A 55,827-nucleotide genomic window follows, 5' to 3' on the forward strand; every position below is an offset into this window, starting at 1 on the left:
GATGGACAAGGCCGGTTATCGCTGGACGCCGACGCAGCCGCCGGCACGCGCCTCACCTTCGGCAATATCGGGCTCTACGACACCCGGCTGTTTACCGATATCGCCCCAGGCACGCGGGTGGCCATGACGCCGATCTACCATGCCTGCATCGCCGCCGGCACCGCTACCGGCGAGCGCTTCGACGGACGCTGGGAGAACGTGGGCACGCCGGCGCAGCTGGTCGAGCTCGACGCCATGCTGTCGGCCGCACAAGGACGCTAGCGCGCGACTTTCGCGCCACTGGCGCAGCTGCGCCGCCAGCGGCGGTAGAATCGGCCTGATCCTTTCTACCAGGCCCGACCATGTCCGCACCCGACACCGCCCTCCTCGCCGCCTGCCGCGACCGCCGCGCCCGTGTGCTGCAGCACCTGCGCGCCGGCGGCGGCGGCGTGGCGATCCTGCCCACCGCGCCGGAAGCCATGCGCAATCGCGACAGCGACTACCCGTACCGGCACGACAGCTATTTCTATTACCTGAGCGGCTTCACCGAGCCCGAAGCGGTGCTGGTGCTGGTAGCCGGCGCGCCCGGCGATCCGGCCGAGGCCGACCGCAGCATCCTGTTCTGCCGCCCCAAGCATGAAGAGCGCGAGATCTGGGACGGGTTCCGTTTCGGCCCGGAAGGCGCGCGCGCCGCGTTCGGCTTCGACGAAGCGCATTCGGTCGAAGACATCGACGCGGCGCTGCCGCCGCTGCTGGCCAACCGCGCGCAGCTGGCCTACCCGCTGGCCGATTCGATCCGCACCGACATGCAGATGCGCCGCTGGCTCGACGCGGTGCGCATGCAGGGCCGCGCCGGCGTGGCAGCACCGGCGGTGGCCCTCGACATCCGCACGCTGCTCGATGAAATGCGGCTGTTCAAGGACGCTGGCGAGCTCGCCACCATGCGCCGCGCCGCGGCGATTTCCGCCGGCGCCCATGTGCGCGCGATGCAGGCCACCCGCGCCGGCCTGCGCGAATACCACCTCGAGGCGGAACTGCTCTATGAATTCCGCCGCCATGGCGCGCAGAGCGTGGCCTACAACTCGATCGTCGCCGCCGGCCCCAACGCCTGCGTGCTGCACTACCGCGCCGGCCCGGCCGAGCTGAAGGACGGCGACCTGTGCCTGATCGATGCCGGGTGCGAGTTCGATGGCTACGCCTCGGACATCACGCGCACCTTCCCGGTCTCGGGCCGCTTTTCGCCGGCGCAGCGCGAGCTGTATGACCTGGTGGTGGCCGCGCAGCAGGCCGCCATCGCCGAGACCCGCGCCGGCGTGCCATACAACGTGCCGCATGACGCCGCCGTGCGCGTGCTGGCGCAGGGCATGCTCGATACCGGCCTGCTCGACCGCAACAAGGAGGGCACGCTCGACGACGTGCTGGCCAGCGGCAGCTACCGCCGCTTCTACATGCACCGCACTGGCCACTGGCTGGGCATGGACGTGCACGACGTGGGCGAATACCGCGTCGCCAGCCACAGCGGCGAAGGCGAGCGCCCGTGGCGGCCGCTGCAGCCCGGCATGGTGCTGACCATCGAGCCCGGCATCTATGTGCGCCCGGCCGAGGACGTGCCCGAGCGCTACTGGCATATCGGCATCCGCATCGAGGACGACGCCGTGGTCACCGATGGCGACTGCGAGCTGATCACGCGCGGCGTGCCGGTGCTGGCCGACGAGATCGAAGCACTGATGCGCGACCACGCCACCGCAGGAGGCCCGCGATGATCAGCTGGCTGCGCAGGATCCTGCCGGGCCAGGCCGGCGCCGGCAACCAGGCTGGCAGCGCCCGCCGCCCCGATCCGACCGAACCGTTCATCATCAACCTCTACGACGACCGCGTGGTGGTGCACCGCCCCGACGGCCAGCGCGAGGAAGTCGCGTGGGACGTGCTCGAGCGGGTGGTGGTGCGGGTCTCCGACCGCGCGCCGTGGGCCGGCACCGCCTGGATGATCCTGATCGGCGAGCCGGGTTCGGGCCAGGGCTGCGTGGTGCCGCTCGATGCCGCCAACCATGCGGCCCTGCTGCAGCAGCTGCGTGCGCTGCCGGGCTTCAACGACCAGAAGCTCGACAACGCGCTGCGCGACGCCGCGGCGGGTAAGTCACGCTCGGACGCGATCTGCTGGAAGCGCAGCGCCGACGCCCAGGCCGGGACCAACGCTGGCCATGCAGGAGGCAGTGACGATGCCGGCGGCGCAACCTGATCTTCAAGGCCCCGCCGATGTCGCCATCGTCGGCGGCGGCCCGGTCGGCCTGGCGCTGGCCTGCCAGCTGTTGCGGACCACCAGCTGGCGCGTCGCGCTGATCGACGCCGCCACGCCGGCGCGCGCGGCGCGCGACCCGCGCGCGATCGCGCTGTCGCACGGCAGCCGCCAGCTGCTTGAGCAGATCGGAGCCTGGCCGGTGCCGGGCAGCCCGATCGAGCATATCCATGTGTCGCAGCGCGGCCGCTTCGGCCATGTCCGGCTGCACCATGACGACTACGGCGTGCCGGCGCTCGGCTACGTGGTGCGCTACGGTGACCTGTGCAACGTACTGGAGCGGGCGCTGGCCCAGGCCGGGCAGGCGGCTGCAGAGGGCCGGCTGCGGCGGGTCTTCGAGACCCGCATCGAGCGGATCGAACAGGATCCCGTGCCGCGCGGCGCGGACCCGGCCGATGCCGGCCTGGTGCGGCTGAGCGGCACCGGCCACGACGGCCAGCCGGCAAGTTTTGCCGCACGCCTGGCGGTCCAGGCCGAGGGCGGCCTGTTCCACGAGCAGGCCGCCCACCAGGGCCGCGGCGCACGCACGCGCGACTACCGCCAGACCGCGGTGATCGCCCATGTGACCTGCTCGCGCCCGCAGCCCGGCTGGGCCTGGGAGCGCTTTACCGAGGAAGGCCCGCTGGCGCTGCTGCCGCATGAGGAACACGGTACGCCCGGCTATGCGCTGGTGTGGTGCTGCCCGCCAGACCAGGCCGCGCGGCGGATCGCGCTGCCGGAAGCCCAGTTTGCCGCCGAACTCGGCCGCGCCTTCGGCGACCGCATGGGCCAGTTCACGCTGGCGGGCAAGCGCCATGCCTTCCCGCTGGGGCTGAACGCCGCGCCGGTGACGGTCAACGGGCGGGTGGTGGCCGTCGGCAACGCCGCGCAGACGCTGCATCCGGTCGCCGGACAAGGCCTGAACCTGGGCCTGCGCGATGCGTTTGCGCTGGCCGACTCGCTGCGCGGCGCCTGCACCCCGCAAGCGCTGCAGGCCTTCGCCAGCCGGCACCGGCTGGACCGCGCCGTCACCATCGGCGTGACTGACCTGCTGCCGCGCGTTTTCGGCGTGGGCTTTCCGCTCGCGGCCCAGGCGCGCGGCGCGTCGCTGGCGGCGCTGGCATGCCTGCCGCCGCTGCGCCACGCGCTGGCGCGCCACATGATGTTCGGGATGCGCCGCTGAACTGGTACCCCTTGATGGCAGTGGCGCTTGCGCCACTGCCATCGTGGCATGGCGCCACGGCCCGCGCCGCGCATGCTCAAATCTTGGGCAATCGTGACCGATTGGCGGTAGAATCCTGCCCTCGCACATGTCCCGATCCACCGCTGGCAGCTGTTTCGGCAGGGGCATGTTTTTCCGTTTCGTCTCTGTTTCGTTCCAGCCTCAGAGCAGGCTGTCCCGATCCGTCGCGGCGCCTGTTGCACCGTGAAGGCGGGGCCGCCAGGACGGGTCACCAGAACCGCCCAACCGCGCCCCAGGCGCCGCCTAACCGTCGTGCAGATCGGACCTCACCAACTCCGCAACAACCTTTTTGTCGCCCCGATGGCGGGCGTGACGGACCGGCCCTTCCGCCAGCTGTGCAAGCAGCTCGGCGCGGGCTACGCGGTGTCGGAAATGGTGGCGTCCAATGCCCAGCTGTGGAAGAGCGAGAAGACCATGCGCCGCGCCAACCACGCCGGCGAGGTCGAGCCCATCGCGGTGCAGATCGCCGGCGCCGAGCCGTCGATGATGGCCGAGGCCGCGCGCTACAACGTCGATCGCGGCGCGCAGATCATCGACATCAACATGGGCTGCCCGGCCAAGAAGGTGTGCAACGTCGCCGCCGGCTCGGCCCTGCTGCAGAACGAGCCGCTGGTGGTGCGCATCGTCGAGGCGGTGGTCGCCGCGGTCGGCGAGCGCGTGCCGGTCACGCTCAAGATCCGCACCGGCTGGAACCGCGAAAACCGCAATGCGCTGCGGGTCGCGCGCATGGTCGAGGACGCGGGCATCAGCATGCTCACCATCCACGGGCGCACCCGCGCCGACCTGTACCACGGCGACGCCGAGTACGAGACCATTGCCGCGGTCAAGGCAACGGTGTCGATCCCGGTGGTCGCCAACGGCGACATCACCACGCCGCAGAAGGCAAAGCAGGTGCTGGCGCTGACCGGCGCCGACGCGCTCATGATCGGCCGCGCGGCGCAGGGCCGGCCCTGGCTGTTCCGCGAGATCGAGCACTTCCTGAAAACCGGCGAAATGCTGCCGTCGCCGGAAGTGGCCGAGATCCGCGCCATCATGAACGCGCACCTGGAAGACCACTACGCGTTCTATGGCGAGTTCACCGGTGTGCGCACCGCGCGCAAGCACATCGCCTGGTACACGCGCGGGCTGCGCGGCGCCAACCTGTTCCGCCACCGCATGAACACGCTGGAAAGCACCGCCGAGCAGCTGGCGGCGGTCAACGCGTTCTTCGACGAGCAGGCGCAGATCTCTGACCGGCTGGTGTATGTCGACGACGCCGCGCAAGACAAAGACGAAGCGAACAACAACAAAAACGGGGAGTTGCTTGCCGCATGAGCCGCAACGCTATCGACCAGTGCATCCGGGAAAGCCTGGATACGTACTTTCGCGACCTGGACGGCGAAGAGCCGTCGAATATGTACAACATGGTGCTCGAGGCGGTCGAACGGCCGCTGCTGGAAGCCGTGATGGTACGCGCCGAGCGCAACCAGTCGCTGGCGGCCGCCTACCTGGGCATCAATCGCAATACGCTGCGCAAGAAGCTGCAGCAGCACGGTTTACTTTGAATTTGAAGCGTTTCCCACTGCCATGATCAAGCAAGCCCTACTCTCCGTTTCCGACAAGACCGGCATCGTCGATTTCGCGCGCGAACTGAACGCGCTCGGCGTCACGCTGCTTTCCACCGGCGGCACCGCCAAGCTGCTGGCCGACAGCGGCCTGCCCGTGACGGAGGTGGCCGACTACACCGGCTTCCCGGAAATGCTCGACGGCCGCGTCAAGACGCTGCATCCCAAGGTCCACGGCGGCATCCTGGCGCGCCGCGACCTGCCCGAGCACATGGCCGCGCTGGCCGAGCACAACATCCCCACCATCGACCTGCTGGTGGTCAACTTGTACCCGTTCCAGCAGACCGTGGCCAAGGATGACTGCACGCTGCCGGACGCGATCGAGAACATCGACATCGGCGGCCCGACCATGCTGCGCTCGGCGGCCAAGAACCACCGCGACGTGACCGTGATCGTCGACCCGGCCGACTACGCCGTGGTGCTCGGTGAAATGCGCGCCAATGGCAACAGCGTCGGCTACGACACCAACTTCCGCCTGGCCACCAAGGTGTTCGCGCACACCGCGCAGTACGACGGCGCCATCACCAACTACCTGACCAGCCTGGGCGCCGACAAGTCGCACCAGGCCCGCAGCGCCTACCCGCAGACGCTGAACCTGGCCTTCGACAAGGTGCAGGAAATGCGCTACGGCGAGAACCCGCACCAGTCGGCCGCGTTCTACCGCGACCTGAAGGCCTTCGACGGCGCACTGGCCAACTACGTGCAGCTGCAGGGCAAGGAACTGTCGTACAACAACATCGCCGACGCCGATGCCGCGTGGGAATGCGTAAAGTCGTTCGACGCTGCCGCCGGCGCCGCCTGCGTCATCATCAAGCACGCCAACCCGTGCGGCGTGGCGCTGGGCGCTAATGCGCTGGAAGCGTATGACAAGGCGTTCAAGACCGATTCGACCTCGGCCTTCGGCGGCATCATCGCCTTCAACGTCGAGCTGGACGAAGCCGCGGCGCAAGCGGTGGCCAAGCAGTTCGTCGAAGTACTGATCGCGCCGTCGTTCAGCGCCGCCGCGCGCGCCGTGTTCGCGGCCAAGCAGAATGTGCGCCTGCTCGAGATCCCGCTGGGCAAGGGCATCAACCAGTTCGACTTCAAGCGCGTCGGCGGCGGCCTGCTGGTGCAGAGCCCGGACGCCAAGAACGTGCAGCCGTCCGAGCTGCGCGTGGTGACGCGCCGCCATCCGACCCCGAAGGAAATGGACGACCTGATGTTCGCCTGGCGCGTGGCCAAGTTCGTCAAGTCCAATGCCATCGTGTTCTGCGGCGGCGGCATGACGCTGGGCGTGGGCGCCGGCCAGATGAGCCGCGTCGATTCGGCCCGCATCGCGAGCATCAAGGCGCAGAACGCCGGCCTGACGCTGGCCGGCTCGGCGGTCGCGTCGGATGCATTCTTCCCGTTCCGCGACGGCCTTGACGTGGTGGTCGACGCGGGCGCGACCTGCGTGATCCAGCCGGGCGGCTCGATGCGCGATGACGAAGTCATCGCCGCCGCCGACGAGCGCGGCATTGCGATGGTGCTGACGGGCACGCGGCATTTCCGCCACTGAGGTTTGCTCCCCTCTCCCGCCTGCGGGAGAAGGGCCGGGGGTGAGGGCAGGCGCTGGCATACCACCGGCTTCACTTCGTGGATATTCCCCCCCTCTCCCCAACCCTCTCCCGCCAGCGGGAGAGGGAATCCGCAACGGGTCATTCAAGGGGCCTCGCAGACTTTTGCCCCACCTCAAGGGCTACGCCGCCCCCGCGCCCTCCGCGCAAAAAGCAATACACTAAACGGCGTCCACCCTACCCCAACCTCATGCGAATCCTAGGCATCGACCCCGGCCTGCGCACCACCGGCTTCGGCGTGATCGAGAAACAAGGCAACAAGCTTGCCTATATCGCCTCGGGCACGATCAAGAGCGACGGCAATGCCAACCTGCCGGAACGGCTGAAAACGCTGTATGACGGCATCAGCGAAGTGTCGCGGACTTACGCCCCTGACTGCGCGGCGATCGAGAAGGTCTTCGTCAACGTCAACCCGCAGTCCACGCTGCTGCTCGGCCAGGCGCGCGGCGCGGCGATCTGCGGGCTGGTCGGCTACGGGCTGCCGGTGTTCGAATACACCGCGCTGCAGCTCAAGGTGGCGGTGGTCGGCTATGGCCGCGCCAACAAGGCGCAGGTGCAGGAAATGGTCACGCGGCTGCTGATGCTGCCGGGCCAGCCCGGTAGCGATGCGGCCGACGCGCTGGGCGTGGCGATCTGCCATGCCAACGGCGGCGATACGCTGGGCACGCTGGCCGGCCTGGCGCCTGACCTGGTGCGCAAGGGCATGCGCGTGCGGCGCGGACGGCTGGTCGGCTGAGTTCGCCACCGTAGAAGGCGGCCGCGTCTTTTACAATCTGCCCTTGGACCCATCACAGGAACGCCGCATGCCTAGCCAGTCCCGACTGCTCGCGCCGCGCTCGCGCGCCAGCCTTGCCCGTGTTGTTGCCGCTTGCCGGCGCTGGCTGTTGCCGACCGCTGCCGCCGCGGCGTGCGCGATGCTGGCCGCCGGCTGCGCCACGGTGCCGCGCCCCAAGCGCGCCGCATCGCCGGCCCCGCCTGCGCCGGTGCCCGCCGCCAGCGCACCGGCTGCGGCGGCCCCGCAGCCAAAGCCGCTGGTCATCGCCCATCGCGGCGCCAGCGCGCGACGCCCCGAACATACACTGGCCGCCTATGCCAAGGCGATCGAGGACGGCGCCGACGCGATCGAGCCCGACCTGGTCATGACGCGCGACGGCGTGCTGGTGGCGCGCCATGAGAATGACATCACCGGCACCACCAACGTCGCCGAACTGCCGCAGTTTGCCGAGCGCAAGCGCACCAAGGTGATTGACGGCGAGCGCCTGACCGGCTGGTTCACCGAAGACTTCACGCTGGCCGAACTCAAGACGCTGCGCGCGCGCGAGCGCATCCCGCGCCTGCGCCCGGCCAATGCACGCCTGAACGACCAGTTCGAGGTGCCGTCCTTCGACGAAATCGTGCGCCTCGCCGAGCAGGCCGCGCTGCGCACCGGCAAACCCATCGGCATCTATGCGGAACTGAAGCACCCGAGCTATTTCCGCAGCATCGGCTTGCCGCTCGAGGACAAACTGGCTGCGGCGGTGCGGGCACAGCCATACCTGCGCAATGGGCCGCTGTTTATCCAGTGTTTCGAAAGCGGCAGCCTGCGCGCGCTGCGCCGCACGCTGGGCAGCGCAATGCAGAACGTCAAGCTGGTTCAGCTGATCGGCAACCCGCGCAAGGGCCCGGCTGACTGGAAACTGGCTGGCGACGGCCGCACCTTCGGCGATATGCTGAACACGACCGGCCTGCGCGAAGTGGCGGCCTACGCCGACGGCATCGGCCCGGAAAAAAGCAGCGTCGTGCCCCGTGATGCGCAAGGCGCCCTGGGCGCGCCGACCGCGCTGGTACACCAGGCCCATGCTGCCGGCCTGTTTGTCCATCCGTACACGTTCCGCCCGGAAAACAGCTTCCTGCCCAAGGCGCTGCAGACGGGCGGCGACGACGCCACGCGCAGCCCGGCGGGCATGGAGCGCGAGGTGCAAGCCTTCGTCGCGGCCGGCATCGATGGCTTTTTCACCGACGACCCGGCACTGGGCCGGCGCGCCGTCGACACACCGGCGCGCTGAGCCGGCCTGGCGGCCACGCTACACTGGCGGCCGCTTCTTTCCTGACCTCCTGTTCCTCCTACCATGATCGGACGCATCGCCGGCACCCTTATCGAAAAGAACCCTCCGCACCTGCTGGTTGACTGCCAGGGCGTCGGCTACGAGGTCGACGTGCCGATGAGCACGTTCTACAACCTGCCCGCGGTGGGCCAGCCGGTGACCTTGCTGACGCAGCTGATCGTGCGCGAGGACGCGCACCTGCTGTATGGCTTCGGCAGCGCGGCGGAGCGCAACACCTTTCGCGAGCTGATCAAGATCACCGGCATTGGCGCCCGCATGGCGCTGGCGGTGCTATCGGGCATGTCCGTGCCCGAGCTGGCCCAGGCGATCACGCTGCAGGAAGCCGGGCGCCTGACCCGCGTTCCCGGCATCGGCAAGAAGACCGCCGAGCGGCTGCTGCTGGAGCTCAAGGGCAAGCTGGGCGCGGAACTGGGCCATGCACCGGGTGCGCCGGCGGTGCCCGACAGTGCCGTCGACGTGCTCAATGCGCTGCTGGCGCTGGGTTACTCGGACAAGGAAGCCGCCGCCGCGATCAAGCAGGTGCCGGCCGGCACCGGGGTCTCGGAGGGCATCAAGCTGGCGCTCAAGGCACTGTCCAAGGGTTGAGCCGCGGCGTTGAGCCACGAAAGGGCGCGTAGAATGGCGGGTTGTTGCCGCTGTCCGGGCCCCTGACCACCATGATCGAAACCGACAAGCTTGCCGCCCCCGCCCGCGTAATCGCCGCCACCCCCGCCTCGTCGCAAGAGGAGGTGTTCGAGCGCGCGCTGCGGCCCAAGCTGCTGGACGAGTATGTCGGCCAGGAAAAGGTGCGCGGCCAGCTGGACATCTTCATGCACGCTGCGCGCAACCGGCGCGAGGCGCTCGACCACGTGTTGCTGTTCGGCCCGCCGGGGCTGGGCAAGACCACGCTGGCCCACATCATCGCGCGCGAGATGGGGGTCAACCTGCGCCAGACCTCAGGCCCGGTGCTCGAGCGGCCCGGCGACCTGGCCGCGCTGCTGACCAACCTGGAAGCCAACGACGTTCTCTTCATCGACGAAATCCACCGGCTCTCGCCGGTCGTTGAGGAAATCCTGTACCCGGCGCTGGAGGACTACCAGATCGACATCATGATCGGCGAGGGCCCGGCGGCGCGCTCGGTCAAGCTCGACCTGCAGCCATTCACGCTGGTGGGCGCGACCACGCGCGCCGGCATGCTGACCAACCCGCTGCGCGACCGCTTCGGCATCGTCGCGCGGCTGGAGTTCTATACCGCCGAGGAACTGGCGCGCATCGTCACGCGCTCGGCGCAGTTGCTGCACGCCAGCATCGATCCGCAAGGCGCGCTGGAGATCGCGCGGCGCGCGCGCGGCACCCCGCGTATCGCCAACCGGCTGCTGCGCCGGGTGCGCGACTATGCCGAGGTCAAGGGGGACGGCACCATTACGCGCCCGATGGCCGATGCCGCCCTGGCCATGCTTGACGTCGACAGCGTGGGCTTCGACCTGATGGACCGCAAGCTGCTCGAGGCCGTGCTGCACAAGTTCGGCGGCGGCCCCGTCGGCGTCGACAACCTCGCCGCGGCCATCGGTGAAGAGCGCGACACCATTGAGGACGTGCTCGAGCCCTATCTGATCCAGCAGGGCTACCTGCAGCGCACCCCGCGCGGGCGCGTGGCCACCGCGGCGGCCTACCGCCATTTCGGCCTGGCCAGCCCGCAAGACACGGCCGGCGGCGCCGGCGCATTGTTCGGCGACGCCTGAGCGAATGCCGGGCGCGAACATGCGCCATGACGCACACGTCGCGATCAATTAAACGTTTTAAATTCCCAACCAAAATTTTTTCGAAGTGGATTGCTGGCCGGTGGCCGATTGTCCACAATGGCTTCATCGGCACCTGCCCGGTGCCGCAAGGCTGTGTCCGCCGGGGCACGGTTCCTTCGCAAACCTGTCAAGGAAAGCCATGATCCGCCAGTGTTCCAGCCTGCTCGCCGCCGCTTTCGCCCTGACCGCGTTCGCCGCCGGCAGTGCCAATGCACAGCGCCCGCCCGCGCCGGTCGGCGTGGCGGAAGAAGCCGTCGTCAGCGGCAAGATCGTCGATATCGATCCCAACGCCAAGGCAGTGCTGGTCCAGGGCCCGCGCGGCAACATCGTCGAGTTGGTAGGCGGCGACGAAGCCCGCAATTTCGGCCAGATCCGCAAGGGCGACATCCTCACCGTGGCCCGCGGCGCCGCCTTGGTGGCGGCGCTGGAGCCGGTCGACAGCAAGGCCACGGCCCTGGCCGAATCGGTCGACCGCACCACGCGCGCGGCCGAGGGCGGCAAGCCCGGCATCATGCGCGAGATCACCACCACGGTGACCGCACAGATCACCAAGGTCGACCCGGCCAGGCAACTGATCACCTTCCGCGGCCCGCGCGAGACGTTGCGCACGGTCAAGGTCCAGGACCCCGCCATCGACCTCAAGGGTATCAAGCAAGGCCAGATGGCCAAGATCGTCTACCGTGAAGTCGTGGCCATTACGGTCAGGGCTCCCGCGGCAGCCGCAGCAAACTGAGCCACTGAATCAGGCGCGGTACTTTTCCCATCAGGAGGTTACCTATGAATCGTCGCCACTTTGTTACCCGGGTTGCCGGGTCGGGCCTGCTCGTCGCCACCGTGATGGCCGCGGGCTGCACCACCACCGGCACCGGCGCGCCGAAAGACGCGGGCGCCAAGAAGCAGGAAATCGATGCGGGTGTCGACGGCGCGCTGAACCGGCTGTTCTCCTCGACCAACGGCTCGCGCGAGCTGGCGCAGCGTGCGCAGGGCGTCCTGGTATTCCCACGCGTACTTGCCGGCGGCTTCATTGTCGGCGCCGAATACGGCGAGGGCGCGCTGCGCTCGAAGGGCGCGACGGTCGGCTACTACAGCACGACGCAGGCCTCGGTCGGGCTGACCGCCGGTGGGCAGTCCAAGGCTGTCATCATCATGTTCATGACGCCCGAGGCCTACAACAAGTTCGTGGCCAGCAAGGGCTGGACGGCGGGCGCGGACGCCAACGTGGCGGTGGCGAAGGTCGGCGCGGACGGCCGGCTCGACACGCTGACCAGCCAGCAACCGGTGATTGCATTCGTGCAGACCAACGCCGGCCTGATGTTCGACGTCTCGGTGAACGGTTCCAAGATCAGCAAGCTGAACCTCTGACACCGCTGGCCCGCCCCTTGCGGGGCCGCCACTCCCGGACAGATTCCCGGCTACGGCCGGGAATTTCTTTTGGGCTAAGCTCGCCCGCCGCGGCGCGCGCGAACTTGCCCGCCCGCTGGCATAATCGCGCCCAACCCACTGCGCCCGCGCGCGACCGGAGACTTGATGTCAGCCATACCCGCCAGGCCGGCCCCTGCCGCGCGTGTCTACCGCTACTACGACTTCGTCATGGTGGCCTTTGTCACCGTGCTGCTGTGCTCGAACCTGATTGGCGCGGCCAAGGCGGCGCAGGTAACGCTGCCGGTGATCGGCACGGTGACCTTCGGCGCGGGGGTGCTGTTCTTCCCGGTCTCATACATCTTCGGCGACGTGCTGACCGAGGTCTACGGCTACGGACGCGACCGGCGCGTGGTGTGGGCGGGCTTCGCCGCACTGGCCTTTGCCACTTTCATGAGCGTGGTGGTGCTGAACATGCCGGTCGCGCCGTTCATGGCGGACTACCAGAAGAGCCTGCAGGACGTGTTCGGCAACACCTGGCGCATCGCGCTGGGATCGCTGATCGCGTTCTGCTGCGGCAGTTTTGCCAACAGCTATGTGCTGGCCAAGATGAAGCTGTGGACCGCAGGCCGTTGGCTGTGGACCCGCACCATCGGCTCGACGCTGGCCGGCGAGCTGGTGGACTCGTCGCTGTTCTATGTGATTGCCTTCTACGGCATCTGGCCGTTGGAGCAGGTGGTCCAGGTCGCGGTGGCGCAGTACGTGCTGAAGACCGGCTGGGAAGTGGTGATGACGCCGGTGACGTACAAGGTGGTGGCCTTCCTGAAGCGGGCCGAGAACGAAGACTACTTCGACCGCGACACCGACTTCACCCCGTTCCGGCTGCGGGTCTAGCGCCGCGGCTACGGCACGCGCCGGTCCACTTCATCCAGCGCCAGGTTCTCCAGGTGGCTGACATCGCCCCACTGCGCCAGCGTCAGGTGGGTGCTGTCGCTGCGCAGCCGGTTGACGCTGGCATTGAGCAGCTCGTGCTGGCGTGGCGCTTCCAGCGTCATGCCGGTGGCCTCGCGGTAGAGGCAGTCGAGCACGCCGCCATGCGCCACCAGTGCGATGCGCTCGCCCGGGTGCCGGCGCGACAGCGCCAGCACCGCATCGACCGCGCGCTCGTGGAAGCCCAGCAGCGATTCGCCCTCGGGCGGCGCATAGTCGGGCACGCGCGCCTGCCAGCGGGCAAAGTCTTCTGGCAGGTGCTCGGCCACCTCGGCGTAGGTCTTGCCCTGCAGCGCGCCGTAGCTGCGCTCGCGCAGCCGCGCATCGGCACGCACCTGCAGCCCCAGTGCCTCGGCCAGCGGCGCGGCGGTGGCCAGCGCGCGCGACAGGTCGCTGGAATACACCGCGTCGATGGGCTCGCCCGCCAGCGCATGCGCCAGTGCGCGGGCCTGCGCATGGCCGGTCTCGTTCAGCGGAATGTCGAGCTGGCCCTGCAGCCGGCGCTCCCGGTTCCAGGCCGTTTCGCCGTGGCGGATCACGATCAGGTGGGTAAAGGCCAGCGAATGCGGGCCGGGGCTTTGCGACATGCCGTTTCCTTCGGGGGTTGCTGCGCAGGCTTGCGTGAGGCCGCGCCGGCCGGCACCGCGGCGGACGCGGCACCGGCGCGGCGTCATGCCGCCGCTGACTTGGCCAGTTTCGGGTTCAGCGTATAGGTGCCGGTCAGGCTGGCCTGCGCCAGCACATGGCCCCGGATCGCCTCGCGCACCTGGGTGCCGGTAAAGGTGCCTTCCAGCGGCAGCCGGTCAATGTCGAGCGCATACAGCGTGAACACGTAGTGGTGCAGCAGCGTGTCGTTCCACGGCGGGCACGGACCGTCATAGCCGTAGTAGTCGCCCTTCATGTCGGCATCGCCGGCAAACCAGCCGGTGTAGTCATTGATGCCGTGGCGCAGGCCGCCCGCGGCGGCGGTGCCGCCGGTCGCTTCCGGGCCCGGCTTGCCACGCGCGATCACGCCGTCGCTGTGCGAGCCCGCGGCGATCGAGGTCAGGCCGGGCGGGATATCGACCAGCACCCAGTGGAAGAAGTCTACGCGCGGCAGCGAGGCCGGCACTTCGCGGCCTTCCTGGTTGACGTCGTCACCCTGGCTGGGCACGTCGCGGTCGTGGCAGATCAGCACGAACGAGCGCGTCTCGGTCGGCGCGTCCTCCCAGCGCAGGTCAGGATTGCGGTTGTTCGACAGGGCCACGTGGGCGGCGGCGTCGGGCACGCAGAAGGCGAACTCGCCGGGAATCGGCGCATTGTCGTTGAAGGACTTGCTCCAGAGTTTCATCTGTCTCTCCTGTCTTGGTGCCGCGCCGGAGGGCGCGGCAGCTTCGAATCTGTTCAGGCCGGCGGCACGCGCAACCAGAAGGTGACCGGGCCGTCGTTGACCAGGCTGACCTGCATCATCGCGCCGAACTCGCCGGTCTGCACCTGCGGATGCGCCGTGCGCGCCCGCGCGACGAAATGCTCGTACAGGCGCCGGCCATCCTCGGGCGAGGCCGCGGGCGTAAAGCTGGGCCGCGTGCCGCTGTTGGTATCGGCCGCCAGCGTGAACTGCGACACCACCAGCAGGCCGCCCGGATTGCCGTTGCCATCGATGTTCTGCACCGGCAGGTTCATCTTGCCGGCCGCATCGGAAAACACCCGGTACGACAGCATCTTGGCGAGCAGCCGCTCGGCCTGCGCTTCGGTGTCGCCGCGCTCGGCACAGACCAGCGCCAGCAGCCCGGCCCCGATCTCACCGGTGGTGCGGCCTTCGACCGTGACGCGGGCCTGGGCCACCCGCTGGATCAGCGCGATCATGGCCGCCGCCTCAGGCCAGCGTCACGCGCGCGAAGCGGCGCTTGCCGACCTGCACGACGTAGGTGCCCGCGGCCACCCGGGTGGCCTTGTCGGTCACCGTGGCGCCGTCGATCTTGACCCCGCCCTGCTCGATATTGCGATTGGCTTCCGAGGTGGACGGCACCAGGTTGGCCTGCTTGAGCAATTGCGCGATGCCCAGCGGCGCGCCTTCCAGGCTCACCGCCGGGATCTCGTCCGGCACGCCGCCCCGGGCGCGGTGGTTGAAGTCTTCCAGCGCCTTCTCGGCATCGGCCTGGCTGTGGAAGCGCGCCACGATCTCCTGCGCCAGCAACACCTTGCAGTCGCGCGGGTTGCGGCCCGCGGCGATCTCCTGCTTCATCAGGTCGATCTCGCTCATCGGGCGGAACGACAGCAGCGTGAAGTACTGCCACATCAGGTCGTCCGAGATGCTCATCAGCTTGCCGAACATCTCGCCGGGCGCCTCGGTCACGCCGACGTAGTTGCCCTTGGACTTGGACATCTTCTCGACGCCGTCCAGGCCCACCAGCAGCGGCATGGTCAGGATGCACTGCGGCTCCTGGCCGTATTCCTTCTGCAGCTCGCGGCCGACCAGCAGGTTGAACTTCTGGTCGGTGCCGCCGAGTTCCAGGTCGGACTTGAGCGCGACCGAGTCGTAGCCCTGCATCAGCGGGTAGAGGAACTCATGCACGGAGATCGGGATCCCGGAGCGGAAGCGCTTGGTGAAGTCGTCGCGTTCCATCATGCGCGCCACGGTGTACTTGGCCGCCAGCTGGATCATGCCGCGCGCGCCCAGCGGGTCGCACCACTCGCTGTTGTAGCGAATCTCGGTGCGGGCCGGGTCGAGCACCAGGCTGGCCTGGCGGTAGTAGGTCTGGGCGTTGGCCTCGATCTGCTCGCGCGTCAGCGGCGGGCGCGTGCTGTTGCGGCCCGACGGATCGCCGATGGTCGAGGTGAAGTCGCCGATCAGGAAGATCACCTGGTGGCCAAGGTCCTGCAACTGGCGCAGCTTGTTCAGCACCACGGTATGGCCGATATGGATGTCGGGCGCGGTCGGGTCCAGGCCCAGCTTGATGCGCAGCGGCACGCCGGTGGCCTCGCTGCGCGCCAGCTTCTGCAACCATTCGGATTCGATCAGGAGTTCGTCGCAGCCGCGCTTGGAGATCTCCAGGGCCTGCATCACCGAAGGCGTCAGGGGGTATTTGGCCGGTGCGGCCGAGGCAACTTCAGTCATGACGTAAGTCTTTGAAATACTTGAAATTTTAGGAAATTTGCCGACTGCCACCAGGGCCGGATTTTGGTATAATCCGCGTTTCCCGGCGCCAGCGGGAGTCTTTCCCGTGCGCCACCCGCCACTTTGCGCAGCAAGGCAGGCGGCCAAATGATACTGACATTGAACAGCACGCGCCGCACCTCGGGGGAGGAAGGCAGACGAGACACATCGTCCCCGGCAGCGGGCTCAGACCAAGGTTGAATTTTACGTGATGTGGTCCAGACTCCGCGAAGTTTTCGCGCGTGAACTGGTGGTGCTGGTCGATCCGACCAACCCCCACCATGCGCGGCGGCGCAAACAACTGACGGCTTCGGTCGGTGCGATCTTCACGCTCGGCATGGCCGCGGCGATGGGTGTCGCGCCGCGCAGCGCCTACGACGATCCGCGCGCGCCCCGTACGCAGCAGGCCCTGCGCATGCCCGACGTGCGCGAACAGCTCGAACAGCTGACCGACAGCGAGGCCGTCTACGTACGCGAAGAGCGCATGCAGCGCGGCGACACCATCGCCAGCCTGCTCAAGCGGCTGGGCGTCGACGACGCCGACGCCCAGGCGTTCATCGTCAAGAACCCCACCGCGCGCGGCCTGTTCAACCTGGACCCGGGCCAGGCGGTGCAGGCGGAAATCGACGAGAGCAACACGCTGGTCTCGCTGCAGGCCAACCTTGGCGGCGACGCCGCGGCCTCGCGCGAGCTGGTGATCGAGCGCGTGCGCGCCGCCAGCGGCGACACCGCCGCCGCCTACAAGGCCAAGGTGCAGCGCGTCGACAACGACGTGCACTATGAGATGGCCTCGGGCGCAGTTTCGGCGGGCGGCTTCTTCAAGGCCATGGACGCCGCCAACGTGCCCGATGAAGTGGTGCAGCAGATGCTGTCGATCTTCTCCGGCGTGATCGACTTCCACCACGATATCGCCAGCGGCGACCGCTTCCGCATCATTTATGAAGCGGGCTTCCGCGACGGCACCTTCGTGCGCAACGGCCGCGTGGTCGCGGTGGAGCTGATCAACCGCAACCAGCTGCACCAGGCGCTCTGGTTCGCCCCCGAGGACAGCAAGGACGGCGGGGCCTACTACACGTTCGACGGGCGCAGCATGAAGCGGCCGTTCCTGCGCTCGCCGGTAGAGTTTTCGCGCGTGTCGTCGGGCTTCGGCGGTCGCGAGCATCCGCTGCATCATGACTGGGCCCAGCACAAGGGCATCGACTTTGCCGCCCCCACCGGCACCAAGGTGCTGGCCACCGGCGACGGCGTGGTCGAGTTCGTGGGCCAGCAGAACGGCTACGGCAATATCGTCATCCTGTCGCATCCCAACGGCTACTCCACCTATTACGCGCACCTGTCCGGGTTTGCCGGCATGCGCCAGGGGCAGCCGGTGCGCCAGGGCCAGCTGATCGGCTATGTCGGCTCGACCGGCTGGGCCACCGGCCCGCACCTGCACTATGAGTTCCGCTTCAACGACGTGCCGCAGAACCCGCTGACCATCACGCTGATGGAATCGCCCGCGCTGACCGGCAAATCGCGCCAGGAATTCCTGACCTACACCAGCGGGCTGCTCAGCCGCATCAACGCGCTGCGCACCTACAACGTGCTGACCGCGGCCAACTGAAGCGTCCACCGTGATCCCCGTGCCCGGCAACGAGCGCTATATCGGCATCATGTCCGGCACCAGCATGGACGGTGCCGACGCGGTGCTGGTCGATTTCAGCGGCGCGCGGCCCGCGGTGCTGGCAGCCACCAGCCAGCCGTTCCCCGACACGCTGCGCGCGGCCTTCGGCGCGCTGCAGCAGCCCGGCGAGGACGAGATCCATCGCGAGGCGCTGGCCGCCAATGCGCTGGCGCAGGTGTACGCCGGCTGCGTCGCCGCGCTGCTGCGCGAGGCGCGCCTGGACCCAGCCGCGGTCGCCGCCATCGGCGCCCACGGCCAGACCATCCGCCACCGGCCGGGCCTGTACGACGGCATCGGCTATACCCGCCAGAGCCAGCACCCGGCGCGGCTGGCCGAGCTGGCCGGCATCGACGTGGTGGCGGACTTCCGCAGCCGCGACATCGCCGCCGGCGGTCAGGGCGCGCCACTGGTACCGGCGCTGCACCACGCACTGTTCGGCAGCGACGCCGAGACCCGGGTGGCCTGCAATATCGGCGGCATTTCCAACATCAGCGTCCTGCCGGCCGCCGGCGAGGCCGTCACCGGCTTCGACTGCGGTCCGGGCAATGCGCTGCTCGACTACTGGATCGGCCGCCACCGCGGCCAGCCCTTCGACAGCAACGGCGACTGGGCTGCGAGCGGCCAGGTCGACGCCGCGCTGCTGGCGCGGTGCCTGGCCGAGCCCTACTTCAGCATGGCGCCACCCAAGAGCACCGGTCGCGACCTGTTCCATCCGGGCTGGCTCGAAGCACAGCTGGCGGCGTTCCCGCACCTCGCGCCTGTCGACGTGCAGGCAACGCTGGCCGCGCTGACCGCCGAAGCCATCGCGCGCGACGTGCGCGCCGGCGCGCCGGCGGCGCGCCGGCTGATCGTCTGCGGTGGCGGCGCCCGCAATGCGTTCGTGATGGCGCGGCTGGCGCAGGCCCTGCCCGGCGTGGCCATCAAGACCTCCGACGACTACGGCGTGCCGGTGTCGCAGGTCGAAGCCATCGCCTTTGCCTGGCTGGCGCGCCAGTGCCTGCTGCGCCTGCCCGGCAACGTCCCCACCGTGACCGGCGCCGCCGGTACGCGCGTGCTGGGCGCTATCTATCCGCGCTGAACCGCGGCGCCGCGTGCGCCGCTGCCCTGCTCCGCCTCCACCCAATCCATGAACGCCTGCGCCAGCGGCGATGCGCGCATCGCCGGCGAGTGGGCCAGCACCACGCGCTGCGGCGTCACCGGCTCGCGCAGCGGCCGGCAGGCGATCGGCACGCCGTCGTAGCTGTGGTCGCCCGCGGGCCGCGTGCACGACAGCGCCACGCCGTAGCCGTGCGCCACCAACCCGCGCTGCATCTCGAAGGTCTGCGTGTACTGGTGCAGCGCCGGGCGCAGCCCATGCGCCCAGAACAAGGACAGGAAGTACTCGCGGGTCTGGGGGATGTCTTCGAGGATCAGCCGTTCGGCGGCGAGGTCGGCCAGGCTGACATCGGCAGCGCCGGCCAGCGGATGGGCGGGCGGCAGCAGCGCGTAGGGCGCCAGTTCCGCCAGCGTGCGACGCTCGGTGCGCGCGTCGAGTCCCAGCTCATAGGTCACGGCGAGTTCCGCCTTGCCGGCCTGCAAGGTGCGATGGACGGTGGCCAGGTCGGCCTCGAACAGCGTCACCGAGATGCCGGGATGGCGCTCGCGCAGCCCCGCCAGCAGGCGCGGCACGAAGTAAGGGCCGAGGTCCTGGAAACAGGTCAGCGACAGCTGGCCACTCAGGCCCCGGCCGGCGCCGTCGTCGACGGTGAGCCCAGCCGCCAGCGCCAGTACGTCGCGGGCCCGGCCAAGCAGGCGCTGTCCGGCCGGGGTCAGCGACAGCCCACGACTGACTTGGCGCCTGAACAGCGGCTGGCCCAACGTGTCCTCCAACTGGGCAATCGCGGTCGATACCGACGGCTGCGACACATGGCGCGCCCTGGCCGCGGCGCTGATGCTGCCATGCTCCGCGGCGGCGACGAAGTACTCGAGCTGGCGGAATGAGAAAGGGATCATGATTTCCTATATCGCAACATAGGAAATATATGCTTTTCCTATCCTCCGTGCGTGGCGATACTTGGCGCATCGCCCCTGCACACATCGCCATGGACATTACCCGCGAACAGATCGACACCTACCAGCGCGACGGCGTGCTGGTCTTGCGCGGCGCCTTCACCGACTGGGTTGACCGCTTGCGCGAAGGCTTCGCGCAGAACCTGGCCGAGCCGGGCCCGTTCGCCATCGAGAACGTCCGCGCAGGCGAGGACGGCCGCTTTTTCGAGGACTATTGCAACTGGACGCGCATCGCACCGTTCGCCGCCTTTATCCGGGAATCCGCGGCGGCCGGGATCGCGGGACGGATCATGCAGTCGCAGGCGGTGCAGGTGTTCCACGAGCACATCCTGGTCAAGGAGCCCGGCACGGCCAAGCCTACGCCCTGGCACCAGGACTTGCCCTACTACTGCGTCGACGGCACCCAGACCGCGAGCTACTGGATTCCGCTGGATCCGGTAACACAGGCCAATACGCTGCGCGTGGTGGCGGGCTCGCATCGCTGGCCCCGGCTGGTGCGTCCCAAGCGCTGGGCCAGCAACGAGAATTTCTATGGCGGCGACGATGCCTTCATGGAGATGCCGGACCTGGAAGACGGCAGCCATACCCTGCTGGCCCCGGAACTGGAACCGGGCGATGCCGTGGTGTTCGACTTCCGCACCGTGCATGGCGCCGCCGGCAATACCGGCAGCGGGCGGCGCCGGGCGTTCTCGGCCCGTTTCCTCGGCGACGACGTGCGCTTTATGCAGCGGCCGGGGCGGACCTCGCCACCGTTCCCCGGCATCGGCCAACAGACCGGCGAGCGCATGCGCGAAGACTGGTTTCCGGTGGTCTGGCGCGCCGCGCAGTAAGCTGTCACGGAAAAGAAAAAACGCACCCGAAGGTGCGTTTTTTTCTGCAAGGCCGGGACCGTCAGACCGAGAACGACGAGCCGCAACCGCAGGTGGTCGAAGCGTTCGGGTTCTTGATCACGAACTGTGCGCCGTTGATGTCTTCCTTGTAGTCGATTTCGGCGCCGACCAGGTACTGATAGCTCATCGAGTCGATCAGCAGCGTGACGCCGTTCTTGACCATGGTGGTGTCGTCTTCGTTGACTTCCTCGTCAAAGGTGAAGCCATACTGGAAGCCGGAGCAGCCGCCGCCCTGCACGAACACGCGCAGTTTCAGCTCGGCATTGCCCTCTTCCTCGATCAACTGCTTGACCTTGTCGGCGGCGCTGTCGGTAAAGACGAACGGTGCCGGCACGTCCTCGGTAACGGGTGCCTCTGCGACTGCGTTCATGGGGTGTTCTCCTGTTTAGTTGGGTAGGGACAGGTCATTGCTGACCCATCCCCCCCTAAGAAGCGTACGTGCGAGTTTCCCCGCATACGGCTCAAGCCTTTCAAAGTACGTTTTATTGTACCGGTTTCACTACGGGTCTGCCGTGGTGGTGCACTTGCTTGTGGCAATCAGGGTGTAGCAGCACACGATTCCCTAGAGCGTCCGAGCCTCCATATGTACGGTACTCGATGTGATGGTCTTCCCATCCTGTCTCTTTGGTGATCTTGCACTCACACACCGCACACAAGCCCCGCTGGGAAATGTAGAGCTTAATCCACTGTTTTCGGTGCGACATGTTGTTTAACATCCGCTCCTGACGCAGCGTTTCGCCGTATCTTTCCTGCGCTGGGTCGAAGGGGTGATAGTCCCCTCGAACCTTCTTGTGCCTTTGGATAGGCGTACCCGCAAGGGAATAAAGCCCCACCCATCGGCTATTGCCGCCGTCATCCACGATCGTGGTTCCAAACACCCAACTCCGATCCCCGACTGGCGCGTAGTACTTCTTCCGCACCCAATCGGTGGTCTTCTGTGGATGTCGCCGTTTCGCCCACCGCCATAGAGCCTTAGATACTGCGTACTCCAAGCGGTTGAACGTGGCCTTCGCAACCACCGGGCTGTGATACTGCGCCCAGCCCCTTAGCATCGGGTTCAGCAAGTTGATGATGTTCACTTGCTTCGCCGTCTTGTTGGCACTGATGACTCCTTTCACCTTGCGATAGAACGTTTGCACATTCTTCTTGCTCGGCTTAATGAGCAGCGTTCCCGAATATTTCCGGAAATTCCACCCGAGGAAGTCAAAGCCGTCAGCGATATTGACGATCCGCGTTTTCTCCGTCGATAGCGTCAGCCCCCGTACTGCCAGGAACTGTTCCACCCACGGCTTCACTTCGCCGTCTAGGATCTCCGGCGTACTGCCAGTGATCACGAAGTCGTCCGCATAGCGCACCACATTCACTTTCAGCTTCTTCGTGTTGACCACGCCCAGTTTAGTCTCGAGAGACTTAACCAGTTGTCGTTCCAACCCGTTCAGCGCAACGTTTGCCAGAGTGGGGGAAATGATGCCCCCCTGCGGTGTTCCGGCTTCGGTCGCCTGAAACTGGCCTTGAAATACCACGCCAGCTTTCAACCACTTCCGAAGGATTGCCTTGTCCATAGGGACATTGCTCTCCAGCCAGTCGTGACTGATATGGTCAAAGCAGCCTTTGATGTCCGCTTCCAATATCCATTGGGCCGAAGCCTTTCTGGACAGGTTTAGGAAAAGCTGAGACATGGCGTCCGCGGTCGAGCGGTTGATCCGAAACCCATAGGAGTTCGGATCGCTCGTCCCTTCGGACACCGGCTCTAGTGCCAGCAAATACAACGCTTGCATGGCTCTGTCCAACATGGTCGGAATGCCCAAAGGGCGCTCCTTCCCATTGGCCTTGGGGATGAAAACCCTCCGTAGTGGTAAAGGTCTATATCCCCGGCGCTTCAACCGCCCGATGGCTTCCCATCGGGTTTCAGGCGAGTCCCATTTTTCGCGATCGACGCCTGCCGTTCGCTTACCTTGGTTCTCCGTCACTCGCTTCACTGCCGATGCTTTGGCAGAAAACGAGCGGGTCAGAGACCGTTGCAAAGCTTTCACCCTGCGCCAATCCCCTTCCTGTGTCGCCTTCGCAATTCGAATCTGCATCTCTCGGACGTTCCGCTCCACGCGGTGCCAATCAATGGCACCCCAGGTTTGCGGCCCGCCGGAGAGCGCAGATTCATCCTTACGGATCAATGCTTCCATGCTGCTCTCCTATCTTGAGGACCTTCCCCAACATCAAGAGACAGCACGCCCCTTGAGGGACGTGTTGCCCCTCAAGGGAAGAAAATTTAAACAAGCGAGATCAGTCAGCCGTCCTGCGACGATTGACCAGTTGGAAGTCTGCCCGCTTTCGCGTGGGATGATGTTTCAATCCCTATCCGAGCCATTACAGCCCGGCATTCGCTTTCTCCAACCTCCCATACCCGCACAGCCAACAGCGTTCCTTGCGGTTCGCCTGCCTGAGCCAAACTGCGCTCCGGCAGCCATACGGGCTTACCACGTTCCCTGCGCATTACACGACTGGGTTAGGGCCTGCCTTTCCGCCGGCGGTTGTATGGCGACGTGTTCCGGCGTACCAGCGGAACAACCAACCGCACACCTTTTGGTTGATGCCTATCAGCAGCTTTGGCACCTCAATACTGACGACGTTTACCAGCAGTTCACATACGTTACCCATGCCAGCCAGCCTAGCTCCTCAACCCCAATTGCTGCTCGGAGTCTCTGCCGTCCAGTCTCACGACCAGGCGACGCCCTTGCGGGGGAAACATTGTCAGGAGAGCTTCACACCCCACCGTTACCAGTGACGCATGTCCCCTTAGGCTACTGCTAGTCGCATAGCAGGTTCTCTATCGAAACACCCTCACGGACACATTCGACCGAACCATAACGCGCAGAGCTTGCGCTCCGGGACCTCACTTCCTACTTCATGTGCTCCCATATTGGCGAGCGCTTGACGGTGGCCAGGCTCTTACGAGCGCAGACCTCCGTCCCAAGGAATGCAGCGCCGACCCTACTGGGTCGGTTTAAATGCCGTGCGACGATTTAGCAACAGAGCTGACGTTGCGAAGCCGCCCGCACCTCCGTAGAGGTACGTTTACAGAGAACTCGCCCAAAGGCGAGCGTCCCCGCCCTTGGGCAATGGCTGGAAATTCATCCAGCAGATAGCAAGCCGTGGGGCGCCAATACTCCGGCTCCCGCAGCACATTGGACTCCCCTAGCTGTTAGGCTAGGTTCGTCAAAGCAAGAGATGGTTGGGATTGGACGGTCTGGCCGAAGCCTTTCCTTGTCCCAACAAGAGGTCGATGCTCCTTACGTTGGAGCTGCCCGGACACGATAGTGCGTGTCGCACGATACGCCTGTATTCTAAGCGCTACTGGAAAATCGTGCCGAAACCTTGTGTTTTCAAGGGGTTCAGGGCACCGAAGTCGCCGCTAGGCGGCCTTTTCAGTGGGACTGGCATCGGCAACGGGAGTTTCGCCTGCGGTGGCGGCGTCGTTGTCGGCCGCGTCGGTCACTTCGAGCGCGGGCGCGGCCCCGACCGGGTTCGGCAACGCCTTGACCTCGCCCTGCATCATCGGCATCAGGCGGCCCTCGACCAGCGCGCCTTGGTGCATTTCAAGCGCGGCATAGCGCACGTCGCCCAGCACCCGTGCCTGCGGCTGCAACTCCAGCAGGTCGGCGGCCTGAACCGGGCCCTTGACGGTGCCGTTCAGCACCAGGTGGCCGACGCTGATTTCGCCCTCGACCACGCCCTTCTCGCTGACCACCAGCATGCTGGGCTTGCCCGGCGCCGCGGTGACGTTGCCGCGCACGCGTCCGTCCAGGCGCAGGCCGCCGGCAAACACCATGTCGCCGTCGATGGCGGTGTCTTCCCCAATCAGCGTATCGATCGAAAGGCCCTTCTTCTTGGAAAACAGCATGACTCTCACTCCTCTCTCGTTCGTGCCTGGCAGGCCGCCCCGTGGCGCAACCTGCCCGCAAGCCGGACTTGCCGTTAGCGGCAGGGCGTGATTGTAGCCGCGCGCAGCCGGATACCCCACAAAAGTATGGCGGCCTGCCAGCTATGACGGCAGCAACCCCCAGTTTCGTAGTGCACAAACGAAAAAAAAACCGCACGGCCAGCGTGCGGTTTCTTTGGTCTCGCGGGCTCCGGCCGGACCGGACCCGCGATAACGCATCAGCGCTTCGAGAACTGCTTGCGACGACGCGCCTTATGGAAGCCGACCTTCTTACGCTCGACTTCACGTGCATCGCGCGTGACGTAGCCAGCCTTCGACAGGGCCGACTTCAGGGTCGCATCGTAGTCGATCAGGGCGCGGGTGATGCCGTGGCGCACAGCGCCGGCCTGGCCCGTTTCACCACCGCCGGTCACGTTGACCTTGATGTCGAACGTTTCGCCGTGGGCGGTCAGTTCCAGGGGCTGGCGCACGATCATCAGCGAGGTTTCGCGAGCGAAATACTCTTTGATGGGCTTGCCGTTGACGACGATGTCGCCCTTGCCCGACTTGATGAAGACACGAGCCACAGCGCTCTTGCGGCGGCCAGTACCGTAATTCCAGTTACCGATCATGGATTGGCCTCCTTAGATTTCCAGCGCCTTGGGCTGCTGCGCTTCGTGCGGATGCTCGGCTTCGGCGTACACCTTCAGCTTCTTGATCATCGCGTAGCCCAGCGGACCCTTCGGCAGCATGCCCTTGACAGCCTTTTCCAGGGCACGGCCCGGGAAACGCTGCTGCATCTTGCCGAACGTCGTTTCGTAGATACCGCCCGGGTAACCCGAATGGCGATAGTACTTCTTGTCCGTTTCCTTGGTACCCGTGACACGCAGCTTGGCTGCATTGACGATGATGATGTAATCACCCGTGTCGACGTGCGGAGTGAATTCCGGCTTGTGCTTGCCGCGCAGACGGCGTGCCACTTCGCTGGCGACACGGCCGAGGACTTTGTCCGTCGCGTCAATCACGTACCAGTCGCGCTTTACCTCATGAGGCTTGGCGGAAAAGGTCTTCATGATTTTTCCTGACTATTGGTTCGTGCCCGTAATCCGACTCGCGAAGGCTTGTGCTCGCCCCTGCAAGTCTTGTGGCTGCCCCATGAAGGGTGGCCGGCCCTGCTTTCTTCTCCCGCGGGCATGACGGAAAAGCCTTCGATTATACTGGCGGCCGTGGTGACCACACAAGCAAAGACTGAAGTATTCGTCAAGATCGCGGCCGGCGTGCGGCGCTCCGGGGCCGTCCGATGCACTTGGGCAGACGGGGCTGCGCGGTCCGTTGGGGCGAAAAAAAACCCAAGCGGTTGAGCTTGGGTTTGAATCCACCAAAGGAGGAGGGTGGAGGAGACACTTGGAGATCGACGGAGGGACCGGCGAACGGTGCGGAGGGCTTGGCCGGGTGGCTTCGCTTTCGCACTCTGGCGCGCTGTCAGTGCCGTCGTTCAATGATTGGAATTATACCTAGGGTTTGCCCGTATGCAAGAGGAATTTGCACTGCGAAATCAGATTTCGTATCACGAAATGCAGGCCACCCTGGGGAAATTCGCAATTTTACGTTAAAAATCAAACACTTAAGTACAAACTTGGCATGTCCGCGAACCGACATACTAGAGGAAACCCTCAGGTTTTATAAGGTTGTCGGCATCGAGACCCTGGACTTGACGATGCCATATACTGGGAAATGCAAGATTCGTGATCACGCGTTTGTGATCGCGAACCTACAATACCAAGGACAGGAACGAACAAAATGGAATGCAAAGTAACATGGATGGGTGCCGAGGGCATGAGCTTCGTCGCCCAGACCGGCAGCGGCCACATCGTTGCCATGGACGGCGCCCCCGAGGGTGGTGGCCACAACCTGGCGCCGCGGCCCATGGAGATGGTGCTGCTCGGCACCGGCGGCTGCACCGCCTATGACGTGGTGCTGATCCTCAAGCGCGGTCGCCAGGACGTCACCGGCTGCAGCGTGGACCTGCAAGCCGAGCGCGCCGGCGAAGACCCCAAGGTGTTCACCCGCATCAACTTCCATTTTGTGGTGACCGGCAAGAATCTCAACCCCACCACGGTCGAGCGCGCGATCAAGCTGTCGCACGAGAAGTACTGCTCGGCGTCGATCATGCTGGCCAAGACAGCCGAGATCACGCACACGCTGGAAATCGTCGAAGGCTGACAAGCCAGATGGCGGATTGCAGACCCGGACTGCCGCGCGGGCGCCGGGTCATGCGGAAGACTGAAGCAAAGCAGGCCGATAAGCCGGATTCTGTGCACACCGCCCGCCTTGCGGCCTGCGGCGCGTGACAACCATTCCTCTAGGCCGGCTGTTACCAGCCGGCTCCAGCTCCCTACCCGCAGACTCAGCGGGCCGCTTCATCGCCTGCCTATTTGGGATTGCTCCAGGTGGAGGTTACCGCGTTTCACCCTTGCCGCCGGGCGAACCCGGCGGCAAGACTCGTCTCTGTGGCCCTATTCCGCACGTTGCCGTGGATGGCTGTTAGCCAACACCCTGCCCTGTGGAGTCCGGACTTTCCTCCCCCTGCACCTTGCGGTGCAGGCAGCGGTTGCCTGGCCTGCTTTGCGGGCCGCAGTCTAACACCGATTCAATCGGGTTGCCGGCGTAAATCCCGCATGCGTCCGGGCCGGAACACGGTGGTATCGGCATAGAAATCGGGTGAGGCGTTGCCATCACACCATCCCGGGATTCCCATGACGGGCAGCGGCGCGAAACAACGGCCGCCACGCAGCGTGCCGGCTGCGGTCGCTTCTTGCAGCGACAACGCTACGGTCTTGTCCAGCGCGCCGCCGGTCACCAGCGGCAGCGTCCAGGCATGCGCGGTCACGGCCTTGTATGGCTGCACCAGCTTTTCCAGCAGTGCATGGCCGAATGGCACGACTTTGCACGCGGTGCCCCATGTGGAGCGCTGCGCAACAAACAGCTGCTGCCAGGCAAACCCCCGCAGCGCTTCGGCAAATTCTTCGCCCTCGCTCAGGAACAGCACCGCGTTTTCATCGAACAGCGTGGCCGCATCGCGTACGCCGCCGCGCCCGGTCCGCACGCCTTCGCGCGCGATCACGGCGGCCTGGATCTGGTTGAGCACGCGCTTGGCTTGCGGGAAATGCAGCCAGACCAGCGCGTTGAAGAAGTCGTGGAGATTGTTGCGGGTCGGGACTTCGCCGGTGGCGTCGATATGCGCTTCATAAGCGCGGCCTTCGGGCAAGGCCTGCTGCGGGACAAAGCGCAGCGGCAGGCCGCGCGCGTTGCGCAAGCCCAGCGCGTCCGATTCAGCATCCAGCAGTGCGCACAGGTCGGCGCCGCCCTGCACTGCCGCCGCCAGCGCTGCGCCGCGCGTGGCAAAGGGCTGGAACCATGGCCGGGACCAGTCGATCCCGGCCAGCGCAGCGGCGAACGATGCGCCCGCCGCGGCTGCTCCGGCTGGCAACGCCGCAGCGCTCAGCGCGCCTTCCAGCGCAGCGTCTCGCCGCCGCGCAGCGGCACCAGCGTGGTGTCGCCGTAGGGCAGTTCCGCCGGCAGTTCCCAGTCTTCCCGCTCTAGCGTCAGGGTGCCGGTGTTGCGCGGCAGGCCGTAGAAAGCGGGTCCATTGAAGCTGGCGAAAGCTTCCAGCTTGTCCAGCGCACCTGCGGCGTCGAAGGCCTCGGCATACAGCTCCATCGCATGCAGCGCGGTATAGCAGCCGGCGCAGCCGCAGGCGTGTTCCTTCAGGCCGCGCGCGTGCGGGGCGCTGTCCGTACCCAGGAAGAAGCGTTCGCTGCCCGAGGTGGCGGCCGCCACCAGCGCCTCGCGGTGGGTCTCGCGCTTGAGCACCGGCAGGCAGTAGTAGTGCGGGCGGATGCCGCCGGTAAAGATCGCGTTGCGGTTGTAGAGCAGGTGGTGCGCGGTGATGGTGGCGCCGACCGGGCCGCTCGCATCGCGCACGTACTGCGCCGCATCCTTGGTGGTGATGTGCTCGAACACCACCTTCAGTTCGGGCATGTCGCGACGCAGCGGCGCCATCACGCGCTCGATGAAGACCGCCTCGCGATCAAAGATGTCGATGGCGGGATCGGTCACTTCGCCGTGCACCAGCAGCGGCAAGCCGGCGCGCTGCATGGCTTCCAGCGCGGGGTAGCAACGGCGGATATCGGTCACGCCGGCATCGCTGTTGGTGGTGGCGCCCGCCGGATACAGCTTGACGCCGTGGACGAAGCCGCTGGCCTTGGCCGCGGCGATCTCTTCGGCGCTGGTGTTGTCGGTCAGGTACAGCGTCATCAGCGGCTCGAACTGCATGCCGGCCGGCAGCGCCGCCAGGATGCGGGCGCGATAGGCCTGCGCCTGCGCCACCGTGGTCACCGGCGGCTTCAGGTTGGGCATGATGATGGCGCGGGCGAACTGGCGTGCGGTGTCGGGCAGCACGGCGGCCAGCGCCGCGCCGTCGCGCAGGTGCAGGTGCCAGTCGTCCGGGCGGGTGATGGTGAGCTTCTGGGTCATGGCTAGCTTGGGCCGGCCGCGCACGGCGGCTGGCGTTCGTCGAAATCAGAGAATCAGGATGGCGCGGTAATCGTTCACGTTGGTGCGCGTCGGGCCGGTGACCACCAGGTCGCCGATGGCCTCGAACAGGCCCCAGGCGTCGTGCGCGTCCAGCTGGCGCTGGCCGGGCATGCCGGCGGCCTCGGCGCGTGCCAGCGTGGTCGGGTCGGCCAGTGCACCGGCATTATCTTCAGATCCGTCGATGCCGTCGGTATCGGCCGCGATCGCGTGCACGCCGGGCATGCCTGCCAGTTCGACCGCCAACGACAGCAGAAACTCCGAGCAGCGCCCGCCGCGCGCCTTGCCCGAGCCTTCGGCCGGCAAAGTGACCGTGCACTCACCTCCGGAAATCAGCGCCACGGGCGTGGCAAACGGCGCATTGTACGCGCGAATCTCGCGCACCAGCGCGGCGTAGACCCGGGCCACTTCGCGCGCTTCGCCCGTCACCGTGTCACCCAGTACCACCGGCGTGATGCCACGCTGGCGGAACAGCGCGGCGGCGGCCTCGAGGCTGCCGTGGGCGGTCGCGATCATGACGTTGTCGACGCGATCGAACAAGGGATCGCCGGGCTTGGGTGTCTCGGCCACCTCGCCGCGCGCGCCGCGCTCCAGGTGCGACTGCACGCTGGCCGGCACCTGCGCGCCGTAGCGGCGCAGGATCTGCAGGGCATCAGCGAAGGTGCTGGGGTCGGCCAGGGTCGGGCCCGAGGCGATCGCGCTGGGATCATCGCCGGCCACGTCCGAGACGATCAGCGTGGTCACCGGCGCCTGGCTTGCCTGCGCCAGCCGGCCGCCCTGGATGCGCGAGATGTGCTTGCGCACGACGTTCATGTCGGTGATCGGCGCGCCACAGCGCAGCAATTCCCGGGTGGTTGCCTTCAGGTCGGCCATCGGAATGCCCTCGGCCGGCAGCGACAGCAGGCTCGACCCGCCACCCGAAACCAGCACCAGCAGCCGGTCTTGCGGCGTCAGCGATTGCACCGCGGCAAGGATCTCCGCCGCGGCCTGCTCGCCCGACTCGTCCGGCACCGGGTGACCGGCTTCGATCACGCGGATATGGTCGGTCGGCAGCCCGTGCGCGTAACGCGTGACCACCAGCCCTGCCAGCGTCGCCTTGCCGGCGTAGGCACGCTCGACGGCCGCGGCCATCGATGCGGCGGCCTTGCCTGCGCCCACCACCAGCGTGCGGCCGCCGGCGTGCGGCGGCGGCAAGTGCCGTGCGACGATCTGCAGCGGATCGGCGGCCGCCACGGCAGCCTGGAAAGTCTCGAGCAACAGGGCGCGGGCGTCCCCCGCGAACGCGGCGCTCACAGCGCCTCCGCGATCGCGCGGCCCAGGTCGGCGGTACCGGCCTTGCCGCCGATATCGCGCGTCAGCGGCGCGTGTTCCGGCCCGGCCGCCAGCACCTTCTCGATTGCGCCCAGCACGGCGGCGCCGGCCTGTTCATGGCCCAGGTGCTCCAGCATCATGGCGCCGCACCAGATCTGCCCGATCGGGTTGGCTACGCCGCGCCCCGCGATGTCCGGGGCCGAGCCGTGCACCGGCTCGAACAGGCTGGGGAAGGTGCGGTCCGGGTTGATATTGCCCGACGGCGCAATGCCGATGGTGCCGGTGCAGGCGGGCCCCAGGTCGGACAGGATGTCGCCGAACAGGTTGCTCGCCACCACCACGTCGAACCAGTCCGGGTGCAGGACGAAATGGGCGGTCAGGATATCGATGTGGTACTTGTCGACCTTCAGGCCGGGGTAGTTCGCCGCCATGGCCTCGACGCGCTCGTCCCAGTACGGCATCGTGATCGAGATGCCGTTGGACTTGGTTGCCGAGGTCAGGTGCTTCTTCGGGCGCTTCTGGGCCAGCTCGAAGGCGAACTTCAGGATGCGGTCGACCCCGGTGCGGCTCATCACGGTTTCCTGCACCACGATCTCGCGCTCGGTGCCGGGGAACATGCGGCCGCCGATGCTGGAATACTCGCCCTCAGTGTTTTCGCGCACCACATAGAAGTCGATATCGCCGGGCGCGCGGCCCGCCAGCGGGCTCTTGATGCCCGGCATCAGCCGCACCGGGCGCAGGTTCACGTACTGGTCGAAGGAACGGCGGAACTGCAGCAGCGAACCCCACAGCGACACATGGTCGGGCACCGTATCCGGCCAGCCGACCGCGCCGAAGTAGATGGCGTCGTACTTCACCAGCGTGTCGAACCAGTCGTCAGGCAGCATCTTGCCGTGGCGGGCGTAGTAGTCGCAGCTGGAAAAATCGAAGTGATCCCACTGGAAGTCGATGCCGAAGCGGCGCGCCGCGGCGTCCATCACGCGAATGCCCTCGGGCATGACTTCCGTGCCGATTCCGTCTCCGGGAATCACGGCAATCTTGTATTGGCTCATCGTTCTCGGGATTGCTAGCAGGGGGCGGGGCCAAGGCCGGCACCATTGGACCGCACTGGAGCGTACGCGCGTTGCTTGGCAGCGACGCCGGCGCGCGGGATAATGCCTGCATTCTATTGCAAAGCGGCAGCCCCCTGCCGACCGGTGCCCCGCCATGTGCCAGCTGCTAGGCATGAACTGCGCCACGCCGACCGACGTGACGTTCTCCTTCACCGGCTTTGCCGCCCGCGGCGGCGTGACCGACCACCACGCCGACGGCTTCGGTGTCGCCTTCTTCGAAGACAAGGCCTGTCGCCTGTTCATCGACAACCAGTCGGCCGGTACCTCGCCGGTGGCGGACCTGATCAAGCGCTACCCGATCAAATCGAAGAACGTCATCTCGCATATCCGCAAGGCCACGCAGGGCACCGTGCTGCTGGAAAACTGCCACCCTTTCATGCGCGAGCTGTGGGGCCGGCACTGGATCTTCGCCCACAACGGCGACCTGCACGGCTTTACGCCGTTCCTGTCCGGCGTGTACCAGCCGGTTGGCGATACCGACAGCGAACTGGCCTTCTGCACACTGATGCAGGGCCTGCGCAAGCGCTTCCCGGGCTCGCAGCCCCCGCTGAACGAGCTGGGCCACGCGCTGGCCGACATCACCCGCGAAATCACGCTGCACGGCGTGTTCAACTACCTGCTGTGCAACGGGCAGGCGCTGTTTGCCCATTGCTCGACCCGGCTCTACTACATCGTGCGGCAATGGCCGTTCTCGACCGCGCACTTGATCGACGCCGACCTGTCGATCGACTTCGCGCAGGTCACCACGCCGGAGGACCGCGTCGCCGTGATCGCCACCGCGCCACTGACCGACAACGAGACCTGGACCCAGTTCGCCCCGGGCGAGCTGATCATGTTCGAGCACGGGCGCCCGACCATGACGCTGAGCGTGCCGATCCCGCCCGAAGTCCAGGCCAGGAACGCTGCCAATACGGCTTGTACCTGAGCGCTCCGCTAAAACGAAAAAGGGACGCCTGGGGCGTCCCTTTTTCCATGCCCGGAAGTCGGCTCAGTGATGCAGGATCTTCGACAGGAATTGCCGCGCGCGCTCCGAACGGGCGTCGATATTGCCGAAGAACTCTTCCTTGTCGGCGTCTTCGACGATCTTGCCCTGGTCCATGAAGATCACGCGGTTGGCGACCTTGCGCGCGAAGCCCATTTCGTGGGTCACGCACATCATGGTCATGCCTTCGTGCGCCAGCTGCACCATCACGTCCAGCACCTCGTTGACCATTTCCGGGTCCAGCGCCGAGGTCGGCTCGTCGAACAGCATGCAGATCGGGTCCATCGACAGCGCGCGGGCAATGGCCACGCGCTGTTGCTGGCCGCCGGACAGCTGGCCGGGATATTTGTCGGCCTGGCTCCGCAGGCCGACGCGATCCAGGTATTTGAGGCCCTTGGCCATGGCTTCATCCCTGGAGCGGCCCAGCACCTTCACCTGCGCGATGGTCAGGTTCTCGGTGATCGACAGGTGCGGGAACAGCTCGAAGTTCTGGAACACCATGCCCACGCGCGAGCGCAGTTTCGGCAGGTTGGTCTTGGGATTGCCCACCGAGGTGCCGTCGACCAGGATGTCGCCCTTCTGGAACGGCTCGAGCGCGTTGACGGTCTTGATCAGCGTGGACTTGCCCGAACCCGACGGGCCGCACACCACGACCACTTCGCCCTTGGCAACCTTGGTGGTGCAATCGGTCAGCACCTGGAACGAGCCGTACCACTTGGAAACGTTATTGATTTCGATCATACAGCCACCTTTTTCTGGTAACGCTTGACCAGCAGCGAAGCGGAGAAACAAATGATGAAGTACACCAGGCCGGCAAACAGCAGCATCTCGACGATACGGCCATCGCGCTCGCCGATGCCGTAGGCCTGGCCGAAGAAGTCAGCCAGCGCGCTCACGTACACCAGCGACGTATCCTGGAACAGGATGATGCCCTGGGTCAGCAGCAGCGGCACCATGTTGCGGAACGCCTGCGGCAGGATCACCAGCCGCATCGACTGCCCGTAGGTCATGCCCAGCGCCTGCGCCGCGAACATCTGCCCGCGCGACACGCTCTGGATCCCGGCGCGGATGATCTCCGAATAGTAGGCCGCTTCGAACAGCGCAAAGGCCACCAGCGCCGAGGTCATGCGCAGGTCGGTCGCCGGCGACAGGTTGAACAGGCTCTGCAGCACTTGCGGGATGATCAGGAAGAACCACAGCAGCACCATCACCAGCGGGATCGAGCGGAAGATGGTCACGTAGCCCTGCGCGAACCAGTTCAGCAGCCGGAACGACGACAGCCGCATCATCGCCAGGATGGTGCCCCAGACGATGCCGACCACTACCGCCGTGACGGTGATCTTCAGCGAGACCAGCATGCCCTCGCCCAGCACGTGCAGCGTGCTCGGGTTGATCGAGGTGAAATCGAAGGAATAAGCCATGGCGCCCCCTTACTTGCCGCCGATGAAGCCGGGCACGCGCGTGCGGGCCTCGACCCAGCGCATCAGCAGCATCACCGTGACGTTGATCAGCGCGTACATCAGCGTGACCGCGATGAACGATTCATACGGACGCGCGGTGTAGTCCACCAGCTGGCGCCCCTGCGCGGCCAGCTCAAGCAGGCCGATGGTCGACGCCACCGCCGAGTTCTTGAAGATGTTCAGGAACTCGGAGGTCAGCGGCGGCACGATCACGCGGAACGCCATCGGCAGCAGCACGTGGCGGTACGTCTGCGGCAGCGTGAAGCCCATCGCCAGGCCGGCGTTCTTCTGCCCGCGCGCCAGCGAGTTGATGCCCGAGCGCACCTGCTCGCAGACTCGCGCGGCGGTGAAGGTGCCCAGGCACAGCATCGCGGCCAGGAACTGCTGCGCGAACGGGTTCATCTGCTTGATTGCCTCGCCGCCGGGCAGCAGCTCGGGCATGACGAAATACCAGATAAACAGCTGCACCAGCAGCGGAATGTTGCGGAAGATCTCGACGTAGGTGGCGGCGATCCCCGACAGCCACTTGTTGGGCACGGTGCGCAGCACGCCGAGCACCGAGCCGATGACCAGGGCAATGACCCAGGACGAAAGCCCCAGCGCGAGCGTGACCTTCAGGCCGGAGATCATCCAGTCCAGGTAGGTCTCGTTCTGGGCGGCCTGCTCGAGGAAGACTCCCCAATGCCAGTTGTAGTTCATGTTGCGTCCTCAAAAAGAAACGGAAGGACATGCCTTCCGTTTCGCACTGCTGTCAACGGCAGGTCAGTCCAGCGCCTTGTCGTTCGGCGCCTTGATCAGCGCCTTCATGTCTTCGGACAGCGGGAAGTCCAGGTTCAGGCCCTTCGGCGGAACCGGTTGCATGAACCACTTGGTGTACAGCGTGTTGATCGAGCCGTCCTTCATCATGCCGGAGATCACGGTATCGGACAGCTTCTTGAACTGCGGGTCGTCCTTGCGGATCATGCAGCCATAGGACTCGCGCGATTGCGGCTTGCCCACCACGATCCAGTCGGCCGGGTTCTTGGCCTTGGCGCGTTCGCCGTACAGCAGCGCGTCGTCCATCATGAACGCGACCGCGCGGCCCGATTCCAGCGTCAGGAACGACTGGCCGTGGTCCTTGGTGCTGATGATGTTCATGCCCAGCTTCTGGTCGTCGTTCATCTTGCGCAGCAGGCGCTCCGACGTGGTGCCGGCGGTGGTGACGATGTTCTTGCCCTTCAGGTCGGCCCAGTCCTTGATGCCGGCGTCCTTCTTCACCATGATGCGCGTGCCGATGATGAAGATGGAGTTGGTAAAGCCGACCTGCTTCTGGCGTTCCAGGTTATTGGTGGTCGAGCCGCACTCGATGTCGATGGTGCCGTTCTGCAGCAGCGTGATGCGGTTCTGCGAGGTGATCGGGATTTCCTTGACCTGCAGGTTCGGCAGCTTCAGCTGGTCCTTGATGGCTTCCACGATCTTCATGTTGATATCGTAGGAATAGCCGACTTGCCGCACGCCGCCCAGGTTGTAGTTGAACGGAATCGACGACTCGCGCACGCCCAGCGTAATCACGCCGGTGTCCTTGATCTTCTTCAGCGTGCCCGTCAGTTGTTCGGCTGCCTGTGCCGTCCCGCACATCACGCCCCCGGCAATCATCAGGGCAGCCAACTTGGCAAAATTCATAACATCTCCTTGACCATGAAGAGAAAGCGGGATTCTAAGAATAAAACCCCCACTGGTGAAACAGTATTGCGCAGCATCCGCCGCAATACAACTGGGTTTTCTCCTAGAACCCGACTTCGGGGCAATCCGTGCGCACTGCGTCCGGATACGACAACGCGGTCTCCGGCGCTTGCCGGAGACCGCGTCTGACGGTCACGAAGCCAGCGGACCAGGGCGATTATTGCACCGCACCATACCAGTGCCTCGCCCCGGTCCCTACTGCCCCGATCAGGGGTACAGGCCGCGCATCTCGCGCGCCTGCAGGATCCGCGTACAGGCCACGATGAACGCCGCCGTGCGCAGCGTCACCTTGTTTTCCTGTGCCACCTGCCAGATTGCCCGGAAGGCTTCTTGCATGATCCGTACCAGGCGCTGGTTGATCTCTTCCTCGGTCCAGAAGAAGCTGGAGAAGTCCTGCACCCATTCGAAGTAGGACACGGTCACGCCGCCCGCGTTGGCGATCACGTCCGGGCAGACCAGGATATTGCGCTCGCGCAGGATGTCATCGGCCTGCGGCGTGGTCGGGCCGTTGGCGCCCTCGATCACCAGCTTTGCCGTGATCTTCGGCGCGTTTTCGGCGGTAATCTGGCCTTCCAGCGCGGCCGGGATCAGGATGTCGCAGTCGACTTCCCAGAACTGCTCGGTACGCAGGACTTCGCCGCGGAAGCCTTCGATGGTGCCGCTGTGCGAGGCATATTCCATCATCGCCGGCACATCCAGGCCGGCCGGGTCGAACAGCGTGGTGCGGTGGTCCTGCACCGCGACCACCTTGGCGCCGGCCTCATGGAACAGCTTGGCGGCCACGGCGCCCACGTTGCCGAAGCCTTGCACCGCCACGCGCGCGCCCTTGACCTCGAGGCCGATATTGCGCGCGGCCTCGGAGCCGACCACGAACACGCCCCGGCCGGTGGCCTCGTGCCGGCCCAGCGAGCCGCCCAGCGAGATCGGCTTGCCGGTCACGACGCCGGTCGCGGTGCTGCCCGAGTTCATCGAATAGGTGTCCATCATCCACGCCATCACCTGTGCGTTGGTGTTGACGTCGGGCGCCGGAATGTCCTTGCTCGGCCCGATGATGATGTTGATTTCGCTGGTGTAGCGGCGCGTCAGCCGTTCCAGCTCGGCGTGCGACAGCGTGCGCGGGTCGACGCGGATGCCGCCCTTGGCACCGCCGTACGGCACGTTGACCGCCGCGTTCTTCACCGACATCCAGGCCGACAGCGCCATCACCTCGGACAGGGTCACGTCCTGGTGGAAGCGCACGCCGCCCTTGCCCGGGCCGCGCGACAGGTTGTGCTGCACCCGGTAGCCCTCGAAATGGGCGATGGTGCCGTTGTCGAGCTCGATGGGAACGTCGACGACCATCGCGCGCTTGGGGCGCTTCAGGGTCTCGACCCAGCGCGCCAGCGAACCCAGGTAGGGCGTGACGCGGTCGACTTGCTGCAGGTAGATGCCCCAGGGGCCGAGGTTGTCGGCGTTGAGGTAAGACGGAAGTGCGTGCTTTTGGCCAGCAATGTTGGTCGGTGCTGCGGAAGACATCGGGTGGGTTTCCGGGGTGGAAGATGGGCGCAAGCTTAGGCTCGGGCCACGGTCGGAATCCAATGCCGTTTGGTCATCAGGTTATGCAAGCCTTGCATAACCCTGCGGGAAACGCGCGAGCGATCCGGCGCAGGCGCTAGCTTGCCGACAACGTCGACCACACCTGGTCCACCAGTTGTCGCTTGCGCCGGGCCCCGGCGCGCCGCTCGCCGCCGTTCTCGCCCGGCTTCTCGCGGTACAGGCGGATCTCCATGTCGATCGATAGCGGCAGCCCGCGCGCCGACTCGGCCCGCACCAGCCGCCCCGCCGCGACATCTTCGCGCACCGCGCTTTCAGGCAGGAAGGCCATGCCATGGCCCGACAGCGCCATCACCTTGAGCGCCTCGGCCATATCGGTCTCGTAGCATTTATCGAGCTTGAGCGCCTCGGCGGTTTCGGCCAGCAGCAGGTCGACCATGCGGCCCAGGAAGGCGTTGGGCGTATAGCTGAGGAAGGGCACCGGCTTCTTGTCGGTGCCCGGCAGCCGGAACTGCGGCTTGCCGGCGGAGTCCGGCACGCTGTAGGGCGACAGCCGTTCAGTCCCCAGCACCAGCATGTCGTACCGCGCCGGATCCAGCTGGATCGCCTGGCGCGCGTGATGGTAGACCATCACCAGGTCGCAGCCGCCCTCGACCAGCATCAGCACCGCGTCATGGACGTTGAGCGCGCGCAGCCGGCACGGCAGCGTGCCAAGCCTGCGCTCCAGCGCCTTGAGCCACTCCGGAAAGAAGGTCAGTGACAGCGTGTGCGGCACCGCGAATTCCAGCACCTGCGCGTTGGCCGAGCGCTGGCCGCGCATCAGCGCGCGGGTCTCGCTGACCTGCGCCAGCATGGCCAGCGCCTGCTCGTAGAACACCTTGCCTGCCGGGGTCAGGCTAGTGGGATAGCTCGAGCGGTCGATCAGCTCGGTGCCGACCCACGCCTCCAGCGACTGGATGCGGCGCGAAAACGCCGGCTGCGTGACGTGGCGCAATTCGGCCGAGCGCGAGAAGCTGTGCGTCTCGGCCAGGCTGACGAAGTCTTCAAGCCATTTGATTTCCATGACGCGGATTATCCACCGGCGCGCGGCGGTTCGCCACCTGCGGGCTCAGCCGCGGTGGGCCCAGCCGGTCATGCGCTTCTCGACCACCGCGAACAGCTCGTACATCGCCATGGCCATCACCGCGATCACCACCAGGCCGGCAAAGGCCAGCGGCATCTTCATGGCGGAGCCGGCCGACACCAGCAGGTAGCCGATGCCCTCGTTGGCGGCACTCATCTCCGACACCGTGGTGCCGACAAAGGCCAGCGTGATCGCGACCTTGAGCGAGGCGAAGAAATACGGCAGCGCGCGCGGCAGGCCGACCTTGAACAGCACGTCGCGCCGCTTGGCGCCCAGCACGCGCAGCACGTCTTCCAGTTCCGGCTCCAGCGTGGCCAGCCCGGTGGCGATGTTGACCATGATCGGGAAGAACGAGATCAGGAACGCGGTCAGGATGGCCGGGCCGGCGCCGAGCCCGAACCACACCACCAGGATCGGCACGAAGGCGGCCTTGGGCAGCGCGTTGAAGGCGGTCATCAGCGGATAGCCGGCGGCATACAGCAGCCGCGACGAGCCCATCGCCAGCCCGAGCAGCACGCCCACGCCGATAGCCACGCCGAAGCCCACCATGGTGGTCCAGAAAGTGCGCCACGCATGGCCGGCGATCACGTCCGCGTATTCCACCAGCGCGGCCACGATGGCAGACGGTGTCGGCAGGATGAAGTCCGACACGTCAAAGGCCATGCACGCGCCTTGCCACAGCAGCAGCACCACGGCCAGGAGCAGCCATGGCGCCACGCGCTGCACACGGCGCTCCTGCGCGGAATTCAGGGTCATCATCATTGTCGTCTTGCCTCAGTGTTGGCGCACATGGCCGATCTTCTCGCGCAGCGCGTGCACCAGTTCGGCAAAGGGCTCGGTATAGGTCAGCTCCAGATCGCGAGGCCGCGGCAGGGCGATCTCCTTGCGCAGCAGGATCCGGCCGGGGCGCTGGCTCATCACGTAGACCGTGTCGGCGAGGAATACGGCCTCGCGCAGGTCGTGCGTGACCAGGATCACGTTGAAGCGCTGTGCCTGCCACAGGTCGCGCAGGACGCACCACAGTTCCTCGCGCGTAAAGGCGTCGAGCGCGCCAAAGGGCTCGTCCAGCAGCAGCATGCGCGGCTGGTGGATCAGCGCGCGGCAGATCGACGCGCGCTGCTGCATGCCGCCCGAGAGCTGCCACGGGTATTTGTCCTCGTAGCCGCCCAGGCCCACGGTATGCAACAGCCGGCGAGCGCGGTCCACATACTCGTCGCGCCGCGCGCGCAGCGTCGAACGGTAGGGCTCGACGATCTCCAGCGGCAGCATCACGTTGTCGAGTGTGGTGCGCCACGGCAGCAGCGTGGGCGACTGGAACGCCATGCCAACCTGCTTGAGCGGCCCGCTTACCTTCTGCCCCGCAATCTTCACGATGCCGCGCGTGGCGGGCCGCAGCCCTGTGGCCAGCTTCATGAAGGTGGACTTGCCGCAGCCAGACGGGCCGACGATGGCGATGAACTCGCCCGGCGCGGCCTGCAGCGACAGGTCTTCCACGGCGAACTCGCCCTCGCGCGCGAGCGCGTCGTCATAGGCCAGCCAGACCCGGTTGAACTCGACGAAGGGCGCCGCGGCCGCGGCATTCGCGGCACCGCCACCGCTGGCGGGCATGCTGTCAGCCAGGCGCGTCATCATCGCAGCACATCCAGTTCGCCCGCGCTCGGCAGGTACGCGTCGGTCCACAGCGCATCCGCGTTAATGCGGCCCCTCGTGCCAAAGGCATCGGCCACCTGCGAGGCCATCAGCGACAGGCGCGGCTTGCTGACGCGGCCAAAGCCCTCGGCCCTGGCGTCGGGCGACCTGACCACGCTGTCCAGCGCCAGCTTGAGCCGGCGCGTTTCCAGCTTCTCGTCGATGATGCCGTCGCGCGCCTTGAGCGCCCGGATGCCCTCTTCCGGCCGCGCGATCACGTCGCGCGCCGACTTGCTGAAGGCGCGCAGGAAGGCCTTTACCGCCTCCGGGTTCTTCTTGATGAATTCCTCGGACGCGATCACGGCGTTGCCATACAGCTTTACGCCAAACTGGGGATACGGCAACACCACGATGTCCTCGTCCTTCACGCCCCGCGCATTCAGGTTCAGGATCGACGTGAACGAAAATCCGGTGATGGCATCGAGGTCGCCGCGCACCAGCATGGTTTCGCGCAGCGTCGGGTCCATCGCCTGCCAGGTGAACGCCGATGCCTGCAGACCGTTGGCCCTGGCGAAGATCGGGAAGGCGCGGCGGCCGGCGTCGAACACCGGTGCGCCCATGCGCTTGCCGGCCAGGTCCTTCGGCGCGCGGATGCCTGATTTCTTCAGCGCCAGAATGGCCGCGGGCGTGTTGTTGTAGACCATCATCACGGCCACCGGCTTGTTCCTGGCGTCGGAGTTGTTGCCGTAGAACTCCATCACCGACGACATGTCGGCGAAGCCCATGTCATAGGTGCCCGAGGCCACGCGGTTGACCACGTTGCCCGAGCCATTGCCGGCATCGATCGAGACGTCGAGTTTTTCGGCCTTGTAGTAGCCCTTCTGCTCGCCTAGCAGGAACAGGGCCGCCGGACCTTCGAAGCGCCAGTCAAGCTGGAACCGGACCTTGGTGGGCGCAGCCTGCGCATGCGCTGCGCCGGCGAATTGTGTCGACAGCACCAGGCTGGTGCCGAGCATGGCGCCGAGCTTCAGCAGGCGGCGGCGTGCGGCAGCGTGCGCAGGGCGCGCACCGATCTCGCCAGCGCTCTCGCTGGCAGCAGTCAAAACGCCGGGCGGCAGCAGCGCAGCGCGGGATTGGGGCATGGCATCTCTCCGTGGACAAGGATCTCGGAGGGGTTGGTCCGCAAGGGACATGCCAGCTTTCCAGGCCCTGTTTCAGGGCGGCCCCGTGCGCGATTGTCGAACCAGAAACGGGCACGGCGATTGCCGCAGCGGCATCGTCGGCAACGATTGCCGACAATGCGCGCCGCGCCGGGGTGCAAGCCGGCGCAGCGGATAACGGCTCAGGCGTCCTGGGTGGCGTCGCCCACGTCGAGCGCGAGCGCTTCGGCACCAGCCGCGTCGCCGCCCTTGGCGGCGGCGCGTGCCTGGATGTCCCACATCTCGGCATAGCGCCCGCCCGCGCGCATCAGTTGCGCATGGGTGCCACGCTCGACGATGCGGCCGTGGTCCATTACCAGGATCTGGTCGGCATGGACCACGGTGGAGAGCCGGTGCGCGATCAGCAGCGTGGTGCGGTTCTGCGCCAGGCGCATCAGCTCGGCCTGGATCGCCTGCTCGGTGCGCGAATCCAGCGCCGAGGTGGCCTCGTCGAATACCAGCACCGGCGGGTTCTTCAGCAGCGTGCGCGCGATTGCCACGCGCTGCTTCTCGCCGCCCGACAGCTTGAGGCCGCGCTCGCCCACGGGCGTGTCGTACCCTTGCGGCAACTCGCGGATAAAGGCGTCGATCTGCGCCGCCTGCGCCGCCGCGATGACTTCGTCGCGGGCCGCGTCCGGGCGGCCGTAGGCGATGTTGTAGTAGATGCTGTCGTTGAACAGCACGGTGTCCTGCGGCACGATGCCGATGGCGCGGCGCAGGCTGTCCTGCGTAATCGCGCGGATGTCCTGGCCGTCGATCTCGATGGCGCCGCCGCCCACATCGTAGAAGCGGAACAGCAGCCGCGCCAGCGTCGACTTGCCCGAGCCGCTGTGCCCGACCACCGCGGTGGTGGTGCCCGCCGCGATGGTGAAGTCCACGCCGTCCAGGATGGTACGGTCCGGCTCGTAGCCGAACCGCACGTCGCGGAAGCGCACCTGGGCGCCGCTGACCCGCAGCGGCGGCGCGCCCGGCGCGTCGGCCACCTCCTGGTGCGTGCCCAGCAGTACGAACATGCGGTCCATGTCGGTGGTGGCCTGCTTGATCTCGCGGTAGATCACGCCGAGGAAATTCAGCGGGATATAGAGCTGGATCATCAGCGTGTTGACCAGCACCAGGTCGCCCAGCGTCAGCTTGCCGTCGACCACGCCGACGGTGGCGCGCCACAGGATCAGGATCAGGCCGACGGCAATGATGGCCTGCTGGCCGAAGTTCAGGAACGACAGCGAGTTCTGCGAGCGGATCGCCGCGGTGCGGTACTTGCGCAGGTTCTCGTCGTAGCGCTGCGCCTCGTAGGCTTCATTGCCGAAGTACTTGACAGTCTCGAAGTTCAGCAGCGAATCGATCGCCTTCTGGTTGGCGCGCGAGTCGAGTTCGTTCATGCGGCGGCGGAAGTGCGTGCGCCATTCCGTCACCACGATGGTGAAGACGATATAGCCGACCAGCGCGCAGCCGGTAATGGCCGCGAACCAGATGTCGTAGTGGAGGATAAAGAAGCCGATCACCAGCGCCATTTCCACCAGCGTGGGCAGGATGCTGTACAGCGAATACGAGATCAGCGACTGGATGCCGCGCGTGCCGCGCTCGATGTCGCGGCTCATGCCGCCGGTCTGGCGGTCCAGGTGGAAGCGCAGCGACAGCGCATGCAGGTGCTCGAATACCTGCAGCGCAATCTCGCGCACGGCGCTCTGCGTGACCTTGGAAAAGAGGATTTCCCGCAACTCGGTGAACAGCGTCGCCGACAGGCGCAGCATGCCGTAGGCGACGATCAGCCCGACCGGCACCGCCAGCAGCGCGCGCGGGTCGCCTGCCGTGAGGTTCATGCTGTCGATCAGCCGCTTCATCAGTACCGGCACGCCCAGGTTGGCCACCTTTGCCGCCACCAGGCAGGCCAGCGCCAGCATCACGCGCCACTTGTAGTGCCAGACATAGGGCAACAGGTTGCGCACGGTCTGCCAGTCGCTGCGGGGGGCGCGCTGGCCGGGAAAGAGCTTGACCGAGGCGGGGTCGGGGGCCTGCTCGGCGGTCGTGGAATAGCGGCGCATACGATAGAATTCGGGCCAATGCGCGATTGTCGCAGAGTTCGCATGACGTGGCAGGCGAAGGGTTTTTTACGCCGTGCCCGCCCCCACTTCCGTTGTCCACCCTACCGCCTCATGAACGCTCCCCACACCGTCCCCGCCTTGCCCGCCGGCAAGAATCCCGCACTGCGCGTGGTACCGATGCCCGCGGACGCCAACGTACATGGCGACGTGTTCGGCGGCTGGATCATGGCGCAGGTGGATATCGCCGGGTCCATCCCGGCGGTCGAACGCGCGCAGGGGCGCGTGGCCACCGTCGCGGTCAATTCCTTCCTGTTCAAGCACCCGGTGTTCGTTGGCGACCTGGTGAGTTTCTACGCCGATATCGTCAAGACCGGGCGTACCTCGATCACGGTCGAGGTTGAGGTCTATGCGCAGCGCATGCGGCACAGCAACGAGATCGTCAAGGTGACGGAGGCAACGCTGACCTATGTCGCGACGGACGAGTCGCGGCAGCCGCGGGTGTTGCCGACGGCCTGAGGCAATAGCCGTTCTCCCCTCTGCCAGAGGGAGAGGGGCGGGGGAGAGGGCCCCGCCTCCACGAAGTGAGGCGCCATCGTACTTGCCATGCGCCGGCCCTCTCCCCCAGCCCCTCTCCCGCAAGCGGGAGAGGGGAGCAATCGAGCGGGATTGGAACCGACGCGGCCCCTCACGCAAACCTCGAAAAATCCGGCTTCCGCTTCTCGAAGAACGCGCTGAACGCCTCTTTCGCTTCCGGCGCCACCAGCATGCGCCGGAACACCGCGCCCTCGTCGGCCATCTGCTTTTCCACTTCGGCCAGCGCGCCCGATTTCATCAGCCGCTTGGTCTCGCGCAGCGACGAAGCCGGCAGCGCCGCCAGCTTGCGCGCCTGCGCCAGCGCAAAGTCATGCAGTTCGGCCACCGGCAGCACACGCGTCACCAGGCCGATTTCCAGTGCTTCTTGCGCGCTGAAGGCCTCGCCCAGCAGCAGCTTTTCGGCGGCGCGCTGGTATCCCACCAGCCGCGGCAGCAGCAGGCTGGATGCGGCCTCGGGGCACAGGCCCAGCTGCACGAATGGCAGCGACAGCTTGGCTGTGTCGGAGGCATAGACCAGGTCGCAATGCAGCAGCATGGTGGTGCCAACGCCGACCGCGGCACCGCTGACCGCCGCGACGATCGGCTTACTGGCATGGCTGATCTGGTACAGGAACTGGAACACCGGGGCCGGTTCGGCGCCCTCGCCCGCGGTGGGCGGACGCTGCATGAAATCTTCCAGGTCGTTGCCGGCGGTAAAGATCTCGGGCTGGCCCTGCAGCAGGATCGCGCGCACGTCGGGATTGGCCTCGGCCGAGCGCAGCGCGTCCGCCAGCGCCTGGTACATCGCCGCGGTGATGGCGTTCTTCTTGTCGAGGCGGTCGAACTGAAGCGTCAGGATGCCCTGGTCGATGCGGATGCGGATGCTCATGGTCTCCTCGTCTTGGTATGCAGGCATGAGCCCGCGGGCCGCAGCTGCGCAGCCCCCGGGCCATCATGCCGCGGCGCTCAGATGCGTTCGAAAATGCCGGCGGCGCCCATGCCCGTGCCGACGCACATGGTGACCATGCCGTACTTCAGGCTATGACGGCGCAGCGCGTGCACCACCGTGGCCGAGCGGATCGCGCCGGTGGCGCCCAGCGGGTGGCCCAGCGCGATCGCGCCGCCCATGCGGTTGACCTTGGCGGGGTCGAGCTGCAGGTCGCGCATCACCGCCAGCGACTGCGCGGCGAAGGCCTCGTTCAGCTCGATCCAGTCGAGCTGGTCCTGGCTCAGTCCGGCCGCCTTCAGGGCAGCTGGGATCGCTTCCTTGGGGCCGATCCCCATAATCTCGGGCGGCACGCCACGCACCGCGAACGAGACGAAGCGCGCCAGCGGCACCAGGTTGAACTGCTTCAGGATCTTCTCCGAGACCAGGATCAGCGCACCGGCGCCGTCCGAGGTCTGCGAGCTGTTGCCGGCGGTCACGCTGCCCTTGTTGGCAAACACCGGCCGCAGCTTGCCCAGGCCCTCGAGCGACGTATCCGGGCGCGGACCCTCGTCCAGCGCGACGGTGCGGGTCTTCACGCTGACCTGGCCGCTGGCGAGGTCGGGGAAGCGCTCGACGGTCTCGACCGGCGTGATCTCGTCGCGGAACTCGCCCGCCTGCTGCGCGGCGATGGCCTTCTGGTGCGAGGCCAGCGAGAACGCGTCCTGGTCCTCGCGGCTGACCTGCCACTGCTGCGCCACCTTCTCGGCGGTCAGGCCCATGCCGTAGGCAATGCCCACGTTCTCGTCGCGGCTGAAGATCTCCGGCGACATCGACGGCGAATTGCCCATCATCGGCACCATGCTCATCGATTCCACGCCGGCGGCGATCATCACGTCGGACTCGCCCACGCGGATGCGGTCGGCGGCCATCGCCACCGCGCTCAGGCCCGAGGCGCAGAAGCGGTTGACGGTAATGCCGCCGACGGTATTGGGCAGGCCGGACAGCAGCGCGCCGATGCGCGCCACGTTGAGGCCCTGCTGTGCTTCCGGGATGGCGCAGCCGACGATGGCGTCTTCGATCAGCTTCGGGTCCAGGTTCGGCACCTGTGCCACCGCGGCCTTCAGGATGGTGGCCAGCAGGTCGTCCGGGCGCGTGTGCCGGAACGCGCCCTTGGGGGCCTTGCCGATCGCCGAGCGGGTGGCCGCAACGATGTATGCGTCTTGCAGTTGTTTCATGATGTCGGTTCCTCGCTTGCCATTTAGTTGCGCACCGGCTTGCCGGTCTGCAGCATGCCCATGATGCGCTCCTGCGTCTTGCCGGTGCCGAGCAGGTCGACGAAGGCCTTGCGCTCCAGCGCCAGCAGCCATTCCTCGCTGACCAGCGCGCCGGCCTCGACATCGCCGCCGCACACCACTTCGGCAATGCGCGCGGCGATCAGGAAATCGTGCGCCGAGATAAAGCCGCCGTCACGCATGTTGACCAGCGAGGCCTTGATGGTGGCCACACCGGAACGGCCGGCAACCGGGATCAGCGTCGGCAGCGGCGCGCGGTAGCCGGCGTCGGCCAGCGCACGCACGGTGTTCTGCGCCACGTACAGCAGCTCATGCACGTTGAAGACGATCTGGTCGGACGGCTGCAGGTAGCCCATCTGGCGCGCTTCCAGCGCCGAGGCCGAGACCTTGGCCATGGCCGCGCTCTGGAAGCGGCTGGTCAGGAACTGCAGGTAGTTGGTGCTGCCCGCGGCCTGTGCAGCGCGCGCGGCCGCCAGCGCCGCTTCCTTCAGGCCACCGCCAGCGGGCACCAGGCCGACACCGACTTCAACCAGGCCGATATAGGTTTCCAGCGCGGCCACGCGCGCGGCGGAGTGCAGCATCAGTTCGCAGCCACCGCCCAGCGCAATGCCCGACGCCGCCGACACCACCGGTACCGAGGCATACTTCACGCGCATCATGCCGTCTTGGAATTTCTTCACGAACGGCTCGATGCCCTTGGCGCCGCCCATCATGAAGGCGGGCATCGCCGCTTCCAGGTTGGCGCCCGCGGAGAACGGGCCGCCCGGCGCGCCCAGCTGCAGCGAGGTCGGCTGCCATACCACCAGGCCCTTGTAGCCGGCTTCGGCCAGGTCGATGGCGCGGGTCAGGCCGTCGATTACGTCCGGACCGATGGTGTTCATCTTGCTCTTGAACGAGACCACCAGCACATCGTCCTGGCCCTCGCTCACCCAGATGCGCACCGCGTCGTTCTCTTCGACGGTGCGGCCAGCCTTGCGCGGATCGGCGGCGGCACTGCCCTGCAGCGCAGCGCGGAAAGCCTGGCGCTGGTACACCGGCAGCGTGCTGCGCGCGACGAACGACTGCGTCGCGGGCGACCACGAACCTGCCGCCGTGTGCACGCCCTGGTTGTCGGCCACCGGGCCGGAGAACACCCACGCCGGCAGCGGCGCGCCCGACAGTGCCTTGCCACCGTCGACGTCCTCCTTCACCCACTCGGCCACCTGTTTCCAGCCGGCCGCCTGCCAGTCCTCGAACGGGCCCGAATTCCAGCCGAAGCCCCAGCGGATCGCCAGGTCGATGTCGGCGGCCGAACCGGCGATCTGCTCGAGGTACACGGCGATGTAGTGGAACACGTCGCGGAACACCGCCCACAGGAACTGCGCCTGCGGGTTGGTCGACTCGCGCAGCAGCCGGATGCGCTCGGCCGGTTCCTTCTTGAGCATGCGCACCACGATCTCGTCGGCCTTCTTGCCGGCATCGACGTACTGTCCGGTGCTGGCGTCGAGCACCTTGATGGCCTTGCCTTCCTTCTTGTAGAAGCCGGCGCCGGTCTTCTGCCCCAGCGCACCCGCGTCGACCAGGCTCTTGAGCACGGCCGGGGTCTTGTAGAACGGCGCGAACGGGTCGTCCTGCAGGTTGTCCTGCATGGTCTTGATCACGTGCGCCATGGTGTCCAGGCCGACCACGTCCGCGGTGCGGAAGGTGGCGGACTTGGCGCGGCCCAGCTTGGCGCCGGTCAGGTCGTCGACCACGTCGAACGGGATGCCGAACTTCTCGGCCTCGGCAAACACCGCCAGGATCGAGAAGATGCCGACGCGATTGGCAATGAAGTTGGGCGTGTCCTTGGCGCGCACCACGCCCTTGCCGAGCGTGGTGGTCAGGAACGCTTCCAGCTGGTCGAGGATCTGCGGCTGCGTGGTCGCGGTCGGGATCAGCTCGACCAGGTGCATGTAGCGCGGCGGGTTGAAGAAATGGACGCCGCAGAAGCGGGACTTCAGGTCGTCGTCGAATCCATTGGACAGCTCAGTGATCGACAGCCCGGAGGTGTTGGTGGCGAAGATCGCGTGCGAGGCCAGGTGCGGCGCGACCTTCTTGTACAGGTCGTGCTTCCAGTCCATGCGCTCGGCAATCGCCTCGATCACCAGATCGCATTGCTGCAACAGGGCGATGTCGTCTTCGTAGTTGGCGGCCTGGATCAGGCTGGCCTCTTCCTTGAGGCCAAGCGGCGCGGGCGACAGCTTCTTCAGGTTCTCGATGGCGCGCAGCGCGATGCCGTTCTTCGGGCCTTCCTTGGCGGGAAGATCGAACAGCACCACGGGCACGCGCGCGTTGATCAGGTGGGCGGCAATCTGCGCGCCCATGACGCCGGCACCCAGCACGGCGACTTTCTTGACGATGAAATTGGACATGCGCGCTCCTAGGTCAGTGAGCGTTGAGGTAAGAGTCAGGACACGCTTCCAGTGCTTGTGGTGTGCTCCCCTCTCCGCTAGCGGGAGAGGGGAGCACACTAGCGGCCAGGGAAGCCGCCCTGGCAAATCAGAACAGGTCTGCGTCCAGCGCCATCAGCGACGCCGAACCCGCGCGCGCCTTGCGGATCTCGGCGGCCGTTTCCGGCTGCAGCTTGGCAAAGTAGAAGCGCGCGGTGGCCAGCTTGGCGGTGTAGAACTTGTCGCCGCTGCCCTGCTTCTCCAGCGCGACCTTGGCCATGCGGGCCCAGAAGTAAGAGAACACCAGGTGGCCCACTACACGCAGGTATGGCACCGCGGCAGCGCCGACTTCGTCGGCATTGCCCATCGCCTTCATGCCGATTTCCATGGTCAGCTTCTGCACCTTGTCGCCCAGGTCGGCCAGCGGGTTGATGAATTCCTGCATGGCTTCATTGGTGCCTTCGGCCTCGACGAAGTCCTGCACGATCTTGCCGAAGGCCTTCATCTTCGCGCCCATGTCGCCCAGGATCTTGCGGCCCAGCAGGTCCAGCGCCTGGATGGTGTTGGTGCCTTCGTAGATCATGTTGATGCGCGCGTCGCGCACGTATTGCTCCATGCCCCATTCGGAGATGTAGCCATGGCCGCCAAACACCTGCATGCCCTCGTTGGTGGCGGTAAAGGCGTTGTCGGTCAGGAAGGCCTTGATCACCGGCGTCAGCAGCGCGACCAGGTCGCCGGCCTGCTTGCGCACGGCCTCGTCCGGATGCGACAGCTCGCGGTCGATCTGCAGCGCGGTCCAGTAGCTGAATGCGCGGCCGCCTTCGGCGTAGGCGCGCTGCGTCAGCAGCATGCGGCGCACATCCGGATGCACGATGATCGGGTCGGCGGCCTTCTCGGGCGCCTTCGGGCCGGTCAGCGAGCGCATCTGCAGGCGGTCCTTGGCGTAGGCGACCGAGTTCTGGTACGCCACCTCGGTCAGGCCCAGGCCCTGCGCGCCCACACCCAGGCGCGCGGCATTCATCATCACGAACATGGCGTTCAGGCCCTTGTTGGCCTCGCCCACCAGCCAGCCGCGCGCGCCGTCGAGGTTCATCACGCAGGTGGCGTTGCCGTGGATGCCCATCTTGTGCTCGATCGAGCCGCACTGGATGCCGTTGCGCTCGCCGGGGTTGCCGCTGGCGTCGGGGATGAACTTCGGCACCACGAACAGCGAGATGCCCTTGGTCCCACCCGGTGCGTCCGGCAGTCGGGCCAGCACCAGGTGGATGATGTTTTCGGCCAGGTCGTGCTCGCCGGCGGAGATGAAGATCTTGGTGCCGGTGATCAGGTAGGAACCGTCAGCTTGCGGCTCGGCCTTGGAACGCAGAATGCCGAGGTCAGTGCCGCAGTGCGGCTCGGTCAGGCACATGGTGCCGGTCCAGACGCCGGACACTAGCTTGGGCAGGTAAGTCTGCTGCAGATCGGGCGTGCCGTGTGCATGCAGGGCCTCATAGGCCCCGTGCGACAGCCCGGGGTACATGGTCCAGGCCTGGTTGGCCGAGTTCAGCATCTCGTAGACCACGTTGTTGACCACGATCGGCAGGCCCTGGCCACCGTAGGCCGGATCGCACGCCAGTGCCGGCCAGCCGGCCTCGACATATTGCTGGTAGGCTTCCTTGAAGCCCGTGGGCGCCTTGACCACGCCGTCGCCGGCGTAGGTGCAGCCTTCGCGGTCGCCCACCTGGTTGAGCGGGAACACCACGTCCGCGCAGAACTTGCCGGCTTCCTCGATGACCTGGTTGATGGTGTCCGCGTCGATGTCCGCGTGCGGCGGCATCGCCTTGAGTTCGGCTTCGGCGCCGAGCAGTTCATGGAGCACGAACTGCATGTCGCGCAACGGTGCGGTGTACTGGCCCATCAGAGACTCCTTGGAGTTGTGCGATGCCGCCACGCCGCCCGTCCCGCTTGCGCGCAACGGCCTGACCGGGCGACCTCAGGTACGGTAAGACTGAATCAGTTTGTTGAGCGCGACCATGGCAAGCTCGGCGCTGTCAGGCAGGCGCAGGAAACGGGCGTCATGATGCAAGCCTAGTTCAAGGCTGTACATCTCGAACAGCATCAGGCGCGGATCGCAATCCGCGCGCAAATGGCCCTCTTCCTTGGCCTGGTTGATGGCGCGGTTCAGCGCTGCGCGCCAGATCGTGACGCTCTTGACCAGCTCGTCACGCACCAGGCTGCCGGCGCGGTCGTCGTACTCCACGGCGCCGCTGATGTAGATGCACCCAGTCGTCACTTCCTGGATGCGCTTCTCCATCCAGCGCCGCACCATCGACCACAGCCGGGGCAGTCCGCGCGGCTCCTGCAGCGAGGGATAGAACACCTCCTGCTCGAACCGGCGGTGATACTCCCGCACCACCTCTACCTGCAGGTCCTCGCGCGAACCGAAATGCGCGAAGACACCGCTCTTGCTCATCTGCATGCGTTCCGCGAGCAGGCCGATGGTCAGACCTTCGAGCCCGTCGCGGGACGACAATTCCAGTGCGGCATCCAGAATCGCCACGCGCGTCATCTCGCCCTTGCGCATGGGCGAGGGGGACGAAGCGGCGGATTCGAGACGGGCTGACTGGTGTCGCATGTTTTTTCTCCGTTCTGCGGGGCCTGCTGCGGCCCCGCGTATGACCCTGACGTTTCATTCATTGCTTGCGGCCGACCGGCGGATTTGCCGGTGCATACCGCGAATGCACGCAGTCTAAGCCAAAAAAGAACGGTCGTTCAGATTATTCTGGCGCGGCACTTGGCCATCAAGCTTTTAATTAGACCGCTGTTTCTAAACGGACTGCAATGCAGCATGTCCGCGAGCGACCGTGCCGCAACCGCTGCAGCGTTCGCGTTGCCGCATGGCAGCAAACGCACACCGCCCGCCGGCCGCTTCAGTAGCGGCCCGTAACGCCGGCGATGATCACGCCAAGCCGCAGCAGCATATAGGCCGCCCAGTTGGCCAGCCGGTGCAGCGGCGAGCGCCGCGCATGCACGTCGGGCAGCACCCTTACGCTCTGGTGTGCAATGGCCCGCTCCAGCGCTGCGCGCAGTTCAGCGGCGAAGGCCGCATCATAAACGGCAATGTTGGCCTCGCGCGCGAGCAGCAGGCTGAAGGGGTCCATATTGCTCGACCCTACCGTGGCCCAGGCCTCGTCCACCACGCCGACCTTGGCGTGCAGGAAGCTCTCGGCGTACTCGTAGATCTCGACGCCAGCCTCCAGCAACGACGCATAGAGCGCATGGGTGGCGTAGTGCTGCAGCCGATATTCGACCATGCCCTGCAGCAGCAGCCGCACGCGCACGCCGCGCTCGCGGCAGGCCAGCAATGCGCGCCGCATCTTGTGGCCGGGCAGGAAGTAGGCGTTGGCCAGGATCACGTCATGACGTGCGGCGCCCAGCGCGCGCAGGTATTCGCGCTCGATGGTGCGGCGGTTGCGCAGGTTGTCGCGCAGCAGCAGCGCGGCGCGGATCCCGCCGGTCGCCTCCGGGCGCGGCGGCAGGTCGGTCACCAGCGGGTATTCGGCGACCGCGGCGGCGCGCTCGCTGCCACGCGCCTCGCGCAGCGACAGCCGCCACCAGAGCCGCTCGGACGACAGCGCAATGCGGTCCACCAGCGGCCCGCTGACCTGCACCGCGAAGTCGTAGCGCGGCCCCAGGTTGGCGCCTTCGAAGGGGCCGTGGTTGTGGTCGTCGATGATGTTGATGCCACCGACAAAGGCGACCTCGCGGTCGATCACGGCGACCTTGCGGTGCAGCCGGCGCAGGTGGCGCCGGGCCAGGCGGAAGCCGCGCAAGGCGCGGTAGACGCGCAGCCGCACGCCACCCGCGCGCAGCCGCTCGGCCAGCTGCGCGGGCATGTCGCCGGCGCCGAAGCCGTCCACCGTCACGCGCACCGGGACCCCGCGCGCGGCGGCACGGATCAGCGCGTCGGCGACGGCGCGGCCGACCTCGTCGTCGGCGTAGATGTAGGTTTCCAGCATGACCTGGAACGCGGCCTGGTCGATTGCGGCGATCAGCGCGGGAAAGAAGTCCTTGCCGCCGTGCAGCAGCCGCACCGTGTTGCCGGTGGTGGGCTTGCCGCGGCGCCAGGCCCAGCGCAGCATGTGGTGGCGATAAGGCAGTTCGCCGGTGGTGGCCGTGTCATGCACCGGGGCGTCTGCAGCCTGGGCAGAGTAGGAGATCCGTGACATGCCGTGATTATCGGACAGTTTGCCGCGCGCAAAGGCGCCGCCTGCACATTGGCGTGCGGAACTCTGCTATCGTCGATGCCGATGCCTGCCCGTCGGCACAAGCCCGTGCGCGCAGGCAAACTCCCGACGCCCCCTACGGAAACCATGGTGAAGGTATTCGGCATTACCGGTTCGTCCGGCAGCGGCAAGACCACGTTGCTGGACCAGCTCATCCCCTGCTTTGTCGATGCCGGCCTGCGCGTGGCCGGCGTCAAGCACACCCACCACGGCTTCGATCCGGATACGCCTGGCAAGGATTCGTGGCGCATGCGCGCGGCCGGCTGCGCCAACGTCGTGCTGGTCGGCGCGCGCCACCTGACACTGATGCGCCATTACCCGGAAGCCGTGCCGTCGCCCGAACTGGACGATGCGCTCGCGGTGCTGCCGCCTGACACCGACCTGGTGCTGGTGGAAGGGTACAAGCGCAGTGATTTCCCCAAGCTGGAGGTTTTCCGCCCCGCGCTGGGCCGTGCGCCGTTGTGGGACGAGGTGCCGGGCGTAGTGGCGGTTGCGACCGATGACCCCGCCGCCGTCGCCGCCATGACCACGCTGCCGGTGCTGGACCTGAACGACGCGCCGGCGGTGTTCACGTTTATCCGCGACTACCGCGTGCCCGGCCGCGACGGCGGCGCGGGCTGAGTCAAACCGGCCTCAGGCGGCCTTGTCCGCGGTCGCGTCCCGCTCCACCATCCCGCCCAGCGGATGACCCAGTTCCGCCACCAGCGGCACGTGATCGGAGCGTTGCGCCCAGTCTCGGCCGGTCAGCGCGTGGGCGCGCTCGATCTCGTAGCCACGCACATAGATCCGGTCGAGCTGCCACCACGGCATATGGCTCGGGAAAGTATGCAGCCGCGCGCCGCGCGCGTGCGAGGCCTCGACCGCGCCCAGCGTATTGCAGATCTGCGCATCGAGCCGGTGGTTCCAGTCGTTGAAGTCGCCGGCGATCACCAGCGGCATGCCGGCCGGCACCACGTTGCGCACGCGCTCCACCAGCGCCTCGGCCTGGCGCGCGCGGCTGCGCGCGAACAGGCCGAAGTGCACGCAGATCAGGTGGGTCTCGACGCCGTGCACATCCGCCACCGCGTGCAGCAGCCCGCGCTGTTCGAACCGGTGATCGGAAATATCGAGGTTTTCGGACATCAGGATCGGATGGCGCGACAGGATCGCGTTGCCGTGATGGCCGTAGTCGTAGACCGCATTGCGGCCGTAGACCGAATGCGGATAAGCGTCGGTGGCCAGGTAGTTGAGCTGGGTATGTTCCGGGTCGAACAGCGCCGCGGCCACCAGCCGGTCGTTGCGGTCCTGCACTTCCTGCAGGAAGACGATGTCCGCATCCATCGCATGCAGGCCGGCGCGCACGTTCTGGATGCGCGGGCGCCGCGAGATGCCGGTCACCCCCTTGTGAATGTTGTAGGTGACCACGCGCAGCTTCATGGCTGCCCCCCGAATGCCAGCTGCCTGCTGGCAACGTCGCTAACGGCCCCGGCGCGCCAGCCGAGCTGGCGTATGGCTTCTGCATTGCTGCTGGAGAAGCATTGCCGCGCCGCCAGTTCCCACGGCAGCCACTTGTATTGCAGGTGCTCGCGTGGCGCCAGCGTCACCGGCAGCGCCTCGGCCACGCGCAGGCCGAACCAGTGCTCGGTATTGCGCGTCACGCCTTCGGCGTAGCGGTGGCGCCACTGCGGGTAGATGTCGTACTGGATGGCATGGCCCCAGTCGGTGAGCTGGTGCTCGCCGGCGATGATGCCGGTTTCCTCCGCCACTTCGCGCGCGGCGGTCAGGGCCAGCGGTTCGTCCAGGGTGTCGAGGCTGCCGGTGACGGACTGCCAGAACCCCGGTCGATCGGCGCGTTCCAGCAGCAAGACTTGAAGATCTGGCGTGTAAATCACCACCAGCACGGATTCCGGGATCTTGTAGGACATGGGTCTGGACCAAAGGACAAACCCAAGGATAGCGCAGGCGCGCGCGCTTGCCACGGGAAAGCGCCGCGCCGCCTGCTTGCGGGCGCAGCGCCCGCACGCCGGATCAGGCCGCGTTGCGCGCGCCGTGCATGGTATGCGGGGCCAGGTACGGCTCGGTGTTGCCGTGGCGCTGCCAGGTGTCGAACACTTGCGGCGAGTCGCCATGGCCCCAGGCCGCGCGCAGCTGGTCCATCAGCGGCGCCAGCGCCTGGCGGTAGCGCCTGGACGCGCCATGCGCATGCGCGGCCAGGGCCTCGGCGCGTTGCCGCGCCTCGCCTTGCACCCGCATGCGCTCCTGCGCGATTTCCTTCTCGCGCTGGCCCAGCGTGTTGTACTTCTGGATCAGGAAGCGCTGGTAATCGCCGCCATCCACGCCCTGGGCCGCCTGCGCGTTGACCTGCTCGAAGCGCAGTACGATGCTGCCGGTTTCCTGCTCGATATGGGCAGCCTCGGCGTCCAGCGCCTGCAGCGCCTCGTGCACGCGCTGGGCGTCGCGGCGCAGCGCCTGCACTTGCGCGGCCTCGTCCTCGAACACGCGCTGCGCATCGAGGTAGGCCTGCACCACCGGTTGCGGCGCCACCACCAGCAGCGGATCGGCGCCATCGGCACGCTGGCCGGCCAGCAAGGCGTCATCGGCCAGGCGCAGATTGCCCAGTTCATCGAGCCAGCGGCCGCGCGTCATCACCACGCCGACGGTGTCCAGTGCGAGGCGGCGCAGGGCTTCGGCGCGCTGCATCTCGACCGGCTCGGCCACCGCCTGGGGCGACGCAGCCTGCACCGCATGGGCGATATCCGGCACGCAGGCGGCCACGGTGGTGGCCACCGATTCTGACATGGCCAGCGCCGCGCGGCGCTGGGCGCGGCGCAGCTCGAAACGAGCCAGCAGCATCATGATCAGTCCCGCCGCCAACCAGGTCAGGATGGTTTCCTGGTGGGCCAGCAGGAACTGGCGGATGAGTTCGGTATCCAGGGTCATGTTCACGAATTTCCTCCCGTGTGCCGGGAACCTTCATGACAGGGTTCCTCGGCAAATTGCGTGTCAAAGGAAGAAGACCCGCCTGGCGCTGCCTTCGTTCCGACCGGTAACAAATCGAAACCAATGCGCGGGGGCGCGGATGTTGCGCATC

At 66.6% G+C, this 55,827-nt stretch carries 54 protein-coding genes and 1 other RNA gene (1 of these 55 running past the window's edge); 21 read left to right on the forward strand and 34 right to left on the reverse strand.

Translation table 11 applies throughout. The features are described from left to right. The 14 genes from murU to E5S69_RS06330 form a co-directional block, all read left to right on the forward strand. Window positions 1-261: the 3' portion of an N-acetylmuramate alpha-1-phosphate uridylyltransferase MurU gene (gene murU, locus E5S69_RS06265; RefSeq protein ID WP_171514157.1), read on the forward strand. 465 nt of this gene lie to the left of the window's left edge; the window shows 261 of its 726 coding nt (coding positions 466-726); the start codon falls outside the window, past its left edge; the stop codon is at window positions 259-261. An 80-nt stretch (window positions 262-341) separates the two neighbouring features. Then, window positions 342-1,742 (forward strand): aminopeptidase P N-terminal domain-containing protein, encoded by a 1,401-nt coding sequence (locus tag E5S69_RS06270; RefSeq protein ID WP_171514158.1) that lies wholly within the window; start codon window positions 342-344, stop codon window positions 1,740-1,742. Then, complete coding sequence (locus tag E5S69_RS06275) at window positions 1,739-2,218, forward strand: hypothetical protein (protein ID WP_171514159.1); 480 nt, start codon at window positions 1,739-1,741, stop codon at window positions 2,216-2,218. The genes E5S69_RS06270 and E5S69_RS06275 overlap by 4 nt, the downstream gene beginning before the upstream one ends. After that, window positions 2,199-3,437, forward strand: a complete 1,239-nt coding sequence (locus tag E5S69_RS06280; protein ID WP_171514160.1) for a UbiH/UbiF/VisC/COQ6 family ubiquinone biosynthesis hydroxylase — start codon at window positions 2,199-2,201, stop codon at window positions 3,435-3,437. The genes E5S69_RS06275 and E5S69_RS06280 overlap by 20 nt, the downstream gene beginning before the upstream one ends. A 312-nt stretch (window positions 3,438-3,749) precedes the next feature. Continuing rightward, a complete protein-coding gene (gene dusB / locus E5S69_RS06285) occupies window positions 3,750-4,811 on the forward strand; it encodes a tRNA dihydrouridine synthase DusB (RefSeq protein WP_171514161.1) in 1,062 nt (353 codons plus the stop codon). Next, window positions 4,808-5,041: a Fis family transcriptional regulator gene (locus E5S69_RS06290; RefSeq protein WP_010813887.1), complete on the forward strand. Its 234-nt coding sequence runs from the start codon at window positions 4,808-4,810 to the stop codon at window positions 5,039-5,041. Before dusB ends, E5S69_RS06290 begins: the two co-directional genes overlap by 4 nt. A 22-nt stretch (window positions 5,042-5,063) precedes the next feature. Then, window positions 5,064-6,638, forward strand: coding sequence for a bifunctional phosphoribosylaminoimidazolecarboxamide formyltransferase/IMP cyclohydrolase (gene purH / locus E5S69_RS06295; protein WP_171514162.1), 1,575 nt, complete (start codon window positions 5,064-5,066; stop codon window positions 6,636-6,638). 248 nt (window positions 6,639-6,886) lie between these two features. Beyond that, window positions 6,887-7,432 (forward strand): crossover junction endodeoxyribonuclease RuvC, encoded by a 546-nt coding sequence (ruvC, locus tag E5S69_RS06300; RefSeq protein ID WP_012351785.1) that lies wholly within the window; start codon window positions 6,887-6,889, stop codon window positions 7,430-7,432. Between the two features lie 67 nt (window positions 7,433-7,499). Next, window positions 7,500-8,741: a glycerophosphodiester phosphodiesterase gene (locus E5S69_RS06305; protein WP_171514163.1), complete on the forward strand. Its 1,242-nt coding sequence runs from the start codon at window positions 7,500-7,502 to the stop codon at window positions 8,739-8,741. Window positions 8,742-8,804: 63 nt separating this feature from the next. Continuing rightward, window positions 8,805-9,386, forward strand: coding sequence for a Holliday junction branch migration protein RuvA (gene ruvA, locus E5S69_RS06310; RefSeq protein WP_171514164.1), 582 nt, complete (start codon window positions 8,805-8,807; stop codon window positions 9,384-9,386). 71 nt (window positions 9,387-9,457) lie between these two features. Then, the gene (gene ruvB, locus E5S69_RS06315; protein WP_171514165.1) at window positions 9,458-10,522 is read left to right on the forward strand and encodes a Holliday junction branch migration DNA helicase RuvB; all 1,065 of its coding nucleotides are present in this window, start codon (window positions 9,458-9,460) and stop codon (window positions 10,520-10,522) included. Window positions 10,523-10,721: 199 nt separating this feature from the next. Further along, window positions 10,722-11,315, forward strand: coding sequence for a hypothetical protein (locus tag E5S69_RS06320; RefSeq protein ID WP_171514166.1), 594 nt, complete (start codon window positions 10,722-10,724; stop codon window positions 11,313-11,315). Between the two features lie 44 nt (window positions 11,316-11,359). Then, window positions 11,360-11,944 (forward strand): BPSL1445 family SYLF domain-containing lipoprotein, encoded by a 585-nt coding sequence (locus E5S69_RS06325; protein ID WP_171514167.1) that lies wholly within the window; start codon window positions 11,360-11,362, stop codon window positions 11,942-11,944. 165 nt (window positions 11,945-12,109) lie between these two features. After that, on the forward strand, window positions 12,110-12,835 hold the full coding sequence (locus E5S69_RS06330; protein ID WP_171514168.1) for a queuosine precursor transporter: 726 nt from the start codon (window positions 12,110-12,112) through the stop codon (window positions 12,833-12,835). A gap of 8 nt (window positions 12,836-12,843) precedes the next feature. Here the strand turns inward: E5S69_RS06330 and E5S69_RS06335 are convergent, their stop codons facing one another. From E5S69_RS06335 to tyrS, 4 genes are all read right to left on the reverse strand, one after another. Then, complete coding sequence (locus tag E5S69_RS06335; protein ID WP_171514169.1) at window positions 12,844-13,518, reverse strand: histidine phosphatase family protein; 675 nt, start codon at window positions 13,516-13,518, stop codon at window positions 12,844-12,846. 83 nt (window positions 13,519-13,601) lie between these two features. Continuing rightward, window positions 13,602-14,261 (reverse strand): YbhB/YbcL family Raf kinase inhibitor-like protein, encoded by a 660-nt coding sequence (locus E5S69_RS06340; RefSeq protein WP_171514170.1) that lies wholly within the window; start codon window positions 14,259-14,261, stop codon window positions 13,602-13,604. Window positions 14,262-14,314: 53 nt separating this feature from the next. Continuing rightward, window positions 14,315-14,776, reverse strand: a complete 462-nt coding sequence (dtd, locus tag E5S69_RS06345; RefSeq protein WP_171514171.1) for a D-aminoacyl-tRNA deacylase — start codon at window positions 14,774-14,776, stop codon at window positions 14,315-14,317. A 10-nt stretch (window positions 14,777-14,786) separates the two neighbouring features. Next, complete coding sequence (gene tyrS, locus E5S69_RS06350) at window positions 14,787-16,028, reverse strand: tyrosine--tRNA ligase (RefSeq protein ID WP_171514172.1); 1,242 nt, start codon at window positions 16,026-16,028, stop codon at window positions 14,787-14,789. Window positions 16,029-16,278: 250 nt separating this feature from the next. Here tyrS and E5S69_RS06355 point away from each other — a divergent pair, with 250 nt between their 5' ends. Both E5S69_RS06355 and E5S69_RS06360 read left to right on the forward strand, forming a co-directional pair. Beyond that, window positions 16,279-17,670, forward strand: coding sequence for a M23 family metallopeptidase (locus E5S69_RS06355; RefSeq protein ID WP_171514173.1), 1,392 nt, complete (start codon window positions 16,279-16,281; stop codon window positions 17,668-17,670). A gap of 49 nt (window positions 17,671-17,719) precedes the next feature. Next, on the forward strand, window positions 17,720-18,808 hold the full coding sequence (locus tag E5S69_RS06360) for an anhydro-N-acetylmuramic acid kinase (RefSeq protein ID WP_216621261.1): 1,089 nt from the start codon (window positions 17,720-17,722) through the stop codon (window positions 18,806-18,808). Here the strand turns inward: E5S69_RS06360 and E5S69_RS06365 are convergent. Continuing rightward, window positions 18,796-19,722 carry a LysR family transcriptional regulator gene (locus E5S69_RS06365; protein WP_171514175.1) on the reverse strand — a complete coding sequence of 309 codons (927 nt, stop codon included), beginning with the start codon at window positions 19,720-19,722 and terminating at the stop codon, window positions 18,796-18,798. The two genes, E5S69_RS06360 and E5S69_RS06365, sit on opposite strands and share 13 nt — an antisense overlap. A gap of 89 nt (window positions 19,723-19,811) precedes the next feature. Here E5S69_RS06365 and E5S69_RS06370 point away from each other — a divergent pair, with 89 nt between their 5' ends. Then, window positions 19,812-20,609 (forward strand): phytanoyl-CoA dioxygenase family protein, encoded by a 798-nt coding sequence (locus tag E5S69_RS06370; RefSeq protein WP_171514176.1) that lies wholly within the window; start codon window positions 19,812-19,814, stop codon window positions 20,607-20,609. Between the two features lie 61 nt (window positions 20,610-20,670). Here the strand turns inward: E5S69_RS06370 and erpA are convergent, their stop codons facing one another. The 5 genes from erpA to rplM form a co-directional block, all read right to left on the reverse strand. Further along, window positions 20,671-21,039, reverse strand: a complete 369-nt coding sequence (erpA, locus tag E5S69_RS06375; protein WP_010813904.1) for an iron-sulfur cluster insertion protein ErpA — start codon at window positions 21,037-21,039, stop codon at window positions 20,671-20,673. Between the two features lie 112 nt (window positions 21,040-21,151). Then, the gene (ltrA, locus tag E5S69_RS06380; protein ID WP_171514177.1) at window positions 21,152-22,849 is read right to left on the reverse strand and encodes a group II intron reverse transcriptase/maturase; all 1,698 of its coding nucleotides are present in this window, start codon (window positions 22,847-22,849) and stop codon (window positions 21,152-21,154) included. A 1,229-nt stretch (window positions 22,850-24,078) separates the two neighbouring features. Further along, entirely contained in the window at window positions 24,079-24,567 is a 489-nt protein-coding gene (locus tag E5S69_RS06385) for a bactofilin family protein (RefSeq protein WP_171514178.1), read from the reverse strand. 257 nt (window positions 24,568-24,824) lie between these two features. Continuing rightward, on the reverse strand, window positions 24,825-25,217 hold the full coding sequence (gene rpsI / locus E5S69_RS06390; protein ID WP_018312775.1) for a 30S ribosomal protein S9: 393 nt from the start codon (window positions 25,215-25,217) through the stop codon (window positions 24,825-24,827). Between the two features lie 12 nt (window positions 25,218-25,229). After that, window positions 25,230-25,658: a 50S ribosomal protein L13 gene (gene rplM, locus E5S69_RS06395; RefSeq protein ID WP_010813907.1), complete on the reverse strand. Its 429-nt coding sequence runs from the start codon at window positions 25,656-25,658 to the stop codon at window positions 25,230-25,232. Between the two features lie 727 nt (window positions 25,659-26,385). On the opposite strand from rplM, the gene E5S69_RS06400 reads away from it, so the two are divergent. Continuing rightward, a complete protein-coding gene (locus E5S69_RS06400) occupies window positions 26,386-26,808 on the forward strand; it encodes an OsmC family protein (protein WP_171514179.1) in 423 nt (140 codons plus the stop codon). A gap of 63 nt (window positions 26,809-26,871) precedes the next feature. Here E5S69_RS06400 and rnpB read toward each other — a convergent pair. The 5 genes from rnpB to E5S69_RS06425 all read right to left on the reverse strand — a co-directional run bounded on the left by rnpB (window position 26,872) and on the right by E5S69_RS06425 (window position 31,541). Continuing rightward, window positions 26,872-27,212: RNase P RNA component class A (gene rnpB / locus E5S69_RS06405), an RNA gene on the reverse strand. A gap of 23 nt (window positions 27,213-27,235) precedes the next feature. After that, entirely contained in the window at window positions 27,236-28,075 is an 840-nt protein-coding gene (locus E5S69_RS06410) for a DUF3025 domain-containing protein (RefSeq protein ID WP_171514180.1), read from the reverse strand. Between the two features lie 11 nt (window positions 28,076-28,086). Continuing rightward, window positions 28,087-29,121, reverse strand: coding sequence for a dihydroorotase (gene pyrC, locus E5S69_RS06415; RefSeq protein WP_171514181.1), 1,035 nt, complete (start codon window positions 29,119-29,121; stop codon window positions 28,087-28,089). A gap of 45 nt (window positions 29,122-29,166) precedes the next feature. After that, window positions 29,167-30,471, reverse strand: a complete 1,305-nt coding sequence (locus tag E5S69_RS06420) for a DUF4147 domain-containing protein (RefSeq protein WP_171514182.1) — start codon at window positions 30,469-30,471, stop codon at window positions 29,167-29,169. Next, window positions 30,468-31,541 (reverse strand): tartrate dehydrogenase, encoded by a 1,074-nt coding sequence (locus E5S69_RS06425; RefSeq protein ID WP_171514183.1) that lies wholly within the window; start codon window positions 31,539-31,541, stop codon window positions 30,468-30,470. The genes E5S69_RS06420 and E5S69_RS06425 overlap by 4 nt, the downstream gene beginning before the upstream one ends. 154 nt (window positions 31,542-31,695) lie before the next feature. Here E5S69_RS06425 and E5S69_RS06430 point away from each other — a divergent pair, with 154 nt between their 5' ends. Further along, window positions 31,696-32,526, forward strand: a complete 831-nt coding sequence (locus tag E5S69_RS06430; protein WP_171514184.1) for a class II glutamine amidotransferase — start codon at window positions 31,696-31,698, stop codon at window positions 32,524-32,526. Between the two features lie 63 nt (window positions 32,527-32,589). On the opposite strand, the gene E5S69_RS06435 is transcribed toward E5S69_RS06430, so the two are convergent. From E5S69_RS06435 to E5S69_RS06480, 10 genes are all read right to left on the reverse strand, one after another. Then, window positions 32,590-33,324: an amino acid ABC transporter ATP-binding protein gene (locus E5S69_RS06435; protein ID WP_171514185.1), complete on the reverse strand. Its 735-nt coding sequence runs from the start codon at window positions 33,322-33,324 to the stop codon at window positions 32,590-32,592. Beyond that, window positions 33,321-34,004 (reverse strand): glutamate/aspartate ABC transporter permease GltK, encoded by a 684-nt coding sequence (gene gltK / locus E5S69_RS06440; protein WP_171514186.1) that lies wholly within the window; start codon window positions 34,002-34,004, stop codon window positions 33,321-33,323. The genes E5S69_RS06435 and gltK overlap by 4 nt, the downstream gene beginning before the upstream one ends. Before the next feature lie 9 nt (window positions 34,005-34,013). After that, on the reverse strand, window positions 34,014-34,742 hold the full coding sequence (locus E5S69_RS06445) for an amino acid ABC transporter permease (RefSeq protein WP_171514187.1): 729 nt from the start codon (window positions 34,740-34,742) through the stop codon (window positions 34,014-34,016). 63 nt (window positions 34,743-34,805) lie between these two features. Then, window positions 34,806-35,705 (reverse strand): glutamate/aspartate ABC transporter substrate-binding protein, encoded by a 900-nt coding sequence (locus E5S69_RS06450; protein ID WP_171514188.1) that lies wholly within the window; start codon window positions 35,703-35,705, stop codon window positions 34,806-34,808. Window positions 35,706-35,972: 267 nt separating this feature from the next. Next, a complete protein-coding gene (locus E5S69_RS06455) occupies window positions 35,973-37,280 on the reverse strand; it encodes a Glu/Leu/Phe/Val family dehydrogenase (RefSeq protein ID WP_171514189.1) in 1,308 nt (435 codons plus the stop codon). A gap of 136 nt (window positions 37,281-37,416) precedes the next feature. Further along, on the reverse strand, window positions 37,417-38,361 hold the full coding sequence (locus E5S69_RS06460) for a LysR family transcriptional regulator (protein WP_171514190.1): 945 nt from the start codon (window positions 38,359-38,361) through the stop codon (window positions 37,417-37,419). Between the two features lie 45 nt (window positions 38,362-38,406). After that, window positions 38,407-39,180: an ABC transporter permease gene (locus E5S69_RS06465; RefSeq protein ID WP_171514450.1), complete on the reverse strand. Its 774-nt coding sequence runs from the start codon at window positions 39,178-39,180 to the stop codon at window positions 38,407-38,409. 15 nt (window positions 39,181-39,195) lie between these two features. Then, the gene (locus E5S69_RS06470; RefSeq protein WP_171514191.1) at window positions 39,196-40,053 is read right to left on the reverse strand and encodes an ABC transporter ATP-binding protein; all 858 of its coding nucleotides are present in this window, start codon (window positions 40,051-40,053) and stop codon (window positions 39,196-39,198) included. Continuing rightward, on the reverse strand, window positions 40,050-41,192 hold the full coding sequence (locus tag E5S69_RS06475) for an ABC transporter substrate-binding protein (RefSeq protein ID WP_171514192.1): 1,143 nt from the start codon (window positions 41,190-41,192) through the stop codon (window positions 40,050-40,052). The genes E5S69_RS06470 and E5S69_RS06475 overlap by 4 nt, the downstream gene beginning before the upstream one ends. Before the next feature lie 200 nt (window positions 41,193-41,392). Beyond that, a complete protein-coding gene (locus E5S69_RS06480; protein ID WP_171514193.1) occupies window positions 41,393-43,291 on the reverse strand; it encodes an ABCB family ABC transporter ATP-binding protein/permease in 1,899 nt (632 codons plus the stop codon). 111 nt (window positions 43,292-43,402) lie between these two features. Here E5S69_RS06480 and E5S69_RS06485 point away from each other — a divergent pair, with 111 nt between their 5' ends. Then, a complete protein-coding gene (locus tag E5S69_RS06485) occupies window positions 43,403-43,807 on the forward strand; it encodes an acyl-CoA thioesterase (protein ID WP_063236959.1) in 405 nt (134 codons plus the stop codon). A gap of 169 nt (window positions 43,808-43,976) precedes the next feature. Here E5S69_RS06485 and E5S69_RS06490 read toward each other — a convergent pair whose 3' ends face one another. From E5S69_RS06490 to clsB, 6 genes are all read right to left on the reverse strand, one after another. Beyond that, window positions 43,977-44,753 carry an enoyl-CoA hydratase gene (locus E5S69_RS06490; RefSeq protein WP_171514194.1) on the reverse strand — a complete coding sequence of 259 codons (777 nt, stop codon included), beginning with the start codon at window positions 44,751-44,753 and terminating at the stop codon, window positions 43,977-43,979. A gap of 77 nt (window positions 44,754-44,830) precedes the next feature. Further along, window positions 44,831-46,030, reverse strand: coding sequence for an acetyl-CoA C-acyltransferase (locus E5S69_RS06495; RefSeq protein WP_171514451.1), 1,200 nt, complete (start codon window positions 46,028-46,030; stop codon window positions 44,831-44,833). Between the two features lie 20 nt (window positions 46,031-46,050). Then, window positions 46,051-48,474 (reverse strand): 3-hydroxyacyl-CoA dehydrogenase/enoyl-CoA hydratase family protein, encoded by a 2,424-nt coding sequence (locus E5S69_RS06500; protein WP_171514195.1) that lies wholly within the window; start codon window positions 48,472-48,474, stop codon window positions 46,051-46,053. Between the two features lie 127 nt (window positions 48,475-48,601). Next, complete coding sequence (locus tag E5S69_RS06505) at window positions 48,602-50,389, reverse strand: acyl-CoA dehydrogenase C-terminal domain-containing protein (RefSeq protein WP_171514196.1); 1,788 nt, start codon at window positions 50,387-50,389, stop codon at window positions 48,602-48,604. A 75-nt stretch (window positions 50,390-50,464) separates the two neighbouring features. Then, entirely contained in the window at window positions 50,465-51,055 is a 591-nt protein-coding gene (locus E5S69_RS06510) for a TetR/AcrR family transcriptional regulator (RefSeq protein ID WP_062796770.1), read from the reverse strand. Between the two features lie 346 nt (window positions 51,056-51,401). Next, on the reverse strand, window positions 51,402-52,613 hold the full coding sequence (gene clsB, locus E5S69_RS06515) for a cardiolipin synthase ClsB (protein ID WP_423766617.1): 1,212 nt from the start codon (window positions 52,611-52,613) through the stop codon (window positions 51,402-51,404). 234 nt (window positions 52,614-52,847) lie between these two features. Here clsB and mobB point away from each other — a divergent pair, with 234 nt between their 5' ends. After that, window positions 52,848-53,378 (forward strand): molybdopterin-guanine dinucleotide biosynthesis protein B, encoded by a 531-nt coding sequence (gene mobB, locus E5S69_RS06520; RefSeq protein ID WP_171514452.1) that lies wholly within the window; start codon window positions 52,848-52,850, stop codon window positions 53,376-53,378. Window positions 53,379-53,390: 12 nt separating this feature from the next. Here the strand turns inward: mobB and E5S69_RS06525 are convergent, their stop codons facing one another. The 3 genes from E5S69_RS06525 to E5S69_RS06535 all read right to left on the reverse strand — a co-directional run bounded on the left by E5S69_RS06525 (window position 53,391) and on the right by E5S69_RS06535 (window position 55,676). Next, window positions 53,391-54,173, reverse strand: a complete 783-nt coding sequence (locus E5S69_RS06525; RefSeq protein WP_171514198.1) for an endonuclease/exonuclease/phosphatase family protein — start codon at window positions 54,171-54,173, stop codon at window positions 53,391-53,393. Then, on the reverse strand, window positions 54,170-54,661 hold the full coding sequence (gene nudB / locus E5S69_RS06530) for a dihydroneopterin triphosphate diphosphatase (protein ID WP_171514199.1): 492 nt from the start codon (window positions 54,659-54,661) through the stop codon (window positions 54,170-54,172). Before nudB ends, E5S69_RS06525 begins: the two co-directional genes overlap by 4 nt. A gap of 103 nt (window positions 54,662-54,764) precedes the next feature. Further along, the gene (locus tag E5S69_RS06535; RefSeq protein WP_171514200.1) at window positions 54,765-55,676 is read right to left on the reverse strand and encodes a hypothetical protein; all 912 of its coding nucleotides are present in this window, start codon (window positions 55,674-55,676) and stop codon (window positions 54,765-54,767) included. Window positions 55,677-55,827: the final 151 nt, after the last annotated feature.

It is taken from the genome of Cupriavidus necator, from assembly GCF_013141915.1.
Classification (GTDB): Bacteria; Pseudomonadota; Gammaproteobacteria; order Burkholderiales; family Burkholderiaceae; genus Cupriavidus; species Cupriavidus necator_B.

Coding starts and splice junctions, on each gene's coding strand:
- E5S69_RS06450 (WP_171514188.1), bottom strand. CDS start 35,705: ATGAATTTTGCCAAGTTGGCTGCCCTGATGATTGCCGGGGGCGTGATG.
- E5S69_RS06280 (WP_171514160.1), top strand. CDS start 2,199: ATGCCGGCGGCGCAACCTGATCTTCAAGGCCCCGCCGATGTCGCCATC.
- E5S69_RS06430 (WP_171514184.1), top strand. CDS start 31,696: ATGTGCCAGCTGCTAGGCATGAACTGCGCCACGCCGACCGACGTGACG.
- E5S69_RS06290 (WP_010813887.1), top strand. CDS start 4,808: ATGAGCCGCAACGCTATCGACCAGTGCATCCGGGAAAGCCTGGATACG.
- ruvC (WP_012351785.1), top strand. CDS start 6,887: ATGCGAATCCTAGGCATCGACCCCGGCCTGCGCACCACCGGCTTCGGC.
- E5S69_RS06525 (WP_171514198.1), bottom strand. CDS start 54,173: ATGAAGCTGCGCGTGGTCACCTACAACATTCACAAGGGGGTGACCGGC.
- ruvB (WP_171514165.1), top strand. CDS start 9,458: ATGATCGAAACCGACAAGCTTGCCGCCCCCGCCCGCGTAATCGCCGCC.
- gltK (WP_171514186.1), bottom strand. CDS start 34,004: ATGGCTTATTCCTTCGATTTCACCTCGATCAACCCGAGCACGCTGCAC.
- dtd (WP_171514171.1), bottom strand. CDS start 14,776: ATGATCGCGCTGATCCAGCGGGTGGCCCAGGCCCGCGTCACGGTCGAA.
- purH (WP_171514162.1), top strand. CDS start 5,064: ATGATCAAGCAAGCCCTACTCTCCGTTTCCGACAAGACCGGCATCGTC.
- rplM (WP_010813907.1), bottom strand. CDS start 25,658: ATGAAGACCTTTTCCGCCAAGCCTCATGAGGTAAAGCGCGACTGGTAC.
- E5S69_RS06305 (WP_171514163.1), top strand. CDS start 7,500: ATGCCTAGCCAGTCCCGACTGCTCGCGCCGCGCTCGCGCGCCAGCCTT.
- clsB (WP_423766617.1), bottom strand. CDS start 52,613: ATGCTGCGCTGGGCCTGGCGCCGCGGCAAGCCCACCACCGGCAACACG.
- E5S69_RS06370 (WP_171514176.1), top strand. CDS start 19,812: ATGGACATTACCCGCGAACAGATCGACACCTACCAGCGCGACGGCGTG.
- E5S69_RS06340 (WP_171514170.1), bottom strand. CDS start 14,261: ATGAAACTCTGGAGCAAGTCCTTCAACGACAATGCGCCGATTCCCGGC.
- nudB (WP_171514199.1), bottom strand. CDS start 54,661: ATGTCCTACAAGATCCCGGAATCCGTGCTGGTGGTGATTTACACGCCA.
- E5S69_RS06505 (WP_171514196.1), bottom strand. CDS start 50,389: ATGGGCCAGTACACCGCACCGTTGCGCGACATGCAGTTCGTGCTCCAT.
- E5S69_RS06455 (WP_171514189.1), bottom strand. CDS start 37,280: ATGTCTTCCGCAGCACCGACCAACATTGCTGGCCAAAAGCACGCACTT.
- rpsI (WP_018312775.1), bottom strand. CDS start 25,217: ATGATCGGTAACTGGAATTACGGTACTGGCCGCCGCAAGAGCGCTGTG.
- ruvA (WP_171514164.1), top strand. CDS start 8,805: ATGATCGGACGCATCGCCGGCACCCTTATCGAAAAGAACCCTCCGCAC.
- E5S69_RS06485 (WP_063236959.1), top strand. CDS start 43,403: ATGAACGCTCCCCACACCGTCCCCGCCTTGCCCGCCGGCAAGAATCCC.
- E5S69_RS06330 (WP_171514168.1), top strand. CDS start 12,110: ATGTCAGCCATACCCGCCAGGCCGGCCCCTGCCGCGCGTGTCTACCGC.
- E5S69_RS06445 (WP_171514187.1), bottom strand. CDS start 34,742: ATGAACTACAACTGGCATTGGGGAGTCTTCCTCGAGCAGGCCGCCCAG.
- E5S69_RS06510 (WP_062796770.1), bottom strand. CDS start 51,055: ATGCGCAAGGGCGAGATGACGCGCGTGGCGATTCTGGATGCCGCACTG.
- E5S69_RS06355 (WP_171514173.1), top strand. CDS start 16,279: ATGTGGTCCAGACTCCGCGAAGTTTTCGCGCGTGAACTGGTGGTGCTG.
- E5S69_RS06275 (WP_171514159.1), top strand. CDS start 1,739: ATGATCAGCTGGCTGCGCAGGATCCTGCCGGGCCAGGCCGGCGCCGGC.
- pyrC (WP_171514181.1), bottom strand. CDS start 29,121: ATGACCCAGAAGCTCACCATCACCCGCCCGGACGACTGGCACCTGCAC.
- E5S69_RS06465 (WP_171514450.1), bottom strand. CDS start 39,180: ATGATGACCCTGAATTCCGCGCAGGAGCGCCGTGTGCAGCGCGTGGCG.
- E5S69_RS06490 (WP_171514194.1), bottom strand. CDS start 44,753: ATGAGCATCCGCATCCGCATCGACCAGGGCATCCTGACGCTTCAGTTC.
- tyrS (WP_171514172.1), bottom strand. CDS start 16,028: ATGACTGAAGTTGCCTCGGCCGCACCGGCCAAATACCCCCTGACGCCT.
- E5S69_RS06460 (WP_171514190.1), bottom strand. CDS start 38,361: ATGGAAATCAAATGGCTTGAAGACTTCGTCAGCCTGGCCGAGACGCAC.
- E5S69_RS06365 (WP_171514175.1), bottom strand. CDS start 19,722: ATGATCCCTTTCTCATTCCGCCAGCTCGAGTACTTCGTCGCCGCCGCG.
- E5S69_RS06385 (WP_171514178.1), bottom strand. CDS start 24,567: ATGCTGTTTTCCAAGAAGAAGGGCCTTTCGATCGATACGCTGATTGGG.
- E5S69_RS06425 (WP_171514183.1), bottom strand. CDS start 31,541: ATGAGCCAATACAAGATTGCCGTGATTCCCGGAGACGGAATCGGCACG.
- E5S69_RS06475 (WP_171514192.1), bottom strand. CDS start 41,192: ATGCCCCAATCCCGCGCTGCGCTGCTGCCGCCCGGCGTTTTGACTGCT.
- E5S69_RS06320 (WP_171514166.1), top strand. CDS start 10,722: ATGATCCGCCAGTGTTCCAGCCTGCTCGCCGCCGCTTTCGCCCTGACC.
- E5S69_RS06335 (WP_171514169.1), bottom strand. CDS start 13,518: ATGTCGCAAAGCCCCGGCCCGCATTCGCTGGCCTTTACCCACCTGATC.
- E5S69_RS06500 (WP_171514195.1), bottom strand. CDS start 48,474: ATGTCCAATTTCATCGTCAAGAAAGTCGCCGTGCTGGGTGCCGGCGTC.
- erpA (WP_010813904.1), bottom strand. CDS start 21,039: ATGAACGCAGTCGCAGAGGCACCCGTTACCGAGGACGTGCCGGCACCG.
- E5S69_RS06435 (WP_171514185.1), bottom strand. CDS start 33,324: ATGATCGAAATCAATAACGTTTCCAAGTGGTACGGCTCGTTCCAGGTG.
- E5S69_RS06480 (WP_171514193.1), bottom strand. CDS start 43,291: ATGCGCCGCTATTCCACGACCGCCGAGCAGGCCCCCGACCCCGCCTCG.
- E5S69_RS06470 (WP_171514191.1), bottom strand. CDS start 40,053: ATGATGACGCGCCTGGCTGACAGCATGCCCGCCAGCGGTGGCGGTGCC.
- E5S69_RS06325 (WP_171514167.1), top strand. CDS start 11,360: ATGAATCGTCGCCACTTTGTTACCCGGGTTGCCGGGTCGGGCCTGCTC.
- E5S69_RS06400 (WP_171514179.1), top strand. CDS start 26,386: ATGGAATGCAAAGTAACATGGATGGGTGCCGAGGGCATGAGCTTCGTC.
- ltrA (WP_171514177.1), bottom strand. CDS start 22,849: ATGGAAGCATTGATCCGTAAGGATGAATCTGCGCTCTCCGGCGGGCCG.
- E5S69_RS06535 (WP_171514200.1), bottom strand. CDS start 55,676: ATGACCCTGGATACCGAACTCATCCGCCAGTTCCTGCTGGCCCACCAG.
- E5S69_RS06360 (WP_216621261.1), top strand. CDS start 17,720: ATGTCCGGCACCAGCATGGACGGTGCCGACGCGGTGCTGGTCGATTTC.
- E5S69_RS06270 (WP_171514158.1), top strand. CDS start 342: ATGTCCGCACCCGACACCGCCCTCCTCGCCGCCTGCCGCGACCGCCGC.